Source organism: Gemmatimonadaceae bacterium, from assembly GCA_020851035.1.
Taxonomy (GTDB): Bacteria; Gemmatimonadota; Gemmatimonadetes; order Gemmatimonadales; family Gemmatimonadaceae; genus JACMLX01.
This window is the reverse complement of sequence record JADZDM010000024.1, coordinates 1-57,671: the sequence shown is the minus strand read 5'-3', so window position 1 is coordinate 57,671 and position 57,671 is coordinate 1. Positions and strand designations below refer to the sequence as shown.

The 57,671-nt window shown below is 70.9% G+C and carries 45 protein-coding genes and 1 pseudogene (1 of these 46 running past the window's edge); 15 read left to right on the top strand and 31 right to left on the bottom strand.

All coding sequences use genetic code 11. From position 1 onward, the window contains the following. From nosD to nosZ, 3 genes are all read right to left on the bottom strand, one after another. Nucleotides 1-1,208 carry the 5' portion of a nitrous oxide reductase family maturation protein NosD gene (gene nosD, locus IT355_16920; protein MCC7054957.1) on the bottom strand. It extends 37 nt beyond the left edge of the window, so 1,208 of the gene's 1,245 nt are visible here — the first part of the coding sequence; the start codon lies at nt 1,206-1,208; the stop codon falls past the left edge of the window. After that, nucleotides 1,198-2,280: a nitrous oxide reductase accessory protein NosL gene (locus IT355_16915; protein MCC7054956.1), complete on the bottom strand. Its 1,083-nt coding sequence runs from the start codon at nt 2,278-2,280 to the stop codon at nt 1,198-1,200. The genes nosD and IT355_16915 overlap by 11 nt, the downstream gene beginning before the upstream one ends. 65 nt (nt 2,281-2,345) lie before the next feature. Beyond that, nucleotides 2,346-4,379 (bottom strand): Sec-dependent nitrous-oxide reductase, encoded by a 2,034-nt coding sequence (nosZ, locus tag IT355_16910; protein MCC7054955.1) that lies wholly within the window; start codon nt 4,377-4,379, stop codon nt 2,346-2,348. 203 nt (nt 4,380-4,582) lie between these two features. Between nosZ and IT355_16905 the strand changes: the two genes are divergently transcribed. After that, the gene (locus IT355_16905; GenBank protein MCC7054954.1) at nt 4,583-5,128 is read left to right on the top strand and encodes a cytochrome c; all 546 of its coding nucleotides are present in this window, start codon (nt 4,583-4,585) and stop codon (nt 5,126-5,128) included. Between the two features lie 116 nt (nt 5,129-5,244). Here the strand turns inward: IT355_16905 and IT355_16900 are convergent, their stop codons facing one another. From IT355_16900 to IT355_16860, 9 genes are all read right to left on the bottom strand, one after another. Then, nucleotides 5,245-8,592: a PD40 domain-containing protein gene (locus tag IT355_16900; GenBank protein MCC7054953.1), complete on the bottom strand. Its 3,348-nt coding sequence runs from the start codon at nt 8,590-8,592 to the stop codon at nt 5,245-5,247. A gap of 75 nt (nt 8,593-8,667) precedes the next feature. Next, entirely contained in the window at nt 8,668-9,147 is a 480-nt protein-coding gene (locus tag IT355_16895; GenBank protein MCC7054952.1) for a DUF664 domain-containing protein, read from the bottom strand. 111 nt (nt 9,148-9,258) lie between these two features. Then, the gene (locus tag IT355_16890; protein MCC7054951.1) at nt 9,259-9,774 is read right to left on the bottom strand and encodes a hypothetical protein; all 516 of its coding nucleotides are present in this window, start codon (nt 9,772-9,774) and stop codon (nt 9,259-9,261) included. Nucleotides 9,775-9,858: 84 nt separating this feature from the next. Then, the gene (gene paaZ, locus IT355_16885) at nt 9,859-11,907 is read right to left on the bottom strand and encodes a phenylacetic acid degradation bifunctional protein PaaZ (protein MCC7054950.1); all 2,049 of its coding nucleotides are present in this window, start codon (nt 11,905-11,907) and stop codon (nt 9,859-9,861) included. Further along, complete coding sequence (locus IT355_16880) at nt 11,904-12,503, bottom strand: transferase hexapeptide repeat family protein (protein ID MCC7054949.1); 600 nt, start codon at nt 12,501-12,503, stop codon at nt 11,904-11,906. Before IT355_16880 ends, paaZ begins: the two co-directional genes overlap by 4 nt. Beyond that, nucleotides 12,503-13,714: a 3-oxoadipyl-CoA thiolase gene (gene pcaF / locus IT355_16875; protein ID MCC7054948.1), complete on the bottom strand. Its 1,212-nt coding sequence runs from the start codon at nt 13,712-13,714 to the stop codon at nt 12,503-12,505. Before pcaF ends, IT355_16880 begins: the two co-directional genes overlap by 1 nt. Then, nucleotides 13,711-14,163: a hydroxyphenylacetyl-CoA thioesterase PaaI gene (gene paaI / locus IT355_16870; protein ID MCC7054947.1), complete on the bottom strand. Its 453-nt coding sequence runs from the start codon at nt 14,161-14,163 to the stop codon at nt 13,711-13,713. The genes pcaF and paaI overlap by 4 nt, the downstream gene beginning before the upstream one ends. Next, entirely contained in the window at nt 14,160-15,344 is a 1,185-nt protein-coding gene (locus tag IT355_16865) for a 3-hydroxybutyryl-CoA dehydrogenase (protein ID MCC7054946.1), read from the bottom strand. Before IT355_16865 ends, paaI begins: the two co-directional genes overlap by 4 nt. After that, nucleotides 15,345-16,136, bottom strand: coding sequence for a 2-(1,2-epoxy-1,2-dihydrophenyl)acetyl-CoA isomerase (locus tag IT355_16860; GenBank protein ID MCC7054945.1), 792 nt, complete (start codon nt 16,134-16,136; stop codon nt 15,345-15,347). It lies immediately after the preceding gene. 51 nt (nt 16,137-16,187) lie between these two features. On the opposite strand from IT355_16860, the gene IT355_16855 reads away from it, so the two are divergent. Further along, the gene (locus tag IT355_16855; protein MCC7054944.1) at nt 16,188-18,443 is read left to right on the top strand and encodes a pyruvate dehydrogenase; all 2,256 of its coding nucleotides are present in this window, start codon (nt 16,188-16,190) and stop codon (nt 18,441-18,443) included. Between the two features lie 238 nt (nt 18,444-18,681). On the opposite strand, the gene paaJ is transcribed toward IT355_16855, so the two are convergent. The 4 genes and pseudogenes from paaJ to paaA all read right to left on the bottom strand — a co-directional run bounded on the left by paaJ (nt 18,682) and on the right by paaA (nt 21,343). Continuing rightward, complete coding sequence (paaJ, locus tag IT355_16850; protein MCC7054943.1) at nt 18,682-19,173, bottom strand: phenylacetate-CoA oxygenase subunit PaaJ; 492 nt, start codon at nt 19,171-19,173, stop codon at nt 18,682-18,684. Nucleotides 19,174-19,216: 43 nt separating this feature from the next. Continuing rightward, nucleotides 19,217-19,975: a phenylacetate-CoA oxygenase subunit PaaC gene (gene paaC / locus IT355_16845; GenBank protein MCC7054942.1), complete on the bottom strand. Its 759-nt coding sequence runs from the start codon at nt 19,973-19,975 to the stop codon at nt 19,217-19,219. A 41-nt stretch (nt 19,976-20,016) separates the two neighbouring features. Further along, a pseudogene (paaB, locus tag IT355_16840) lies at nt 20,017-20,346 on the bottom strand (1,2-phenylacetyl-CoA epoxidase subunit B). Between the two features lie 19 nt (nt 20,347-20,365). Then, nucleotides 20,366-21,343 (bottom strand): 1,2-phenylacetyl-CoA epoxidase subunit A, encoded by a 978-nt coding sequence (gene paaA, locus IT355_16835; GenBank protein ID MCC7054941.1) that lies wholly within the window; start codon nt 21,341-21,343, stop codon nt 20,366-20,368. Between the two features lie 70 nt (nt 21,344-21,413). Here paaA and IT355_16830 point away from each other — a divergent pair, with 70 nt between their 5' ends. Further along, nucleotides 21,414-22,202 (top strand): enoyl-CoA hydratase/isomerase family protein, encoded by a 789-nt coding sequence (locus IT355_16830; GenBank protein MCC7054940.1) that lies wholly within the window; start codon nt 21,414-21,416, stop codon nt 22,200-22,202. A gap of 10 nt (nt 22,203-22,212) precedes the next feature. Here the strand turns inward: IT355_16830 and IT355_16825 are convergent, their stop codons facing one another. The 8 genes from IT355_16825 to IT355_16790 all read right to left on the bottom strand — a co-directional run bounded on the left by IT355_16825 (nt 22,213) and on the right by IT355_16790 (nt 31,391). Next, complete coding sequence (locus IT355_16825; protein ID MCC7054939.1) at nt 22,213-23,349, bottom strand: GGDEF domain-containing protein; 1,137 nt, start codon at nt 23,347-23,349, stop codon at nt 22,213-22,215. Nucleotides 23,350-23,547: 198 nt separating this feature from the next. After that, nucleotides 23,548-25,017 carry a HAMP domain-containing protein gene (locus IT355_16820; GenBank protein MCC7054938.1) on the bottom strand — a complete coding sequence of 490 codons (1,470 nt, stop codon included), beginning with the start codon at nt 25,015-25,017 and terminating at the stop codon, nt 23,548-23,550. A gap of 3 nt (nt 25,018-25,020) precedes the next feature. Next, nucleotides 25,021-25,761, bottom strand: a complete 741-nt coding sequence (locus IT355_16815; protein ID MCC7054937.1) for a response regulator transcription factor — start codon at nt 25,759-25,761, stop codon at nt 25,021-25,023. A gap of 8 nt (nt 25,762-25,769) precedes the next feature. Beyond that, a complete protein-coding gene (locus IT355_16810; GenBank protein MCC7054936.1) occupies nt 25,770-26,312 on the bottom strand; it encodes a DinB family protein in 543 nt (180 codons plus the stop codon). 229 nt (nt 26,313-26,541) lie between these two features. Then, nucleotides 26,542-28,179: a M20/M25/M40 family metallo-hydrolase gene (locus IT355_16805; GenBank protein MCC7054935.1), complete on the bottom strand. Its 1,638-nt coding sequence runs from the start codon at nt 28,177-28,179 to the stop codon at nt 26,542-26,544. 688 nt (nt 28,180-28,867) lie between these two features. Next, nucleotides 28,868-30,178: an ABC transporter permease gene (locus tag IT355_16800; protein MCC7054934.1), complete on the bottom strand. Its 1,311-nt coding sequence runs from the start codon at nt 30,176-30,178 to the stop codon at nt 28,868-28,870. Continuing rightward, nucleotides 30,175-30,858, bottom strand: a complete 684-nt coding sequence (locus IT355_16795; GenBank protein ID MCC7054933.1) for an ATP-binding cassette domain-containing protein — start codon at nt 30,856-30,858, stop codon at nt 30,175-30,177. Before IT355_16795 ends, IT355_16800 begins: the two co-directional genes overlap by 4 nt. A 26-nt stretch (nt 30,859-30,884) precedes the next feature. Beyond that, entirely contained in the window at nt 30,885-31,391 is a 507-nt protein-coding gene (locus IT355_16790) for a DUF3299 domain-containing protein (protein MCC7054932.1), read from the bottom strand. Between the two features lie 255 nt (nt 31,392-31,646). On the opposite strand from IT355_16790, the gene IT355_16785 reads away from it, so the two are divergent. Then, the gene (locus IT355_16785; GenBank protein MCC7054931.1) at nt 31,647-34,589 is read left to right on the top strand and encodes an EAL domain-containing protein; all 2,943 of its coding nucleotides are present in this window, start codon (nt 31,647-31,649) and stop codon (nt 34,587-34,589) included. An 18-nt stretch (nt 34,590-34,607) separates the two neighbouring features. On the opposite strand, the gene IT355_16780 is transcribed toward IT355_16785, so the two are convergent. Continuing rightward, nucleotides 34,608-36,044, bottom strand: a complete 1,437-nt coding sequence (locus IT355_16780) for an AarF/ABC1/UbiB kinase family protein (GenBank protein ID MCC7054930.1) — start codon at nt 36,042-36,044, stop codon at nt 34,608-34,610. 398 nt (nt 36,045-36,442) lie between these two features. On the opposite strand from IT355_16780, the gene IT355_16775 reads away from it, so the two are divergent. From IT355_16775 to IT355_16765, 3 genes are read left to right on the top strand one after another with little or no spacing between them, the layout of a single operon-like run. Then, complete coding sequence (locus tag IT355_16775) at nt 36,443-37,630, top strand: aminotransferase class I/II-fold pyridoxal phosphate-dependent enzyme (protein MCC7054929.1); 1,188 nt, start codon at nt 36,443-36,445, stop codon at nt 37,628-37,630. Further along, a complete protein-coding gene (locus IT355_16770) occupies nt 37,627-40,533 on the top strand; it encodes an EAL domain-containing protein (protein MCC7054928.1) in 2,907 nt (968 codons plus the stop codon). The genes IT355_16775 and IT355_16770 overlap by 4 nt, the downstream gene beginning before the upstream one ends. Before the next feature lie 29 nt (nt 40,534-40,562). Continuing rightward, nucleotides 40,563-41,495, top strand: a complete 933-nt coding sequence (locus IT355_16765) for an EamA family transporter (GenBank protein MCC7054927.1) — start codon at nt 40,563-40,565, stop codon at nt 41,493-41,495. Nucleotides 41,496-41,511: 16 nt separating this feature from the next. Here the strand turns inward: IT355_16765 and IT355_16760 are convergent, their stop codons facing one another. From IT355_16760 to IT355_16750, 3 genes are all read right to left on the bottom strand, one after another. After that, nucleotides 41,512-42,426: a DNA-3-methyladenine glycosylase 2 family protein gene (locus IT355_16760; protein MCC7054926.1), complete on the bottom strand. Its 915-nt coding sequence runs from the start codon at nt 42,424-42,426 to the stop codon at nt 41,512-41,514. Then, nucleotides 42,426-43,349 carry a methylated-DNA--[protein]-cysteine S-methyltransferase gene (locus tag IT355_16755; GenBank protein ID MCC7054925.1) on the bottom strand — a complete coding sequence of 308 codons (924 nt, stop codon included), beginning with the start codon at nt 43,347-43,349 and terminating at the stop codon, nt 42,426-42,428. The genes IT355_16760 and IT355_16755 overlap by 1 nt, the downstream gene beginning before the upstream one ends. Nucleotides 43,350-43,453: 104 nt before the next feature. Continuing rightward, on the bottom strand, nt 43,454-45,550 hold the full coding sequence (locus IT355_16750) for a TonB-dependent receptor (protein MCC7054924.1): 2,097 nt from the start codon (nt 45,548-45,550) through the stop codon (nt 43,454-43,456). Nucleotides 45,551-45,745: 195 nt separating this feature from the next. On the opposite strand from IT355_16750, the gene IT355_16745 reads away from it, so the two are divergent. The 6 genes from IT355_16745 to IT355_16720 all read left to right on the top strand — a co-directional run bounded on the left by IT355_16745 (nt 45,746) and on the right by IT355_16720 (nt 51,383). Beyond that, a complete protein-coding gene (locus tag IT355_16745) occupies nt 45,746-46,657 on the top strand; it encodes a trypsin-like peptidase domain-containing protein (protein MCC7054923.1) in 912 nt (303 codons plus the stop codon). 3 nt (nt 46,658-46,660) lie between these two features. Beyond that, a complete protein-coding gene (locus tag IT355_16740; GenBank protein ID MCC7054922.1) occupies nt 46,661-47,293 on the top strand; it encodes a response regulator transcription factor in 633 nt (210 codons plus the stop codon). Nucleotides 47,294-47,404: 111 nt separating this feature from the next. Further along, entirely contained in the window at nt 47,405-48,871 is a 1,467-nt protein-coding gene (locus IT355_16735; protein MCC7054921.1) for an amidohydrolase, read from the top strand. Nucleotides 48,872-48,899: 28 nt separating this feature from the next. Then, nucleotides 48,900-49,385: a DinB family protein gene (locus IT355_16730; GenBank protein ID MCC7054920.1), complete on the top strand. Its 486-nt coding sequence runs from the start codon at nt 48,900-48,902 to the stop codon at nt 49,383-49,385. Between the two features lie 266 nt (nt 49,386-49,651). After that, nucleotides 49,652-50,413: a DNA alkylation repair protein gene (locus IT355_16725; GenBank protein MCC7054919.1), complete on the top strand. Its 762-nt coding sequence runs from the start codon at nt 49,652-49,654 to the stop codon at nt 50,411-50,413. 94 nt (nt 50,414-50,507) lie between these two features. Beyond that, on the top strand, nt 50,508-51,383 hold the full coding sequence (locus IT355_16720; GenBank protein MCC7054918.1) for a sugar phosphate isomerase/epimerase: 876 nt from the start codon (nt 50,508-50,510) through the stop codon (nt 51,381-51,383). Between the two features lie 222 nt (nt 51,384-51,605). Here the strand turns inward: IT355_16720 and IT355_16715 are convergent, their stop codons facing one another. Together IT355_16715 and IT355_16710 are read right to left on the bottom strand one after the other, a co-directional pair. Next, entirely contained in the window at nt 51,606-52,667 is a 1,062-nt protein-coding gene (locus IT355_16715; GenBank protein ID MCC7054917.1) for an oxidoreductase, read from the bottom strand. Between the two features lie 25 nt (nt 52,668-52,692). After that, nucleotides 52,693-53,568, bottom strand: coding sequence for a tetratricopeptide repeat protein (locus tag IT355_16710; protein ID MCC7054916.1), 876 nt, complete (start codon nt 53,566-53,568; stop codon nt 52,693-52,695). Between the two features lie 111 nt (nt 53,569-53,679). Here IT355_16710 and IT355_16705 point away from each other — a divergent pair, with 111 nt between their 5' ends. Continuing rightward, complete coding sequence (locus IT355_16705; GenBank protein ID MCC7054915.1) at nt 53,680-54,516, top strand: serine acetyltransferase; 837 nt, start codon at nt 53,680-53,682, stop codon at nt 54,514-54,516. After that, nucleotides 54,513-55,442, top strand: coding sequence for a cysteine synthase A (gene cysK / locus IT355_16700; GenBank protein ID MCC7054914.1), 930 nt, complete (start codon nt 54,513-54,515; stop codon nt 55,440-55,442). The genes IT355_16705 and cysK overlap by 4 nt, the downstream gene beginning before the upstream one ends. 7 nt (nt 55,443-55,449) lie before the next feature. Here cysK and IT355_16695 read toward each other — a convergent pair whose 3' ends face one another. Next, entirely contained in the window at nt 55,450-57,531 is a 2,082-nt protein-coding gene (locus IT355_16695) for a response regulator (GenBank protein ID MCC7054913.1), read from the bottom strand. Nucleotides 57,532-57,671: the final 140 nt, after the last annotated feature.

Genomic DNA, 57,671 nt, shown 5'->3' with positions numbered 1-57,671 from the left:
ACACTGGCCGGGGTCAGCACCGGCAGCACCCGCTCGGCCAGGTCCAGCAGGTCCAGCAGGAACGACCGCAGCAGCACCAGCGCGGGAGGGTTGTTCTCCACGATCAGCGCGAAGAAGCGCACCGGGTGGTGCGGCACGTCGCCCGTGCCGTCCCGGTCCAGGTCGTAGCCGCGGTAGTTGTCCCAGTAGTTGTCGTGCATGCGGGTGCTGTTGCGGTCACCCACCGCCACCACGTCGAAGGCGTTGCCGGTGAAGTCGTTGTGTGCGACGGTGTTGTCGTCGGCGCTGGCCATCAGCCGCAGGGCCCAGCCGTTTCGCTCCATGCGGTTGCCGGTGACCTGGTTGCGATTCGCATCCTCGAGGTGCAGCCCCACCGAGTTGGACCGGAACGTGTTGCGCTCGATGCGCGAGTCGGAGATGGACTTGAGCAGCAGCCCGTAGGAGGCGCTCCCGCGCGAGTCGGCGAACAGGTTGTCGCTGATCTCCACATGGTTCGTGTACATCACCGCGATGCCGGCCGCGTTGCGCTCGAAGCGGTTGTGCAGGTAGCGGCAGCTGTCCGAGAACATGAAGTGCAGCCCGTAGCGGCTGTTCTCGCGGCTGGTGTTGTCCCTCGCCACGCCGCCGTGCGTGAACTCGAAGTAGATGCCGTCGCGATGGTGCTCGATGGTGTTGCGTGTGAGCTGCACGTCGCGCGAGTACCAGAGGTGGATACCGTTACCCGCGTCCATCTCGCCGCCGGAGGTGCCACTGACGACGTTGTCGCGCACGTCGCAGCGCGTGACCCGCGCCAGGTAGATGCCGAAGAAGGCCTGCTCGACACGGTTGCCGACGATGCGGCAGTCCGTCGCGTCCACGACCCGCAGGGCGGCGCGGTCGTCGATGCCGCTGACGCCGGTGTGGCGGAAGGTGATGCCCTCCACCGTCACGTGCGCGGCGCGCACGATCACCAGCGCGCGCTGCCCTTCACCGTCCAGCACCGTGCCCGGCTCGCCCAGCAGCGTCACGGGTCGCGTGACCTGCACGGTGGGCTCACGATAGGTGCCGCGCCGCAGCAGCAGCGTGTCGTGCGGCAGCGCTGCCGCGAGGGCACGCGCGATCGGTGCGCCCGGGCCGGCGCGCACCTCGATGCGCCGCGCCTGGGCCGGCGCGGCCGCGAGCAGTGCCGCACCGAGCAGCACGCCGCTGCGCCGCAGGTCAATGGGCATGCGCGTGACCGGCCGGCGTGGCGCTGTCACCGGTGGTCGATGCGCGCACGATGGCGGCCCAGTCGCTGGCCTGCCCACCGTACCGCTGCACGGCCACGTCCGCCGGCACCGACGGGGCGAGCGCCAGCAGCGAGCGCCCCATCGGTGACCCGATCGTGGCGCCGCGGACGAAGCGCGCTGTGGCCGCCGGCAGCCAGGTGCCCGGGTGCTCGAAGTCGCTCACCCACACCTCGCGCACCGTCGCGCTGTCGGAGGCGGACACGTAGCCCGCCAGGCATTCGATCGCATCGAACACCTGCACCTTCCCGGTCCGGGTGATCACCTCGCCGCCGAAGCGGGGGTCGGTGATCATCATGCGGCACTGCGCACACTCGTCGGTGCCCGTCACCAGCGGCCGCGGGCCAGGCCGGGTGCAGGACATGAGCAGCAGCGACGTGACCACCATCGCGGCCGTGGTGACCAGCGTCGGGCGGCGCGGCGCCGCTGCGGGCGCACCCGGACGCCGCGCCAGGAGCACGTGCAGCAGCACCAGGCCGAACACCGCGCCGGCGACGATCAGCATCCAGCCGCCGGTGTCGGGATACGAGTTGGCCACGAAGTTCAGGATCTGCTTCGAGCCGAAGAGCGGTGGCTGGTACGTGAGCCCGGGAATGCGGATGGCGGCGTCGGGGTTCAGGTTGTGGCCGTAGTCGTACTCCCACTTCCAGAAGTCGTAGACGCCAACGGCCAGCGTCGAGAGCACGACCGTGGCCCAGCCGATGTAGACACCGCGCGTACCCCGCCACGCCACCAGCAGCCCGGTGAGCACGATGGCACCGGCGATCCATGGCATCACGCGCAGTTCCGGGATCGCATCGGGTTCGATGCGGTGCATCCCGATGTAGTGATTGAGTCCGTTGATGTTGTCGAGGTCATGCTCGTTCACGCCGGTCACGCCGTTCACGTGGATCAGCATCCCGATTCCCTCGGGGTACTGCGGCGCCTCGAGCGTCACACGCCACAGCGGGAACACGAACACGCCAAGGACGGCCAGGGCGGCGAGGGCAACGAGCCAGCGGGAGATGCGGGGCATCAGGACCTGTCGGGGAAGGGGCAGGCCGGGCGGCGGTGGCCGGAGCCACCACCGCCGGCCGGATGCTAGCGCTTCGGGAGCGAGCCGGCGGCCGCTGCCACCGTGGCATCGACGTTCTGGCCGACGCGCCCGGAGTTGGCGACCAACGGCACCGACGACCCGGGCTCGGAGATGCGGATGTACCCCTGCATCTCCTGGTGCAGCGCCGAGCAGAAGTCGGTGCAGTAGAACGGGTAGACGCCGGTTCGCGTGGGAATCCACTTCATGGTGCGGGTCTCACCCGGCATCACCAGCACCTCGGCCGTGTTGGCCCCGGTGATGGCAAAACCGTGCGGCATGTCCCAGTCCTGCTCGATGTTGGTCACGTGGAAGTACACCGTGTCACCGAGCTGCACGCCCTCGATGTTGTCGGGCGAGAAGTGGCTCCGCAGGGAGGCCATCCGCACGTGCACGGCTCGGCCGGTACGGCTGATGCCCGTCTCCCGCTCCGTCCGGGCCACTTGCGGGTGCCGGTTCTCCTTCAGCGAGTAGAAACGCACCTGCCGGTCGCGGATCACGCTGGCAGCGATGGCGTTGCCGTAGTGCGGCTCGCCGAAGGTCGGGAAGTCGAGCAGCAGCCGCATCTTGTCGCCCTCGATGCTGTACAGCTGCGCCGAGTGCGCCAGCTCCGGCCCGGTGGGCAGGTAGCGGTCCTTGGTGATCTTGTTCATCGCCAGCGCGTACTTGCCCGCCGGCTTGCTGGTGCCGCCGCCCGGGATCATCAGGTGGCCCACCGAATAGAACGTCGGCGTGCGATCCACCACCTCCCAGGTGCCGAGCTTCCACTTCACGATCTCCGATGACAGGAAGAACGAGGTGTAGGCAAAGCCCTTGCCATCGAACTCCGTGTGGAGTGGGCCGAGGCCCGGGTTCTTGACCTCGCCGGCCAGCACGCTGGCATAGCGCAGCACCGGGATGCCCTCGACGTCACCCTCGAAGTCCTTCTTCTCGATGGCGGCGATCATCTTCGAGTAGCTGTGCACCGGGATCACGGTGGCCAACTTGCCGCCGGCCACGATGTACTCGCCCGACGGGTCCACGTCAGCGCCGTGTGGTGACTTCGGCGTCGGCAGGAAGTACATCACACCGGGGCACGCGGCCGTCTCGAGCGTGACCACGCTCGTCTCGGTGATCACCCGGGCCGTGCGCGTGAACTCGTCCATGACGTTGTGCAGGTATTCGGTCGCCATCGTCTGCCCCTTGCCATCGGCCACGCAGCGCTCGGCCGCCTTCCAGTTCACGGCGGCGATGAAGTCCTTGTCGTTGCGCGAGGCATTCGCCTCCAGCAGGCTGTTGGCCTGCTCGGAGTTGTAGGAGGTGAAGAACATCCAGCCGTCGGACGGCCCCTTCCCGGCACGCGCCAGGTCATAGTTGAAGCCCGGTACGAGGAGCTGGAAGGCGATCCGCATCTTGCCCGGCTCATTCGCCTTGATGAAGCTGATCGAGCCGCGGAATCCCTTCTTGTACTCCGCGATGGGCATGTCGCGGTTCGGGATCGGCACGCTGAAGCGCGTCGAGGCGACGGCGTACTCGGTGTTCTGCGTGATGAAGGGCGACGCGTGGTTGCCGGCGGCGTTGGGGATCTCGATGATCTCCTCGGTCTCCATCCGGGTCAGGTCGATGCGGGCGACCCGCGGGGTGTTGTTGGCATTGACGAAGAGCCAGCGGCCGTCGTCCTCGCCCTTCGTCTGCGAGAGCGCCGTGTGGTGCAGGTCGTCCCACGGCACCATGCCGTAGGAAGTCCGGAGCATCTCCTTCGTCTCTTCGTTGTAGCCCCAGCCGTTCTCGGCATGCTGGCTGAAGACCGGGATCAGCTTGAGCAGCCGCCCCGACGGCAGGCCGTAGACACCGACCTGGCCGTTGAACCCGCCGGACAGGAAGGCGTAGAACTCGTCGTACTTGCCGGGCGCCACATAGACGGCCTGGGCGGCATCACCACCGACGAGTGCGGTATTTGGCTTCGTGGCGCCGGTGGGGGAACAGGCATACGCGAGCACGATGGCGGAACAGACCGCCACGGCGGCGAGGCCGGCCTTCCCCTGGGTGAGCAATCGTGACATGTGGGACTCTCCGGGCACAGTGTGAGGAGCGTGTGCGTGATGCGGTGGCACGCCCGGAGGGATAGGTACGGCGCCACGCGCGGTGGCATAGTCCGCCATTGCCTGCACATTTGTGAGGGAATTGCTGACATTCCCATCCATATATGCGATTTAACTTCCCCCGGTCACCGGATCCTGCCTGACGTCCCACAGCCACACCCGACATGCCACGACCCGACCTGTCCGCCCGCCCGCGCCGCACGGCCACGACCGCCGTCACGCTCGCCGCCCTCGCCCTGCTCACTGCCTGTGGCGGTGGCGAGCCGAAGCCCGCTGACACCGCCGTTGCGGTCGCCGCCGCGCCAGCCACCGACGCGGCGGCCCCCACCGACAAGGGGGCCGCCACCTACACACAGATTTGTGCCAGCTGCCACCAGGCCACCGGACTCGGCGTGGAGGGGACATTCCCCCCGCTCGCGGGATCGGCATGGCTCACGGGCGACGCCCAGGTGCCGATCGCGATCGTGATTGCCGGACTGCAGGGTGAGATCAGCGTCGGCGGCAAGGCCTACAACGGCGCCATGCAGGCCTGGGGCATGCTCAGCAACGACGACGTGGCCAACGTCCTGACCTACACCCGCTCACAGTGGGGCAACGCGGCCGGCCCGGTCACACCAGCGGAGGTCAAGGCCGTGCGCGACAAGATCGGCAGCCGGAGTGCGTGGACGGCAGAGGAGCTGAAGAAGGAGTTCCCGGGCGCGGGGGGCTGACCGCCGCGCCATGCGCACGGTCCGCCTCCCCCGGCTCACGGAGACGCGCGGCGCTGCGGCGGTGTTCGGTTCAGCCACGGTGGCGGGCGTCGTCAACGGTGTCGACGACGTCCGGACTACCGTGCCCCTGACGCCGCGGGCGTGACGTCGTTCGTCATCCACCACTGCCGCGGCAACGGCTTCGCCCGCGGCCACACCTCGGCCAGCGTGCTCCCCTCGTAGAGCCGCCCGTTCTTCATCACCAGCGCGATCGTGTTGGTGTTGCGGATGTCGTCGAGCGGGTTCGCGTCCAGCACCAGGATGTCGGCCAGCTTTCCGGCCTCGATCGACCCGAGGTGCCGCTGCAGCCCGATCGCCTCGGCGCCGAAGATCGTCGCCACACGCAGCGCGTCCATCGGCTTCATGCCACCGCTGGCGATGCTCCACAACTCCCAGTGGACGCCCAGGCCCTGCAGCTGCCCATGGCCGCCCAGCCCCACCCGGCCGCCGGCCTCCACCACCTTCCTCGCCTGCTCGGCGAACAGGCGATAGGAGTACTCGCTGTCGCGAAACCACTGCGACCGGCGCAGGCCGCGACGCTCAAGTTCGGAGAAGGGCGTGAAGTGCGTGAGCTTGGGGTCGGCCAGGATGTCGTAGTGCTCGTACCACCAGTTCTCCGCCCATGGTCCGCCGTACTGCACCAGCAGCGTCGGTGTCCAGGTGGTGCCGCTCTGCGCGAACAGCCCGATGGCATCCTTGTACATCGGCGCGATCGGCAGCGTGTGCTCGATGCCGGCGTAGCCGTCCATCGCCTCGGTCATGTTCTTCTTGAAGTCCAGCCCCCCCTCGAGCGTCGGCGTGATCTGCTGCTCGCGCGCTGCCATCGCGATCCACTGCCGCTGACGGCGGTCGCCGGCCATGTACTGCTTGATCGTCTCGGTGCGGTAGAACTCCGAGTAGCGCCGCATCACCTCGCGTGCGTCGTCGGCACTGGTGATGTCGTCCTGCACGAAGATGCCGGGCCCGGTGGCATAGATGCGCGGGCCGATGATCTGCCCCGCATCCACTGCGTCGCCGTACGACACGACGTCGGCCGTGCTGGTCTGCGGATCGCGGGTGGTGGTGACGCCGTAGGCGAGATTCGCGGTGTACATGTACGGCTGCGGGGAGTGCACGCCCCACTGGGGCCACATGTGCGCGTGCACGTCCACCAGCCCGGGCATGATCGTCTTTCCCGCCACGTCGATGACCCTCGCGCCGGCCGGGACGGGCACACTGCCCTGCTCCCCCACGCCGGCGATGCGGTTGTTCGTGACCACCACGTCGCCACGCGCGATCACGCGGTCACCCGCCATGGTGATGATGCGCGCGCCGCGCAGCACCACGCTGCCGGCGGGCCGGTCTTTCGCCGCGGTGATGGTGATGTCGGTGCGCGCCGCGTCGTACACGGGCCTGTTCGGGCCGGAAGCGGTGGCTCCCGCGGCGCGTCCCGCAGGTGGCGCCGGTGCCTTCGAGGTCGAGTCGGCGGCAAGCGAGTCGGCCCGCGCGAGGTCGTACTGGAAGAACGCGCGACCGAGCGAGTAGAACACCGACTTCGAGTCGCTGCTCCAGCCGAGGAAGTCCCCACCGATGCGGGAGAGGCGACGGAAGGGCAGCGCACCACCGGTGGGCTGCTGCACCGAGACCGACGGGGTCGCGCCGCCGGTGACCGGCAGCGGCACCACGAACAGCCGGTTGTTCACCGACGCCAGCACGCGGCTGCCATCGGGCGAGACCTGCAGCTCCGACGCCTGTGATGGCTGCGCGTTCGGGCCGGCATTCGGGGACTGGTAGCCCGTCACCTTGAGGTGCGCCTTGCGGTCGGTGCCATCCCAGCGCATCGAGACCAGGCCATCACCGGACTCGTAGATCCAGATCCGTGAGGTGTCGGTGGTGAAGTGCGGGCGGCCGGCGTTGTTGATCGACGTGATGAACGTCGTGGCGCCACCGGAGGCCGGCAGCCAGACGAGGTCCGTGATCACCAGCGCCGGGTTGATCTCGTCGTTCATCACGGCACGCTGCTGGCGCGGGGCCCGCGCGGCCACGATCCGGCTGCCGCTCGAGGAGTACATGATGTCGTCGTAGAACGCCGTCTGCGTCGTGAGCTTCTCGGCACGGCCACCGGCGGCGGGCACGCGCCACACGTCGCCGCCATCCTCGTTCCAGCTCACATAGGCGATGTACCTGCCGTCGGGGGACCAGACCGGGGAGTGCTCCCCGTCGCTGGAGGTGGTGAGGCGGCGCGGCGTGCCGCTGGGCAGGTCCATGATCCAGAGGTGGTCCAGCGCCGAGAAGGTGAGGCGCTTGCCGTCGGGCGAGGGGCGGGCGCCGCGTACCTGCCGGACCGTGAGCACGCTGTCGTTCACCGGGTACTCGAACTTCACGAGCTCGCCGATCCGCTGGTCCACCTCGGCCGTGAACGGCACCTGCACCTGCTGACCCGTGGCCACGTCGAGGCGCCAGATCTTCCCGTGGTGCGCAAGGACGATGGCCTTCGAGTCAGCCGTCCACGCGTAGCCGGGCAGCAGGTCGCGCGAGCCACGCGACTCGATGTCGTCGCGCTGGATGTCACGGGCGATCCAGCGTTCATCGCCACTGGCGAGGTCCCGCAGCTTGAGCCCCGTGACGGCCATCTGGCGCGAGGCGTAGGCGAGCTGCTTGCCGTCGGGCGAGATCGCCGGCCGGAACGCGGTGCCGAGGTTGAGCGTGCGGGTGGCGAGGCGGCCGGTCTGGCGGTCGTACATCACGACCTGCGTGGTGCCGAGCATCTGGTTGTAGCCGGCCGCACCGGTGCGGGCGCCGGCGTAGATGTAGCGTCCGTCGGGGCTGACCGTGGCGCCCATGAAATTCACCGGCGCCGCACCGCCGCCACCCCCGCCGCCGGGCGCAGCGGGGGTGGTGCCGGTGAGCTTGAGGCCATTGCCGCCGCCCACGTGATAGAGCCAGAGATCGGCGTTCTTCGAGACCACGACGTACTGGCCGTCGGGGGTGAAGTCCGGCGAGATGAAGGCCTGGTTCGGGCCGCGGGTGAGGGCGCGCACGCGCGTTCCGTCGGGATCGACGAGCCAGAGGTTCTCGCTGCCCGAGCGATCGCTGACGAACACGATCGACTTGCCGTCGGGTGCGAATCGCGGCTGCCCGTCGAAGCCCGAGCCGCTGGTGATGCGTGTGGCCGGTCCGCCGGCGGCCGGGATCGTGTACAGGTCGCCGAGCATGTCGAAGACGATGGTGCGGCCATCGGGCGACAGGTCGAGCGACATCCACGTGCCTTCGTCGGTGGTGAACCGGAGCGGCCGCGTGGGGATGAGCGGCAGGTCCGAGTCCGGGGCGGTGCGACGGGTGGTATCGGCAGCCGCCTGCGCGGACAGGCGGCCCACCGGAACGACGGTGAGCGCGGTGAGCAGGGAGCACGCCAGCGCTCGTCGGACAGGTCGGGGATGCCACATTTCGTCGCTCCGGTGGTGAGGGCCCGCGCGGGACTTACGTGCCGCGCGAGCCCCTTCGCAAGGGAGCGGGGGAGGTCAGTCCCGTACCCAGAACTCCGGCGGTGTGACCCCGAGCGCGCGCAGGTAGACGTAACCCTGCCCACGATGGTGGATCTCGTTGTCGATCACGCCAAGAATCAGGTCGTGCACGGACATGGGCCACTGCCCGAAGGCCACGATCTGCTCCTGGAACCGCGTGAGCGGGATCTGGCCGAACAGCGTGTCGAGCTCGGCCGTCGCGGCGTCCCACTCCGCCAGCACCTTGGCCTGGGTGGTCGGCTCCGGCTGCTGGAACGGCGCCCACTCCCCGGTGAGGATGCCGCGCAGCGTCGGCACGGCCATCGACAACATTTCCTGCGCCATGGCGCTGAACGGCCGCATGCCGCCGATGCTCAGCGTGGTGAACTCGTCCGCCGGGAACGCCTCGATCACCCGGCGCGTGACGCGGCGGTGGCCCTGCCAGTGGGAGAGGAGCGCCTCGGGCGCAATGACAGCGGGAGCGGAAACATCAGACATGGTGGCCTCGCGTGGCTGATCCGGCAGGTTGAGACTGCTTCGGTATTTCTTCGGTCCTCCATGTTAGGACCGCGATTCCGACCTCGCAAGGGGGGCACATGTCACGAAGCGTCACTGTGGCGCGGCGTCCGGAACGGCGACGGGAGCCGCCCCCGGCGCGGTCCGCGTGCAGATGACCGCCAGCATGGCGTTGCTCCCCTTGTCCGTGGGCGGGATCGCCCGCCACACCGTGTCCACGGTGTTCGCCGCCTGCCCCTTCATGGCCTGCTGCGCATCGGCCTCCGACATGGGCTTGCCCTTCACCGACGCGACCAGGCTGTCCATGCCGATCACCCGGTAGCGCCGGCCGCTGCAATCGATTTCGGTCTTGAGACGCATGCTGGTGGAGACGCCGCCCAGCTTCATGTCCATCAGCATCTTCTGCGACGTCAGCAGGTAGCCGCTGGGCTGGGTGGTGACATGGGCGGTGTCGATCCACATGCCGAGTCGGCGCATCACGAAGTTGCCGGTGGTGTCGAGCATCATCGGGAACCACTCGGGTCCCACGCTGATCGGCGGGAGGGGCGTGCTGTCACCACCGCAGGCGGTGAGTGAGGCGAGCAGCACAACGGCGGCAAGACGGCGCATTCCAGGCTCCTTTCATGATGGTGCTGCACGGGCGGGCGTTGGGGACAGGTCAACACAAAGTCGCAACAGGCGCAAAAGACGCCGTTACGCGTCCACCTGCCGCGCCACCAGCGTCAGGATCGTGTACACCGCCACCGGCTCCCCATCCTGGTTCGTGACCTCCACGTCCCAGTGGACCACCCCCTGCGGCACCTGCCCCTCGCGGTCTTCCTTCTGCGTCTTCTGCTTGCAGGTGAGCCGCGCCTGGATCGTGTCGCCGATGAACACGGGCTTGGTGAAGCGCAGGCCCTCCAGTCCGTAGTTGGCCAGCACCGGGCCGGGCGCCGGATCCACGAACAACCCCGCCGCCGCCGAGAGCACGAAATACCCGTGCGCCACCCGCTTGCCGAACAGCGAGGCCTGGGCCGAGATGTCGTCCATGTGCGCGTAGAAATAGTCGCCGCTGATACCGGCGAAGTTCACCACGTCGGCCTCGGTCACGGTGCGGCGATGGGTGATGAACGTCTCGCCGATGCGCAGCTCATCGAAGTACTTGCGGAACGGGTGGATACGGTCCTTCAACTCGGTCGCACCCTTGCTCCACTCGCGCGTGACGGCCGTCACCACCTGCGGCGAGCCCTGGATGGCGGTGCGCTGCATGTAGTGCATCACGCCGCGCACGCCGCCCATCTCCTCGCCTCCGCCGGCACGACCAGGCCCGCCGTGCACAAGCCCGGGCATCGGTGACCCGTGCCCGGTGCTCTCCTTCGCGCTGTGCCGGTTCGCAAGCATCAGGCGGCCGTGGTACGCCGCCGTGCCGAGTGCCATCTGGCGCGCGACGGCATCGTCGTTGGTGAACACGCTGCCGACGAGGCTTCCCTTGCCGAGTTTCGCCAGCGCGATCGCCTCGTCCACGCTCTTGTACGGCATGATGGTGTTCACCGGCCCGAACGCCTCGATGTCGTGCGAGTGGGTGCCACCGAACGGATCGCCACTGTACAGCAGCACCGGCGCGAAGAACGCGCCCTTCCCGGCATCGGCACCCACCACGGTGAGCGTGTCACTGCCACCGAACACCAGTTCCGCACCACTGCGCAGCCGGTCCACGTTCTGCTGCACGTCACGCACCTGGGCGCGGCCGGCCAGTGGGCCCATGCGCACGCCGTCGAGTGCCGGATCGCCGATGGTCACGGTGGAGAGCCGCCTGCTGAGCGCCGCACTCACCGCGTCCACCATGCTCTCGTGCACGAACGTGCGGCGGATCGCGGTGCACTTCTGCCCCGCCTTCACCGTCATCTCGCGCGAGACTTCCTTGATGAACAGGTCGAACTCCTCGGTGCCCGGCGCCGCATCGGGCCCCAGCATCGAGAAGTTCAGCGAGTCAGCTTCCTGGTTGAATCGCACGCTGTTGGCGAGGATCGACGGATTGCTGCGCAGCATGAGGCCCGTCGCCGCCGAGCCGGTGAAGGCCACCGAATCCTGGCAGGTGAGGTGATCGAGCAGGTCACCCGGGCTGCCCAGGATGAGCTGGAACGAGCCCACCGGCAGCAGTCCGGAACTCACCATCGACCGCGCCACCACCTCCGTCAGGAAGCTGCCGACCGACGCCGGCTTCACGATGCTCGGCACGCCGGCGAGGAACGACGTCGCGAACTTCTCGAGCATCCCCCACACCGGGAAGTTGAAGGCGTTGATCTGCACCGCCACCCCTTCCATCGGCACGCAGATGTGCCGGCCGATGAAGGTGCCGCCGCGGCTCAGTCCCTCGACGGCGCCGTCCACGAAGAACGTCTCATCGGGAAACTCGCGCCGCCCGCGACTGGCATAGGCGAACAGGGTGCCGACGCCACCGTCGATGTCGATCCACGAGTCACCCTTCGTGGCACCGGTCCACGACGAGATGCGATAGAACTCGTCCTTCTGCGCGGTGAGGTGCTGCGCCAACGCCTTCAGGATGCGCGCGCGCTGGTGGAACGTCATCGCGCGCAGTGTCGGCCCACCGACGGTGCGCCCGTACTCCAGCATCCCCTTGAAGTCGAGGCCCGTGCTCGACGTGGTCGCGACCACATCGCCGGTGACGGCATTCTGCAGCAGGGTGCCTTCGCCGGTGCCGGCCACCCACTCGCCGTACGCGTAGTTCTGCATCCGTATCACGGCTTGGTCTCTCCCCAGTTCCGGTATGTCGATGCGGGCACGCCGCGATCCGCGGGCACCTCGCGCAGCGGTTCACAGGCACGCAGCGTGGCGTGCAGGCGTGCGGGCAGCGCCTGGTACAGCGCCGTGCCCTCCGACTTCCACGCCAGCATCTCGTCGCTCACTTCCTTCACGACCTTCGCCGGGTTGCCCACCACGACCGAGCGCGGCGGCACCTGCATGCCGGTCGGCACGAAGGCCAGCGCCCCCACCACGCTGCCGGCCCCGATGACGGCGTTGTCCATGATCACGGCGTTCATCCCGATCAGCGCATTCGCACCGATGCGCGCGCCGTGCACGATGGCCCCGTGGCCGATGTGCGCCGCGTCCTCCAGCACCACGGTCACGCCGGGGAACATGTGGATCGTGCAGTTCTCCTGCACGTTGCAGCCGTCACCGATCACGATGCCGCCGAAGTCACCGCGGATCGCGGCCCCGGGCCCGACGTACACGTCGCGGCCGATGATGACGTTGCCCGTCACCGTGGCGTTGGGGTGCACGTACGCCGACGCGTGCACCACCGGGACCCACGCCTCGAACGCAAAGATGTTCGCCATCAGGCACGCTCGAGGATGGTGGCCATGCCCTGGCCCACGCCGATGCACATGGTCGCGAGGGCGTACCGCTGCTGCGTGCGCTGCAGCTCGTGCGCGGCCGTCAGAAGCAACCGCGCCCCGCTCATCCCCAGCGGGTGCCCGAGCGCGATCGCGCCGCCGTTGGGATTCACGCGGGCGTCGTCATCGGCCAGGCCAAGCGCGCGCAGGCAGCCGAGCGACTGGGCCGCGAACGCCTCGTTCAGCTCGATCACGCCGATGTCGGCCAGCGTCAGTCCCGCCTTCGCCAGCGCCAGCTGCGTGGCGGGCACCGGGCCCATGCCCATCACCCGCGGCTCGACGCCGGCCACCGCCGTGGTCACGATGCGCGCCATCGGCGCCGCACCGATCGCCCGCGCGCCCGCCGCCGACGCGATGAGCAACGCCGCCGCGCCATCGTTCAATCCCGAGGCGTTGCCCGCGGTCACCGAGCCCTGTCCGTCCGTGCGGAACGCCGGCGTGAGCTTCCCGAGGATCTCGAGCGTCGTCTCCGGCCGCAGGAACTCGTCGGTGTCGACGACCCTCGGCGCGCCCTTCCGCTGGGCGATCTCCACCGCACTGATCTCGGCCACGAACCGCCCCGCCTCGCGCGCCGCCGCGGCCTTCTGCTGCGAGCGCAGCGCGAACAAGTCCTGGTCCGCCCGCGAGATGCCGTGCTGCGCCGCCACGTTCTCCGCCGTCTGCCCCATGGAGTCCACGCCGTGTGCGGCACGCATCCGCGGGTTCACGAAGCGCCAGCCAAGGCTGGTGTCGAACAGCTCCATGTCACGGGCGAAGGGCTTGCCCGCCTTCGACAGCACGTACGGCGCGCGGGTCATGTTCTCGACGCCGCCCGCGATGTACAGGTCGCCGTCACCCACCTGCACGGCACGCGCGGCGTTCGCCACCGCGCTCATCCCGGAGGCACAGAGTCGGTTGACGGTCTCACCGGGCACCGTGACCGGCAGGCCGGCCAGCAGCGCCGCCATCCGCGCCACGTTGCGGTTGTCGTCGCCGGCCTGGTTGGCGCAGCCGAGGATCACGTCGGTGAGGCGCGCCGGGTCGAGCGACGGATGGCGCGCGACGAGCGCGGCGATCACGTGCGCCGCCATGTCGTCCGCGCGCACTTCGCTGAGCTGGCCACCGAGGTTCCCGATGGCCGTCCGGAGGCCATCGACGAGGAAGGCGTCGGTCACGATGCGGGTCCGGTGGGGTGCAGGGTGCTGGTGCGATAGACCGTGCCGCGGAAGAGCGCGACCACGGTGCCGTGCTGGTTGCGGACGGTCACGCGGTAGAACCCCAGGCGCCCGCCGCGCGACTCCTCCTCGGCGGTCGCGACCAGGTCGTCACCGACGTGCACCGGCGCGGGATACGAGACCTGGTTGTCGACCGCCACCGTGACGTGTTCGCCGCCGTTGCATGCGAACGCCAGCGCGCTGTCGGCCAGCGAGTAGGTGATCCCGCCGTGCGCGGCGCCGAAGCCGTTCACCATGTCATGGCGGATGTGCATGTGCAGCTCGCTGCGGCCCGCACCCGCCGACACCACCCGGATGCCGAGCCAGCGGCTGAAGGCATCCGTCTCCAGCATGGCCGCGAGCACCTGTGCGGTGCGGGCCTCCTGCGCCGGTGTGCGTGGGGCGCTCATGCCAGCAGCGCCCGGCCATCGCGCACGCGCTGCCGCAGCAGCACGCTGGCGCGGTAGCGATCCTCGCCGTACTCGTCGCGCAGTGCATCCAGCCGCGCGAGCACGGCGGCGGGGCCGACCTCGTCACCCCACGCCAGCAGGCCCTTCGGGTAGTTCACGCCGCGCGTCATGGCGAGTTCGATGTCGGCTGGTGATGCCACGCGCAGGTACACGGCGTCCACCGCCTCGTTCACCAGCATGGCCAGCACCCGGTCCACGATCGCGCGCCCGAGCACGGGATCCTCGGTGGCGGCGGGCCGCACGGCCCCGTCGGCGTAGTCGTAGAACCCGCGCATGCGCTTGCGGCCCAGGAACCCCGCCTGCACCAGCCGCTGCTGCGTGAGCGACGGCCGGTAGCGCGGGTCCTGGAAGAACCCGTCGTAGACACTCTGCGTGACCGCGAAGTTGATGTCGTGCCCGATGAAGTCCATCAGCTCGAACGGGCCCATGCGGAACCCGCCGATCTCGCGCATCGCCCAGTCGATCGTCGGCACGTCGGCGATGCCCTCCTCCAGCAGCCGCAGGGCCTCGCCGTAGAACGGCCGCGCGATGCGGTTCACGATGAAGCCCGGCGTGTCCTGCGCCACCACGGTCACCTTCCGCCACGAATCCACCAGCGCCCGTGCGCGCGTGGTCACCGACGGATCGGTGGTGATGGCGGGGATGATCTCCACCAGCGGCATCACCACGGCGGGATTGAAGAAGTGGATGCCCAGCACCCGTGCGCCGTGCCGGCAGCGGCCGGCGATCGCCGCCACGGGGAGCGACGAGGTGTTGGTGGCCAGGATGCAGTCCGGCGTCACCTCGCGCTCGAGCGCGTCGAAGAGCGTCATCTTCACCGCGAGGTCCTCGGCCACGGCCTCGATCACGACCCCGCACTCCGCGTAGGCCCCGTGTCCCATGGCCAGGTCACCGGCGTCCGTGATGCGCGAGAGCACCTCGCTGGCCGCGGTGTCGGCCATGCGGCCCTTCGCCACGTCACGCATCAGCGCCACGGTGATGGCGGCCCGTGCCCGCTGCAGCGCGTCGCCGTGCGCGTCACCCAGCACCACGCGGTGGCCGGCCATCGCGGCCACCTGTGCGATCCCGCTGCCCATCGCGCCCGCCCCCACCACGCCGATCACCAGCCCCGGGTCAGCCATTCACCGGCCCTCGAACGTCGGTGTCCGCTTCTCGACGAAGGCGCGCACCCCTTCCGCGTAGTCCCGGGTGGCGCCGGCCTCCCGCTGCAGTGTCTCCTCGAGCGCGAGCTGCTCGTCGAGGGTGTGGGCATGGCCGGCGTTGAAGGCACGCTTGGTGAGCCCCAGGCCGCGCGTCGGCATCGCGGCCAGCCGCAGCGCGAGGGCGCGGGTCCGCTCGGCGAGGTCGGTCGCCGGCACCACGTCGTACACGAGTCCCCACTCCTTCGCCGTGCTCGCCGGCAGCTTGTCGCCGAGCATGGTGAGTGCCGCGGCGCGCTGCGCGCCCACGATGCGCGGCAGGATGAACGTGCCGCCGCTGTCGGGAATGAGGCCGATCTTCGAGAACGACTGGATGAACGACGCCCCCTCGGCCGCGACCGTGATGTCGCACGCCAGGGCCAGGTTGGCGCCGGCGCCCGCCGCCACGCCGTTCACGGCACACACCACCGGCTTCTCGAGTGAACGGATGGCGCGGATGATCGGGTTGTAGTCGCGGCGCACGATGGCGCCGAGGTCGGGCATGGTGCCGTCCGCCGCAGGGAGCACCTCGGCCAGGTCCTGGCCGGCGCAGAAGGCACGGCCGTTGGCGGTGAGCAGGACGGCGCGCACCGCAGGATCCGCCGCCGCCGTGGCCAGCGCCGCCTGCAGCGACGCGGCCATTTCGGCATTGAAGCTGTTGAGCACCTGCGGACGGTTGAGCGCGATGGTCATGACGCCATCGGCCAGCGCGGTCAGGATCAGGTCGGAGTCCATCGGGAACCGAGTGGCGGTGCAGGGACGGGGGGACCGCGGCATGCCGCCGCGATGCGCGTCGTGCAATATACGGCCGTGCATCGGGCACGACCCGCGCCGTCTGCGCCTCCCGGCAGGGGGCGCGCGTGCCCAGATTTCGCGCCGACGCGGCTCCGCCGCCCCTTCCCGATTCCGTTGACGCACGCCGCAGCAGACAGCGCCCATGCCGGCCACGCCGGCCCGCCGGTGGACACCCGCTTCGACTGGCACCGCATCGCGTACCACACGCTGGTGTCGCGCGCGCTGGACGACCTCGAGGAGGCGCTCAACCGGAACCGCGCCAGCGTGCCGCGTGCACACCAGGTGCTGTACCAGTTCTCGGCCCGCGGTCACGACATGAGCCAGTGCATCCTGGGCTCGCTGCTGGGGCACCCGCACGATGGCGTGGGCGCCTACTACCGGTCGCGGCCGGTGCTGCTCTCGGTGGGACTGTCGATCGAGGACGCACACGGCAGCCCGCTGGGACGTGCCGGCGGCTTCAGTGATGGCCGCGACATCGGCGTCGTCTGCAATCGCCCGGGATGGAACGGCGTGACGGTGCTGCCGATGGCCGGCGACGTGGGCGCGCAGTACACGCCGGCCGCCGGCTGGGCGCAGTCCATCCTCTACCGCCGCGACACGCTCTGCGACGCCTCATACGGCGGCGCCATCGCGGTGGCGCTGGGTGGCGATGCCAGTGTGGCGACGAACGGGTTCTGGTCGGCGCTGACGATGGCCACCACGCTGCGCCTGCCGATGCTCTTCTACATCGAGGACAACGGGCTCGGGATCTCGGTGCAGGGCGGGATGCAGACGCCCGGCGGCGACATCAGCGCCAACCTCGCGTCGTTCGGCAACCTGCTGGTGCGCAGCGGAGACGGTTCCGTGCCCACCGACGCCGCACCGCTGCTGGCCGAGTGCGTGGCGCACGTGCGCAGCGGCGCCGGGCCGGCGCTGGTGCGGCTCACCGTGCCGCGCCTGTCGAGCCACTCCGGGCCGGACAACCAGAAGGGGTATCGCTCGGATGACGAGGTGGAGGCCGATCGCGCCCGTGATCCCCTGCCGCGGCTGCGAGCACACCTGGTGCCGGCCCTGCTGTCGGACGCCGAGTGGGCGGCGCTGGAGCAGCAGGTGGCGCGCGACGTGGACGCCGGCGTGGCGGCCGCCCGCGAGCGGCGCACCCCCGAGCCCGCCGACGTGCATCGCTTCGTGTACGAGGAACCGCCGCGTGACACCGACGTGCGCGCGTTCGGCGGGCAGTCGCCGGCGCAGCGCGACCTGCTGCCCGCCACCGACGTGCCCGATGCCGACGGCGACATGGTGCGCGTGGCGGAGTCGATCCGGCGCACGCTGGCGTCGGAGCTGGCCGCGAACCCGCGGGTGCTGGTGTTCGGCGAGGACGTGGGGCGCAAGGGAGGCGTGCACCTGGTCACCGAGGGGCTGCAGAAGCGCTTCGGTGCCGATCGCGTGTTCGACACCAGCCTCTCCGAGGAGGGCATCATCGGGCGTGCGGTGGGCATGGCGGTGAACGGCCTGGTGCCGGTGGCGGAGATCCAGTTCCGGAAGTACGCCGACCCCGCGCACGAGCAGCTCAACAACTGCGGCACGATGCGCTGGCGCACGGCGAACCAGTTCTGCGCGCCGATCGTGGTGCGGATGCCGGGCGGCTTCGGCAAGGACGTGGGCGACCCCTGGCACTCGCTCTCGGGCGAGGTGACGTGGGCGCACACGCCGGGCTGGCAGGTGGCGATGCCGTCGAACGCCGCCGACGCCAGCGGCCTGCTGCGCGCCGCGATGCGCAGCGGCAATCCGACGATCTTCTTCGAGCACCGCTCGCTGCTGATGACCAGCGACGGCAGCGCGCGCTACCCCGGCGACAGCTACGTGCTGCCGTTCGGCCGCGCCAGCCGCCTGCTCCACGGGGACGACGTGACGGTCGTGAGCTGGGGCGCGATGGTCCACCGCTGCGCCCAGGCCGCCGCACAGTTCCCCGGCGCAGTGGACCTGCTCGACCTGCGCACCATCGCGCCCTGGGACCGCGAGGCCGTCCTCGAGAGCGTCCGCCGCACCGGGAAGTGCCTCGTCGTGCACGAGGACACCCTGACCGCCGGCTTCGGCGCCGAGATCGCGGCGGTGCTGGCGCAGGACGCCTTCTGGTTCCTCGACGCCCCCATCGAGCGGCTCGCCGTGCGCGACGTGCCGATGCCGTACCACGAATCGCTGCTCGCTGCGGTCCTGCCTGACGCCGCGCGCATCGGTGCGGCCATCGATGCGCTGTTGCGCACGTAGGCATCCCGAACTCTTTCGACGCAAAGGAGAAATGGGCGCGAAGGACGCAAAGGGGTCTGCGCGGGCTTCACTCGTCGGCGTAACGTCGGGCATCGCATATGCTCTGGGAACTGCAACTGCCACCGCGGTTCCCCTCGACAACTCTGTTTCGTGTTCAGCCGACGCTGGCCCAAGGGCAGAACTCCTTGCGTCCTTCGCGCACTCTGCGCCTTTGCGTCAAAGCCGTTGCGCTTGCCACTCAGATCGCCTTGAACTCCTCGAACGGCTGACGGCAGGACCGGCACCAGCAGAGCGACTTGCATGCGGTGCTCCCGAACTCGCTGCGGACTTCCGTCTCGAGTGAATCGCAGAATGGGCACTGGACCGTGCGCCGTGCGCGCATGAGCTGCACCAGGCCGCCCTGCTCGGTGCGGCCGGGCGGGGCGATGCCGTAGGCCTTGAGGCGCGCACGGGCGTCGTCGGAGATCCAGTCGGTGCTCCACGCCGGCGTGAACGTGGTGCGCACGGTCACCGGGCCGTGGCCGGCGGCGATGATCGCGGCGGTGATGTCCTGCTCGATCACGAGGATCGCGGGACAGCCGGAGTAGGTCGGCGTGACCGTCACGGTGATGGCGCCCGTCTCGCCGACCGTCACGTCGCGCACCACACCCAGGTCGCGCACGCTGAGCACCGGCACCTCGGGATCCTTCACCGTGTCGAGGATGGCGAGGATCTCGTCCCGCGTCGGGATCGCCGCGGCGGGCCTGCCACCCGCCCCGCCGCCACTCACGCCGCTACCACGTGGCGCCCGGGTGCGACCGTGCCACGATCTGCATCTCGGCCAGCAGGTGCCCCAGGTGTTCCGAATGGGCGCCCTGCCGGGCCCCGCGCGGACTGGCGGCGGGCGGGGCGTCGGCGGGCAGCACGAGCGTGGCACGCGCGAGCACGTCACGCACGATGGCCAGCCACTGCCCCTGCAGGGCCACCGGATCCGGCGCGATCCCGGCGGCGATCATCTCGCGGTCGACCGCATCCACGGCGAACAGCTCCGGGGTGAAGCGCCAGAGGTCGTCCAGCGCGCGCTGCACCCGGCGGTGACTCTCCTCGGTGCCGTCGCCCAGCTTGAGCATCCAGTCGCCGCTGTGGCGCACATGGTACTTCGCCTCCTTCACCGCCTTGCCGGCGATGGCGGCCAGCCCCGCGTGCGTGCCCCGCGTGAGCGCGTCGAGCAGCACCACCGCCTGCACGTCGAACAGGAACTGCCGCACGATCGTCTGCGCGAAGTCGCCGTTCGGCTGTTCCACGAGCAGGCAGTTCCGGAACTCCACCGCCTCGCGCCAGTAGGCCAGCGCATCCTCGTCACGCCCCTGCCCTTCCACCTCGCCGGCGAGGCGGAGCAGCATGGTGGCCTGCCCGATCAGGTCGAGCGCGACGTTGGCGAGCGCGATGTCCTCCTCGAGGATCGGGCCGTGCCCGCACCACTCGCTCACCCGGTGGCCAAGCACCAGGCGGTCGTCGCCAAGCCGCAGCAGGTACTCGAGCAGCGCATGCACGGGGGGTGCCGGGGCCGGCACCACGGAAAACGGCGCGCTGCTCAAAAGACGCGCACGCCGCGCGGCACGCGGTAGAACTGCGGGTGACGGTAGGCCTTGTCGGCGCCCGGATCGAACAGCGGGCCGGCATCGCCGGGGCTGGAGGCCGTGATGGCGCCACCGGGCACCACCCACAGCGAGATCACGCCGCCGCGGCGCGCGTACACGTCGCGCGCATTCTGCATCGCCTGCTCGGCATCCACCGCGTGCAGCGACCCCGCATGCTCGTGCGGCGCCCCCTGCTCACTCTGCGTGAAGACCTACCAGAGCGGCCACTGGCCGTCTGCGGGGATCGTCGCGGCCTGGGCCGACACCTCCGTGTTCGCGCTCATCACTGGCTCCCGGCCGGCGTCACGCTGCGGCCGATGTGTCGTTCGTGCGCTGCTTCGCGGCGTAGGCCATCGCGGCCTCGCGCACCCATGCCCCCTCCCGTTCCGCGGCCCGCCGCGCCTCGAGGCGCTCGCGGTTGCACTGCCCGTTGCCCCGCACCACCTGGTGGAACTCCGACCAGTCGATCTCGCCGAAGTGCCAGTCCTCCGTCGCCTCGTCGTAGCGCAGCGCCGGGTCGGGGAGCGTGAGCCCCACCGCCGCCGCCTGCGGCACCGTCAGGTTCACGAAGCGCTGGCGCAGCTCGTCGTTCGTCTTCCGCTTCACCTGCCAGCGGATCAGCTCCGCCGTGTTCGGCGAGTCGGTGTCGCTCGGCCCGAACATCATCAGCGACGGCCACCAGAAGCGGTTCACCGCATCCTGCACCATGGCCTTCTGCGCCGGCGTGCCCGCCGCCAGCGTGGCCACGATCTCGTAGCCCTGGCGCTTGTGGAAGTTCTCTTCCTTGCAGATGCGGATCATCGCCCGCGCATACGGCCCGTACGACGCCTTCGCCAGCACCGTCTGGTTCACGATCGCCGCCCCGTCCACCAGCCAGCCGATCACGCCGATGTCGGCCCACGAGAGCGTGGGATAGTTGAAGATACTGGAGTACTTCGCGCGCCCGTCGAGCAGCTGCCCGATCACCTCGCTGCGATCCACACCCAGCGTCTCCACGCCGCAGTAGATGTAGAGGCCGTGCCCGCCCTCGTCCTGCACCTTCGCGATCAGGCCGACCTTGCGGCGCAGCGACGGGGCGCGCGTGATCCAGTTCCCCTCGGGCAGCATGCCGACGATCTCGCTGTGCGCATGCTGCGACATCATGCGGATCAGCTGCTGGCGGTACCGCTGCGGCATCCAGTCCTTCGGCTCGATGCTCTCGCCGCGGGCGATGCGGGCCTCGAAGGCGGCGACGGCTGCGGGATCCTCGGCCGTGGCGTCAATCGCGCGTGTCTGGGTCATGCCGGAAATGTACGGGTGAGCCCACCCCGGACAATGGACGCTGCCGGCGTGCAGGCGGTAGCTTGGCCGGATGGACAACGAGAACAGGCCCGGGTACAACGCCGTCGCCGGCGGAACCGTTTCCGTCGACGTGTCGGCGGGAGTCGGCACCATCACCTTCGGGCATCCGAAGGGGAACTCGCTGCCGGGCGCGCTGCTGCAGCACCTCGCCGGCACCATCACCGCTGTCGGGCAGGACCCGGACGTGCGGGTGCTCGTGCTCCGGAGCGAGGGGAGCGGGCCGTTCTGCGCCGGTGCGAGCTTCGACGAACTGGTGCGCATCGCCGACCCCGACGAGGGCGAGCGCTTCTTCAGCGGCTTCGCGGCCGTCATCCTGGCCATGCTCCGCACCCCGCAGTTCGTGCTGGTACGGGTGCACGGCCGCACCGCCGGGGGCGGGATCGGCATCGCCGCCGCCGGCGACTACACCGTCGCCGTGCGCAGCGCCTCGGCCAAGCTGAGCGAGCTGGCCGTCGGCATCGGGCCGTTCGTGGTGGGACCGGTGATCGCGCGCCGCATAGGGATGGGGCCGTTCATGGCCATGTCCGTGGACGCCGACTGGCGCGACGCCGACTGGTGCGAGCGGCACGGGCTGTACGCCCGCCTCTTCGACGACGCGGCGGCCATGGATGCCGCGCTGGCCGCGCTGGCCACCACCCTGGCCTCCTCCAATCCCGACGCGATGCGCCTGATGAAGGGGGTTGCCTGGCAGGGCACCGAGGACTGGCCGGCACTGCTCGCCGAGCGGGCGCGGCTGAGCGGGACGCTGGTGCTCTCGGACTTCACCCGCCACGCCATCGCGGCGTTCCGGGCGAAGTAGCCCGCGACGGTCAGACCGCGGCGGGCATGCCGGCCGTGACCACCCGATTCCGGCCCTCGCGCTTGGCCGAGAGCAGGTGCTGGTCCGCCGCCCGCACCAGGGTGTCGAAGTCGAACCCCTCGCCCGACGCCGCCGCCACGCCGATCGACAGCGTGATGCGCACCACCTCGCCGTTGGAGAGCGTCACCGGCGTGCCCTCCACCACCTTCCGCAGCGATTCCGCCTCGTGCGACGCCTGCACCAGCGAGGCGTCGAGGAAGGCGATCACGAACTCCTCACCGCCCCACCGGCTCACGAGGTCGGTGCGGCGCACCGAGGTCCGCAGCATCGTCGCCACCTGACGCAGCACATGGTCGCCGGCGTGGTGCCCGTGCATGTCGTTCACCTGCTTGAAATGGTCGATGTCGATCATCACCACGCCCAGGTCCGACCGGCGCCGCCACGCCATGAGGAGCTCGTCGCGCATGCGTTCCTCGAAGCTGCGCCGGTTCATGAGGCGCGTGAGCTGGTCGGTGGTCGCGAACCCCTTCAGCTTCGTGGCCCAGTGGGCGATCGAGGCACAGGCCGCGCCGAACAGCAGGAGCGTGAGGATCCGCTCCACCTGCACGCCGGCGTCGAAGGTGCCGTAGCGCACGATGTCGGGGGTGACCGTCGCCGGCCAGGACCGCGCCCCCGCGAGCACGATCAGGCCGTACTGCGCCGCCGCCATCGCGCCGGCCGCGACGGCGATGCGACGATCCCAGCGCACGCAGGTGCCGAGCAGCGCGAAGAAGTACGCTGTGAAGGTGATGCGTCCGTTGAGCGCTGCCGACGGCGTGCCCTGGAGCAGTTCGAGCAGGTGCAGCAGCGACACCATGGTGACGTCGCCCAGTGCCGTCGCGGTGGCGAGCCAGGTGGGCCGCTGGCCCCGCCGCGTGATGACCAGCACCACCGTGGCGAGCGCGAGGCAGGTGAGGTTGACCGGAATCGCACCCCAGTACGTCGTGCCGCGCGGCTCACGCAGTGCCACGGCAACGCCGTACACCGTGAACATGAGCACGACGGCAAATCGGCTGCGGGCAAGCCGGTGCTCGCTGCGCATGGCGAGGTCGGACGCATCCCGGTCACCAGCCCACGCATCGTGCCACCAGCGCCGCGATTCAGCCATGCCCAGTCGTGTCCGCTCGAGCATCTCCGCGGCACCGCATCGCGCCGCCCGCCCTTCTCCCCAGCAGCCGGGTGCGGTGTGACGCCGGCGCTACAGTGGAGGCGAAGGTCGATTTTCCTTGCTTGGAATAACATACCACGCAATCTCCGGTCCAGACACCGCGATTCAACGGTCCTGATCGGTATCGTCACCCACCGCTCACCCCGACGTGGCGAGCCCGGCGGCAGGGAGGGTGATCAGGAACTGCGTGTCACCGGGACGCGAATGCTCCAGATAGACCGCGCCGCCGTGCATCACCGCGATGCGCCGCGCGATCGCGAGGCCCAGCCCGGCTCCGCTGGTCGCGCTCGCGTCGGCGCGGGAGCGGGCCGCATCCACGCGGTAGAAGCGCTCGAAGATCCGCTCCCGCGACTCCGGCGGGATCCCCGGGCCGCGGTCGTGCACGCGGATCGCGTAGCCAGCCGCATCGTGCGTGAGCGAGACATCCACCGTGCCCCCTGGCGGGGAGTACTTCACGGCGTTGTCGAGCAGGTTCAGCACCAGCCGCCCGAGCAGGTCGCGGTCCCCCACCAGCGGCGCCTCGCTCAGCTCGTGCACCACGATCTCCACCCCGCGTTCCGCCGCCAGCCGTCGCAGCACGCGGGTGGCGTCCTGCACCGCCTCGTCCAGGTAGAGCGGCTCCGACTTCATCACGAGGTGGCCGGCATCGGCGCGCGACAGCAGGAAGAGGTCGGCGACGATGCGCGACATGCGGTGCGCCGCGTCCTGCATCACCGTCACCGAGGCGCGGTACTCCTCCTCGTCGCGGTGGGGGCGGGAGAGGGTCACGTCGGCCTCGGTCTTCACGACGGCGGTCGGCGTCCGTAACTCGTGCGAGGCATCCGCCACGAACCGGCGCTGCTGCTCGAACGCCTCCTCCAGCCGGTCGAGCAGGCCGTTCGACACCGTCGCCAGCTGCACCAGCTCGTCGCCCCCCGTGACGGGCAGGCGCTCGTGCAGGTTGCGCACGGTGATCGCCGAGGCCTGCGCCGACATGGCGGCCAGCGGGGCCAGCGAGCGGTTGGCAAGTGCGTGGCTGCCCAGCGCCGCGATCAGCAGCAGCACCGGGATGGAGATGAGGAAGGCGCGGCGGATGCCGTCGATCACCGCCGTGATCTCGTCGAGTGAGTACGCCCCCATCAGCACGAAGCGCCCCGTACCCACGCCGAGGTCCAGCGGCCGCGCCAGCACCCGCACCTGGCCGCCGGCGCTGCGCACGGTGGTCGCGACGACATCGGGCTCCTGCTGGCGGAGCTGCGCCAGCAGGGTGTCGGTGAACAGGTCGGTCGCCGGGCGTTCGAGGGCCAGGTCGGCCGGTTCCTCGATGCGCCCGGAGGTCGCGATGACGTGACCGCTGCTGTCGACGATCGCGATGTTCAGCGCGCGGAACCGCACCTCCTCCACCGTCTGCCGGATGGCGGCGATGGCGCCCTGGTCGCTGCGCCGTTCCGCGCGCAGCTCGCGCGAGAAGGCGTTCAGTGCATCGGTGATGAACACATCGGTGCGCCGCTCCAGCGTGCGGGCGACGAGCATGTAGCACCCCAGCGCGAAGGCCACCAGCGGCAGGGCGAGGAGGATCGTGTAGCGGACCGTCAGTCGCCAGCGCAGGGATGTGGGCCAGCGTGGCACCGGTCAGTCCGCGCGACGGGGCTGGCGCCGGCGGGCGGGCGCGCGCGAGGGCACACTCCCCGCGGCCGCCGGCGGCGGTGCCTGCAGCACGAAACCCGTGCCGCGCAGCGTCGTGAACAGCGGCACCGCCTCGCCGTCGTCGATCTTGCGGCGCAGCCGGCTGGCGTACACGTCGATGATGTTGGAGTACGTGCTGCGGTGGTCCTCCCACACGCTCGCCATCAGGTCGGCACGGCTCACCACCCGGCCGGCGCTGCGGGCCAGCACCAGCAGGAACGCGAACTCGGTGGCCGTGAGCGTGATCGGGCGCTCACCGCGCTGCACCGTGTGGCGCGCGATGTCGATCACCAGGTCGCCCACCACCACGGTCGGCGTGAGGGCATCCGATCCGCGCCGCGTGAGCGCGCGCAGCCGCGCCAGCAGCTCACCGAAGTCGAACGGCTTCACGAGGTAGTCGTCGGCGCCGGCGTCGAGGCCGGCGATGCGATGCTCCACGGCATCGAGCGCGGTCAGCATCAGGATCGGCACCCGGTCGCCACGCGCCCGGATGGCCCGACACACCTCGATCCCGCTCTGTCCGGGCAGCAGGACGTCGAGGATCACCGCATCCCACGGCCCCTCGTCCGCCAGCGTGAGTGCGCCGGTGCCGGTGCCGGTCTGCTCCACCTCGTACGCCGCCTCGCGCAGGCCACGGCTGATCGAGGTGCGCAGCGGACGATCGTCTTCGGCGAAGAGGATGCGCATCCCGGAATCTACGTCGGCGCCGCAGCCCCTGCCGGTGGCGCGCCGGCGCCGTCGCGGAGCACGCGGACGGTCACCGAGAGCTGCCCCACATGCCGCATCGCATGCTCCGCGCCGTGCACCAGGCAGCCGATCACGCTCGATGGCAACTGCGCGCGGCCAACGGCGCGATAGTCACCGAGGATCGCCGGGTCGATGGTGCGCAGCTCGGCCAGCGCAGCAGCGACACGTGCATCGAACGCCGCCATCAGCGCCGGCACGTCATCCAACGCGAGCGGTGAAGCTTCGGCACGCAGCGCCTCGAACTGCGCGGGCGAGAGTCCCTCCCCGCGTGCGTACGTGAAGAGCCGGTCGAGCACACCGGTCATGTGCCGCACGTGGAACGCCGGTGAGGCCACACCGGCGGGACGCGCGTTCCATCCCGGTTCGTCGAGCCCCGCCACGAGTTCGTGCGTGGTCTCACCCACCTGCAGGACGATGTGCGCCACCGGCTGCAGCAGCGGCTGCACACCTTCCACCGGCCCGCGCTGCCACCACTCGGTCTGCTGCGGCATCCTGCCTCCCTGGCTGCGTGCGCATGCGCCGGTCGCGCGCACGCTGCGTGTGTTGTGTGTGTGAGTGTGTGTGTGAGTATGTCTGCGCGACGTGCCCGCACGGCGGCGCGGCGCGTGCATCCGCCGCGCAGGCACCGGGAAAACACACGGGGCCGGCCACCTTTCGGCAACCGACCCCGCATACTCCCACCCAGGAGGTTTGCGTGGACTCCCCTCCACGCATCCTGTACTACCGCCGGTAGCCGCTGGTGTTCCGCATCCCGTCCACGCAGCTCGGCCAGGCCCCTGGCGAACCGCTCGGGCCGTTCGGCAGCGGGTCGCGCTTCACCCGGCGCATGAACGTCGGATCCTCGCTGGAGAGGTATATCAGCATCGCGACCAGCGTCGCGTTCTGCTTCAGGTCGTCCACCACGATCTTGTCGTACGTGTCACGATTCGTGTGCCAGGTGGTGAAGCCGTAGTCCCAGCCCAGTGCATTGAGGCCGAAGCCCGGTGCGCCGGCGCAGACGAAGCTCACGTGGTCGGTGCCACCGGTGCCCGGCACCCCGACACCGGAGTAGCGGATCCACTGCGTGAAGTCGCTCGGCAGCTGTGACAGGTAGCCGCGAATCACGGTGTCCGCGCTCACCAGGCCGCTCGCGCCCATCCCCACGATCCGGCCGGTGCCGTTGTCCTGGTTCCACAGCGCATGCAGCCCGCTCACCACGTCCGGGTGGTCCTTCACGAAGGCGCGTGACCCGTTCAGACCCTGCTCCTCCCCGCCCCAGTGACCGGCGAGGATGGTGCGCTTCGGCTTGAAGCCCGCCTTCTTCAGGATCCGCATCGCCTCGAGCATCGTCACCGTGCCGGTGGCGTTGTCGGTGGCGCCGCTGGCGGCCTCCCACGAATCGAGGTGGGCCGAGAGCATCACGTACTCGCTGGCGGTGCGGCCAGTGCCGCGGATCTCGGCCATGGTGTTCGCCACCGGCTGCTCACCCAGGAACTCGCTCTCGAGCTGCACGCGGAGCTTCGGCCCCTGGTTCCGCGAGGCCAGGCGGTACACCAGCCCGTAATCCTCGCAGCTCAGGTCGAACGTCGGCACCTGCTGGCGCGGCGTGCCGAACACCTTGTTGATGCCCGGATAGTTCGACCAGCCGAAGGTGACCACGCCGGCGGCGCCGTACACCTTCAGGCTGTCCTGCAGGCCGGCGGCCGAGACGTTGCGGTTGTTGAAGCTCACGCGCAGCGAATCCTGTCCGGCGCGCAGCGCCGCCAGCGACGCCGGCGTGCTGAACTCGGCCAGCTGCTGCGGTGTGCGGCAGCTCAGGTTCGGGGCGTTGATCATGACGAACTTGCCACGGGTGGCCATCAGCCATGCGTGTGCAGACTCCGCCGACTCGAACTGCGGCAGCACCACCACGTCGCCGGTCACCGCGCCGTTGGTGGCGGGGCTCCACGCCAGCATCGTGGCCTCGAGCGTGCGCACCCGCGGCGCCACGAGGTCCACGTGCGTCACGCCGCGGCGGAAACCGTTGAAGGTGCCGTACGCCTCCTTTCGCGCGGTGATGCCCCACTCCGCGTACTTGCGCAACAGCCAGTCACCGGCGGCCGTGAACCCCGGCGAGCCGGTGAGCCGCGGCCCGACGGAGTCGGTGAGGACCTGTGCCAGCGCCCCCGCCTCCGAGCGCTGCATCCCCTCCTCCATGATGCGGAGCAGCATCGGATCGGTGACCGGGGTGCGGCGCACCCACGCCGGCCACTCCTCGGGCGCGATGGGCCGGGCCATGGCGTTCGGCGCGGTGGGCGCCTCCACCGGCCGCTGGGCGGTGAGCAGCGCAGGCACCGTCAGCGCGACGGTGCCGGTGAATCGACGGACGGACCAGGACATGAAGCCTCGCGAAGGAGTGAACGCACGAATCTTCCCGTCGTACGGTCGGCGCGGCACCCCCGTTGCCGGCGCGCATCCTCTGCCCGGCTCCAGGCGCCGGCACGGGCGGCGCTCGCGACCCGCTCCACTGGCGCGCACGAAAAGACGGGCCGCCTCCCCGAGGGGAGACGACCCGCCGTCGCGCGGCAAAGCGCTCGGGATCGCTCGTGCACGCGCATGCTAGCGGCGCCTCATCGCGCCAGAACACCGCTACTCTCCGCCGCTCCGGCACTTACGCGAACGCTTTGCACCTGAACTCAGGGCATGGCGAGTGCCAAGCGGGACAATTGGCGGAGGCTGGCAGCGCCGGCACCACTCGTCACACGCTAACACCTTGTCGTGCAAGGGTTTGGCTGAGCCCGCCGGGGACCGGAGCGTCCGGAAGTGATGTCGCACCACGAGGCACCGGCGACAGAAACGGACGGGAGTGTGGCAGCGATCCCACTGTCGAGGTCGCACAGTGTGGGACGCGCGCCTCGATTGGTCACGCACTGTCTGCAATCCCCCGGCGCCACCCCGCCAAATGCGCGCACTCTGTAACGCCGGGACTCAGAGTCGCGCCGCCGCCTCGGACTCTGAGTCACGGAACCACCGCTGACTCTGAGTCAGGCGGCCGCGAAGGGGACAGAGTCAACGTGCCCGCGCGGACTCAGAGTCGCGGACTCAGGCCGTCCGCGAGCGAGCTCCGGTACGCCCGCCACGCCGGCACCAGCCCCACCAGCACCCCCGCCGTCAGCACCACCCCGATGTACGCCCACTCCAGCGCCCCCGGCGCCTGCACCGCGATGTGCACACCGGTGTTCGACTCGATCACCCCCTGCGCCAGCGCGAAGCCCCCCATCACCAGCGCCACGCCAAGCGCGCAGCCCAGCAGCGTCAGGAGCCCGCTCTCCAGCACCAGCAGTGACACGATCATCGACGGGCGTGCCCCCACCGCGCGCAGCACCGCCATCTCGCGCCGCCGCGCCTCGAGCGACGAATAGAGCGCCACCAGCATGCCGATCAGCCCCACCACGATCGTGAGCGCCCCCACCAGCCGGAGCCCCCCCTCCACCGTGCCGAGCGTCTTCCACAGCTCGGCCAGCGTCACGCCCGGGATCACCGCCGTCAGAGGCTCCGCCTTGTACTGGTTGATCTCACGCTGCAGGCGCAGCGTCTCGAACCGCGTGCGGGTGCCGACCAGGAACGCGCTGAGCGCCTTCGGCTGGTCCTCGAACACGTTGGCCGGCGGCGCGGCGGGAGCACCCGGCATCACCGGCGGGGTCGCGCCGGGCATCGCGGGCGGCGCCCCGGCCCCGGGCAGCCCCGGCACCTCGCCCGCCTCGTGCATCGCCTCGATCCCGTCCAGCGTCACGAACAGCGCGCGGTCCAGCGGCGTGAACGTCGGCGCCAGGATGCCCACCACTGTGAACGGGTGTGCCTCGTGGTCACCGAGGCCCTCCACGGCATTGAGGCCATGCCCCACCGTCACCGCCGCCCCCAGCGTGTAGCCCAGCCGCTCGGCCACCTCGCTGCCCAGCACCACGTCGCCGGCCCCGCCGATCACCCGGCCCTGCGCGAACGTCAGCCGCCCGGAACTCCGGTACCGCCAGTGCTCGAACAGCGCCGGCGTGGTGCCGATCACGCGGTAGCCGCGGTGCGAATCACCGATCGCCAGCGGCACCGTCCACCGGATGGCGGGGTGTTTCGCCCACTGCTCGTACACCGGGTACGGCACGCTGCCGGTGGGTGAGCCGATGCCGAAGACGGCACCGAGCAGCAGCTGGAGGGTGCCGCCACGCGCGCCGACCACGAGGTCGGTCCCCTTGATCGTGCCGGTGAAGCTCTCGCGCATGCCGCGCCGTGCCTGTTCCACGCCCAGCAGCAGCGTGATGCTCAGCGCCACCGCCGCGACGGTCAGGATCGACGTGACGGGACGGTTGCGCAGCGAGCGCCAGGCGAGGGAGAGGAGCATCCTCACGCCGCATCACTCCGGGCGGCGCGGTTGAGCTGCGGCAGCGAGAGCTGCACGTCGAAGCGGGCGCCGAGCGCCGCGTCGTGGCTCACGAACAGCAACGTGGCGCCGGCCCGCTCCACGCTGCTCGCCAGCAGCGCGAGGAAGGCGTCGCGGCGGTCGGTGTCCAGCGACGACGTGGGTTCGTCGCAGATCACCAGCTCCGGCGCGGCGAGCAGCGCGCGCGCCGCGGCCACGCGCTGCTGCTGGCCCACGCTCAACGCGGTGGACTGCTGGTGCAGCAGTGCGGTGATGTCGAGCTGCGCCGCCACGTCACGGATGGCCGCGTCGAGCGGCACGGCGCCAAGGCGCGCGCGGCGGCGCGCATCGAGCCGGCACGGCAACGCGATGTTGTCGTACGCGCTGAGGTACGGGATGAGGTTGAACTGCTGGAACACGTACCCCACACACTCGGCGCGGAAGCCGTCCCGCTGCGCGCTGCTCATCGCCACCAGGTCCCGGTCCAGCACGCGCACGCGGCCGGTGGTGGCGGGCAGCACGCCGGCGAGGATGCCGAGGAGCGTGGTCTTGCCGCAGCCCGAGGGCCCGTGCAGGAAGACGCGGGCACCGCGGGCCACGCTGAGCTGCGGGATGTCGAGCACGCGCGGCCCGCTGCCATACGCGAACTGCAGCGAGTCGATCGCGATGGCGGCGCCGGGCTGCCCCGGCGGCGTCACTTCTTCACGTACGGCGAGACCCGCTGACCCTTGATGGTGAAGCCGGCGGTGCCGTAGAGGCTCTCCACCAGGTCGATCCCGAGGGTGCCCTCGAGCCAGATGGCCTCGAAGAGGTCGAGCCGGACGCGGCGGCGCCCCTCCATCTCCACCAGCACCATCTGGTTCGGCGGCGGCGGCGGGGTGTGCACGCAGGCGCCGTAGTACGGCACCAGCAGGAACTCCGCGTCCTCCTGGCTGGCGTCGTCCAGCGGCACCACGTAGCCGGCGATCCGCACCACCTGGCCGCTCAGCGCCCGCAGGGCCGGCACCACGGCCCCGGTCTGGGGATTCATGCCGCCGAGCGTCCGCCAGTCGATGAGCACCGGGTCGGTCACGGTGCCGCGGCCGGACAGCCGGAGTGCGGCAGCCCCGGTGAGCACCGACGGCGCGGCGCCCGCGAAGGGATCGCCAAGCGGGGCGGACAGCGCGAGGGTGGCGGCGAGGGCGAGCGAGGTCAGGGGCATGGGTCGGCCGGGGTCGGGACAGGTCTCTCGCCTGAATATCGCGCAGGCGCCGCGCGGTGTTGTACCCCGGTCGCGGCGGACGCTCCCGGCCCCCGGCCATGGGCGAGCGTCCCTGCCGCCAGGCGACCGGGGAGCGGCCCGGGAGACACCCTGCATCGCGCCCGTTTGCAGCGGCCTTTGCTGTGACCAAAGCGGGCCAGACATGTCATGGGGTGAGAACAAGCGACCGCCCTCCACCCCCTGGGCGGTCCGTTCATGTCTGATCCGGTTTTCATGGCCTCGACCCAGCTCCCGACACCGCTGTTCCTGACGGCGCAGCGCCTGAACACGCTCGAACCGCGCGCGAAGCAGTCCGTGCGTGGTGCGATCATGTACGCGCTGGCGTATGCAGCGATGATGCTGTTCGACGCGCCGAATATCCTGCTGCACGTGATGCTGGTGCCGCCCTGCCTGGCGGCCGCGTGGTTCGCGGGCGAGGCGGTGCGTCGCACCCCCGACCGCCGCACGCGCTACGCCTGGCGGATCGTGTCGCTGGCCCTGCTGCTGCAGGCCCTTGCCGACGGCGGCTGGACGTACTTCGAGCTGATCGGCCGCACCACGATGTGGGACCGCTGGAGCCACGCCCCGGGCCTGGTCATCACGCCGCTCTGGCTGCTGGCGGTGATCACCTTTCCCCGCGGCCGCCGCTCGAAGGCCGATGCCACGCGCTTCACGCTCGATGCGCTGACGGTGGTGTCCGCCGCCGCGATGATCGTGTGGCACTTCATCCTGAGCCCCATCCTCGCCGGCGACATCGGCCGCGAGGACATCATGATCTACACGGTCTACTCCGGCCTCGACCTGATCACGCTGGTCGCGGCGGCGTCGATGCTGCTGCAGGACCCGGGGCTCACGCTGCGGCGCAGCTCGTGGTGGATCGCGACCGGCCTGATGGTCGGCTTCGTGGCCAACACGATGTGGAGCGTGCTGAACATGCGCTACGCACCGATGATCGCGCAGGTCACCGACGTGCTGCGCATCGGCGGCTACCTGATGGTGAGCCTGGGCTGCGTGGTGGGCTGGGCCGACGCACGCGGCACCACCATCGTCGCCCGCGGTGCGCTGCTCCGCGCCCGCTTCAGCATCGTGCCCTATGTCGCGGTGGCGATGGGCTATGGCCTGCTGTTCGTGATGGCGCTGCGCGAGACGTACCACATCACCGACCTCGTCGTCGGCGCGGTGGTCCTGACCTCGCTGGTGATGGCCCGGCAGCTCACCGCCGTGCGCGAGAACATGCGCCTCTACGTGGAGCAGACGGCCAAGGAGACGGAGGCCCGCTTCCGCTCGCTGGTGCAGCACTCCTCCGACGTGTTCGCGATCCTCGACCCGCTCGGCATCATCCGCTACGTCAGCCCCGCCGCCGAGCGCGTGTTCGGCACCTCGGCCGACCGGATGGTGAACCGCACCCTCGCGGAACTGGTGCACGAGGCCGACCGCGGCGCCTACGAGTCGCACTTCTCGGCCTCGCTGATGGGCAGCTCGTCGCTCACCCACATCGGCTGCCGGATGATCCGCACCGACGGCGAGTGGATGCGCACCGAGACGGTGGCCACCAACCTGCTCGCCGACCAGAACGTCAACGGCATCGTGCTCACGATCCGCGACGTGACCGAGCGCGTCACGCTCGAGGAGCACCTGCGCCACCAGGCGCTGCACGACCCGCTCACGGGGCTGGGCAACCGCGCGCTGTTCCAGGACCGCGTGGCCCACGGCCTCGCCCGCGCCGAGCGCACGAAGGACGAGGTGGCGGTGATCTTCCTCGACCTCGACAACTTCAAGGAGATCAACGACTCGCTCGGCCACGCCGCCGGTGACGCGGTGCTGGTGCAGACGGCCAACCGCGTGCGCACCTGCCTGCGTGACAGCGACACCGCCGCCCGGTTCGGCGGCGACGAGTTCGCGATCCTGCTCGAGCAGACCCGCGGTGAGGGCGAGGTGATGGATGTCGCCAACCGCATCTCGGCCGCCCTCGCCCGCCCGCTGCAGGTGGAAGGCAAGGACGTGGACCTGAACGCCAGCATCGGCATCGCGCGCGCGCAGCCCCAGCAGTCCGCCGACGAGGTGCTGCGCAACGCCGACGTGGCGATGTACCATGCCAAGGCCCGCGGCAAGGCCTGCGCCGTGCTCTACGAGAGCGGCATGCATGCGGCGGTGCTCGACCGCATCGAGTTGCAGGCCGACCTGCGCAAGGCACTGGAGCGCAACGAGCTCACGCTGGTCTACCAGCCGATCGTGGAGCTGGGCACGCAGCAGATCATCGGCGCCGAGGCGCTGGTGCGCTGGAACCACCCGTACCGCGGCATGGTGTCGCCGGCCGACTTCATCCCGCTCGCGGAGGAGACGGGCATCATCGTCGAGATCGGCGAGTGGGTGCTGAAGACCGCCGCCACCGAGGCCGCGAACTGGCCCGTGCCGCCCGGCCAGCAGCCGGTCACGATCACGGTGAACCTCTCCGCGCGCCAGATGGTGGACGGCAACTTCATCGAGATCGTGAAGAAGACGCTGCAGCAGAGCCGCCTCGATGCCGACCGCCTCGTGCTGGAGCTCACCGAGAGCATGCTCGTCGGCCGCAGCACCGACACCCTCGCGCTGCTGCACCGCATCCGCGCCCTCGGCGTCCGCCTGGCCATCGACGACTTCGGCACCGGCTACTCGTCGCTCGGCTACCTCTCGCAGTATCCGCTGGACGTGCTCAAGATCGACCGCAGCTTCGTGCAGGGCATGGACCACGGCCCGAACGGGCGCGCCCTCGCCTCGGCGGTGGTGGCCCTTGGCCGCTCGCTCAAGCTGAAGGTGGTGGCCGAGGGCATCGAGCGCGCCGAGCAGGAGTGGGACCTGCGCAACCTCGGCTGCGACTTCGGCCAGGGATACCTGTACTCGCGCCCGATCTCGGCGTACCAGATCGCCGAGATGCTGCTGGTGGGCGAGCTCGGGGCGCAGCGCACGGGCCAGCCGCAGAAGGCCCTCACCGGTCCGCTGATCGGCAACAAGGCCAGTGCCCTGGGCACGCCGATGGCGCTGGCCGCGATGCACGCCGCGCACCAGCCCGTGACCGCAGCCATCACGCAGCAGTCGGCGCCGACTTCCCTCGACTCGATCATGCCGGACATTCCCGGCGCGATCGCGGTGGAACGCACGATCGTCCTGCCGCGCAGCTGACCCGCGCGGCGCGCGGCGCTAGCGGGAGCGCGACGCCAGCGCCGGCAGCAGTTGCGACGCCAGCGTCGCCACGGCATCCCGGCTCGCGCGGCGCGCGATCGCCACCAGCGACCCGAGCGTGGCCCCGAGCGCCGTGGCCATGTCGGGGGCCCCGCCGAGCGGCTCCCCCAGCGAGGAGAGGATCTCGCGCCGCAACCGCACCACGATCGGCGTCGCGAAGCGGATCGCATTGAAGTGCGTGTCGTACCGCACGCCCAGCCCCTCGATCAGCGCCGCCGTCCGCGCGAAGTAGACCATGTTGCCGGGCAGCAGCACCGGAAAGTCGTAGAGCGTCGCCATCACCTCGTCGGCCAGCCGCGTCAGCCGCTCGATCCGCTCGGTGGCCGTGGTCCGTTCGTTGGCGAGCGTGATCAGCTGCCCCGCCATCGTCACGATCATCGCGCGGTCCGCGCCCGGCTCGATCAGGCCCAGCGCGTAGAACCCGTCCACCACCTTCTCCACGTCACCGCGGATGGACGCGAAGACCGTCTGCACCAGCACCCGGCGCGTCTCCACCGGCACCTCGACCACCATGCCGAAGTCCAGCAGCGTCAGCCGCCCCTGCGTGTCCACGAACACGTTGCCGGGGTGCGGGTCGGCGTGGAACAGCCCGTCCACCAGCATCATCTGCACGTACAGCTCCATCACCGAGCGCAGCACGTCGTCGGCGCGCACACGGCCGGTGGAGATCCAGTCGCCCAGCTGGTCCACGCGACGGCCGTCGATGAACTCCAGCACCAGCGCCCGCTGCCGGGTGTATGCGTCCAGCACCTCCGGCACGCGGATCGCCGCGTTCTTCGCGAAGTTCGCACGCACCTGCGTGGCGTAGCGCGCCTCCTGCCGGAAGTCCATCTCGTCGGCCACGCGGCGCTCGAACTCGTCCAGCACCGTGCGCAGGCCGGCCACGTGCGGCGGGTTGAGGCGCGATGCCACCAGGTCGAGGATGCGGCGGGCCGCGTGGATGTCACCCGACACCAGCCGCTCGACGCCGGGGCGCAGCACCTTCACCACCACCTCCCGCCCGTCCACCCGCGCCCGGTGCACCTGCCCGAGCGACGCGGCCGCCAGCGGCTCCACGTCGAAGTGCTCGAACACCGTCTCCGGCGGGGCGCCGTAACTGTCGATCAGGCTGGCCCGGATCCGGTCGGCCGGCACCGGCGGCACCCGGTCGGTGAGGGTGCCGAGGGCGCTGACGTACGGCTCGGGGATGATGTCGGACCGCCCCGCGAAGAGCTGGGCCAGCTTCACGAAGGTCGGGCCGAGGCTCGCGAGGACGTGCACCAGCTGCTCGGCCCGGGCGTCATGGAACGCCGGCGTCCGGACCGCCCCGCGCCCCGCCACCAGCCAGCGGTGCCGGTCGCGGCGGAAGCTCAGGAGCAGCGGCAGGCAACGCAGCAGGATCTGGATCACACGCATGGCGGAACATACCCCGTACCGGAGGGGCCGAGCCGTCGGACGACCGCGCAGGCGCCCGCCCGCGCGGTCACCACGACACCACACCGGTCCGGTGGCCGGCGACGACCCGGAAGTGTCGGTCGTGCCGGCCCCCGAGGGACCGATACTCCGAAGGACGGGCGCGCGACATGCCGATCCAACGAAAACTGCCGCCGCCGGGTTCACGAAACCCGGCCGGTTACCGCAGCGCGTCTCATTTGTTCGGACGACGAGGAGCTTTCCTCGGCGTCCGTGGATCGTCATTGTTCGTCAACCGGAGCGTGTGCGGCAGCGCGTCGCACCCGTACGGCCCCACCCATCTGCGTTCCCGTCCGGCCTGGTGCCCACCCGCCTTCCGGACGTTCCTCCACCGCACTCCCGTGCCCGTCCACATCCTGCCGACGCTGGCCACCATCCCGCCGTACGTGTTCTCCGAGCTCGAGCGCCGGAAACAGGCGGCGCGCGCCGCCGGGCACGACTTCCTGGATCTTGGCATCGGCAGTCCCGACCAGCCGCCCCCGGCCCTCGTCATCGAGGCCCTGCGCGAGGCGGCACTCACGGCTCCCATGAATCCCTACCCGCCGTTTCGCGGGAGCCCGCGGCTGCTGACGGCGGCGGCCGGGTTCATGTCGGCCCGGTTCGGGGTGACCTTCGATCCCGAACGCGAGATCGTTGCACTGGCCGGCTCGAAGGAGGGAATCGCCGAGCTGCTTTCCACGCTCTGCGGGCCCGGCGACACCGTGCTGGCCCCGGCGCTCAGCTACCCGGTGTACCTGCGGGCGCCGTTGATGCACGGCGCCGACGTGCACCTGGTGCCGATGGACCCGGCCCGGAGCTGGCAGCTCGACCTGGAGAGCATCCCCGCCGAGGTGCTGACACGCGCCCGGGTGCTGATCGCCAACTATCCCAACAATCCCACCGGCGCCGTGACGACGCTGGCCGGCATGGCCGAGCTGGTGGAGTTCGCGCGCCGGCACGACCTGGTGCTGCTGCACGACCTCGCCTATTCCGAGCTGACCTACGACGGCCACGTGGCACCGAGCGTGTTCGAGGTGCCCGGGGCCCGTGACGTCGCGGTGGAGTTCCACTCCTGCTCGAAGTCGTTCAACATGGCCGGCATGCGCGTGGGCTTCGTGGCCGGCCGCGCCGACGCGCTCGATGCGCTGCTGGCCTACCGCGCGAACGTGGGCTACGGCGTGTCGATGCCGATCCAGCACGCGGCGGCGTACGCGCTCGACAACGTGCGCACCCTGCTGCCGCCGATCGTGGCCACCTATCGCGAGCGGCGCGACGTCCTGTATGACACGCTGCGCGGCCTCGGCTGGGACGTGACGCCGCCGCAGGCCGCGATGTACGCCTGGCTGCCGCTCCCCGACGGCCTCGAGCCGTGGGACGCGGTGCAGCGCGTGCTGATGGATGGACAGGTCATGATCACGCCCGGCCTCGCCTTCGGCGACGCCGGCGCGCGCTGGTTCCGGGTCTCGCTGATCGCGCCGGCGGAGGCGCTGCGCGCTGCGGCGGTGCGCATGGCGCAGGTGCTGGACCATTCCGCTGCGGGCGTGCGGTGAGCATCCTGCGCAACCGGCAGCCGAACGAGCCGGCCGCGCTCAGCAACGCCCGCGCCCTGCGCCGGCGGACGCCGGCGCCGGCGGCGGAGCCGGGCCAGCACGCGGCGGACCTCGACGCGCTGCGGCGCACGCCCGACACACGCACCGGGCACCACCGCGTGCGCACGCGACTGCCGTGGACCGGCTGGTCGAGCTGGACGCGCTGGCTCACGATCCTCGCCATCGGCATGTCGTTCGTGGCCTGTGTCGCCATCGCCCTCGACCCGCGCCACCGCTCGGCACCGGGTGACGCCTGGCTGGTGATGGCGAGCGTCGCCAGCGCGATCGTGGCGTTCTTCAATGCCGGCGCGGAGTGGCAGGGCAAGGCACGACCGGCCTGGCGCCTGGTGGGGCTGGGGCTCGTCTGCCAGTCGCTGGCCGCGCTGGCGTGGGGCCTGATGCCGTTCGTGACGGTGCCGGACGTGTTCGCGGCCTGGACGATGATCTGCCACGTGGTGGCGGCGCCCCTGGCCGTGGCAGGACTGCTCGCCTTCCGCTCCAGCTTCCGCCGGCCGGTGGAGCGCCTGAAGTTCGCGCTCGACGTGGGTGCGATCCTCTTCCTCGGTGCCATGCTGTCCTGGTACCTGATGCGGCTCTCGAATCCCACGGGCGATGTGGTGCACTGGCTGCGCACGTCGCCGGGGCTGCTGCTGCTGCCGGGGCTGGAGCTGCTCGGCGTGGTGAGTGTGGCAGCGGTCTGGAACCGGCTGGGCGGTCGCGGGGACCGGCGCGGCGTCGCGCTGATGGGGCTGGGCCTGGTGCTCGCCTTCGCGAGCACTGCAGTGGAGTCATGGCACATCACCGCCGGCACCGCCGTACCCACCGCCATCGAGTGCATCGGGCGCGCACTGTTGCTGCTCGGCCTCCTGATGGAGTACAACACCCGTCCCGTGGAGGCGGCCCCGCAGTCAGCGGCCGGTGCCGACACCGCGATCCGCAGCACGCTGGTCCCGTACACCTCGGTGGTGCTCGGCGCCGCCATGCTGGCCGACCTCTCGCTGCGCGCCGGCAACCACGAGATCACCGCCTTCATCGGCGCGATGTTCCTGATGACGCTGATGGTCATCGCGCGCCAGGCCGTGAGCGTGCGCGAGAACGCGCGCCGCAGCAACGCGCGCGCCCACGCCGAGAGCGAGACGCGCTTCCGGTCGCTCGTGCAGCACAGCACCGACCTCATCACGATCATCGACGGCGCCGACACCATCCGCTACGTGAGCCCGGCGATCAACCGTGTCTTCGGCTACGAGATCGCGGACATGGAGGGCAAGCCGCTCCGCGACCTGGTGCACACCGACGACGTGGTGCCCATGCTCGGCTTCCTCGCGGATGCCGCGAAGCCCGGCAGCAAGGCCGCCACCACGCACTGGCGCATGCTGAGTGCGTCGGGGGCGTGGTGCCGCGTGGAGAACGTGGCCGTGAACCTGCTCGCCGACCCCACCGTCGGCGGGGTGGTGCTGACCACCCGTGACGTGTCGCACCGCGTGGCGCTCGAGGAGCAGCTCGTGCACCGCGCCTTCCACGACGAGCTCACGGGGCTGGCCAACCGCGCCCTCTTCACCAACCGCGTGGAGCAGGCACTGCTGCGGGCGTCCCGTGACGGCCGCCGCACGGCCGTGCTCTTCCTCGACCTCGACGACTTCAAGGAGATCAACGACTCGCTCGGCCACGCCGCCGGTGATTCGCTCCTGATGCAGGGCGCGGACCGCCTGCGGGCCTGCCTGCGCGCCGGCGACACCGCTGCCCGCCTGGGGGGCGACGAGTTCGCGGTGCTGCTCGAGGGATGCAACGAGGACGGCGAGGAGGCGATGCACGTGGCCGAGCGCATCTCGATGGCGTTCGCCCGCCCGTTCTCGCTCGAGAACCGCGAGGCGTTCTCCACCGCCAGCATCGGCGTCGCGATCAACTCCGGCACCGAGGCGGGCGAGGACCTGCTGCGGAACGCCGACCTCGCGATGTACCTCGCCAAGCGCCGCGGCAAGGCGCGTGTCGAGCGCTTTGCCTCGCACATGCACGAGGAGGTGGTGGAACGCCTCGACCTCCTCGCCGACCTGCGCTACGCCATCGAGCGCGACGAGCTGCAGCTCGAGTACCAGCCGATCGTGGACCTCGAGACGCGCACCGTCACCGGCCTCGAGACGCTGGTGCGCTGGGACCACCCGCGCCGCGGCCGCATCCCGCCCGCCGACTTCATCCCGATCGCCGAGCAGTCCGGGCTGATCGTGGCCATCGGTCGCTGGGTCATGCTGCACGCCTGCGCCCATGCCCGCCACTGGAGCCGCAGCCTGCCCGAGCTGCTGCCGGTGACGGTCACCGTGAACCTCTCCGCGCGACAGCTCGGCGACGAGCACCTCATCGACGACGTCGCCAACGCCCTGCGCGTGGCGGGACTCCGCCGCGACCAGCTCGTGCTCGAGCTCACCGAGAGCACGCTGCTCGCCAACAGCGAGGAGACGGTCGGCATCCTCACCTCGCTCAAGGCGCTCGGCGTGCGCCTGGCCATCGACGACTTCGGCACCGGTTACTCGTCGCTCTCGTACCTGCACCGCTTCCCGGTGGACGTGCTGAAGATCGACCGCAGCTTCGTCGAGGGCGTGGCCGACGGGCCGGGCGCGAGCGCGCTCGCCAATGCCGTCATCGCCCTCGGCAACTCGCTCGGCCTGCGCACGGTGGCCGAGGGCATCGAGAGCGAGGCGCAGCACGCGGTGCTGGCGAAGCTCGGCTGCAAGTTCGGGCAGGGCTACCTCTTCTCCCCGCCGCTCCCGCCGGCCGACGTGATGCCGTACCTCGCGCGCCACGGCCAGCGCGGCAACGGCCGCAACACGCCGGAACGCCTCACGCCGCTCTCCACGCGCGTCATCAGCTGAGCGCTTCGCGGGCCGGTTAGCTTCGTGGCATGCCCCACGAGCGACCGGCTCCCCCCCCTCGCCTGCTGGTGATCGCGGCGTTCGCGGCACTCTACGTCATCTGGGGCAGTACCTACCTCGGGATGAAGATCACCTCCGAGACGATGCCGCCGTGGCCGATGATCGCGGCACGGCACTCGCTGGCCGGGGTCGTGCTCTACACCGTGCTGCGGCTCTCCGGCACGCCGGCACCCGAGCGCGCGCACTGGAAGGGCGGCGTGCTGGGTGGGTTCATGCTGCTGGTGATCGGCAACGGGATGGTGGCGTACAACGCCCACCGGATTCCCAGCGGCCTCTCGAGCATGGTCGTCGCCACCACGCCGCTGTGGATCGTGCTCGTGGCCAGCGTCCGGCCCGGCGGGCGCCCGCCGCTGGTGAAGGAGTGGATCGGGCTGGCACTCGGCCTCGCGGGGCTCGGCCTGCTCGCCGGTCCCGGCATCGTGGCGGCGCTGCGCGGTGGCGCGGCCGACATCGACACCGCCGCCGTCGGGCTCGTGCTGCTCGGTGCCATGAGCTGGGGTGCCGGTTCCGTGCTGGGCCGCGAGCTGCCGCGCCCCGCCAACGCGTTCATGGGCAGCGCGCTGCAGATGCTCGTCGCCGGGGCCTTCCTCACCATCGCCTGCACCGTCACCGGTGCCTGGCGCGACGTGCACTTCGCCGCCATCTCGGTCCGGTCGTGGGCCGCGTTCTGGTACCTGATCCTCTTCGGCAGCCTGCTCGGCTTCACCGCCTACATCTGGCTGCTGCGGGTGTCGAAGACCTCACACGTCGCGACGTACGCCTACGTGAACCCGATCGTCGCGCTGCTGCTCGGCGCCTCCATCGGGCACGAGTCCATCACCGGGCTGATGCTGGTGGCGGCTGTGATCACGCTGCTCGGCGTGGTGCTGGTCGTGATGCCGCCGCTCCGCTCGCGCGCCTGACGGCACCACGCCGGTGTCACTCGCGCTTTCCGAGTGACTCCCAGAGGTGCAGCGTGGCGTAAGCGCGCCATGGGCGCCACGCCTCGGCCCGCGCGAGGATGTCCCGCCGTGCGATGCCGGCGCTGTCCATCGCCTTGAGCACACCGAGGTCGGCGGCCGGAAATGCGTCGCGGTCACCGAGTGCGCGCATGCGGACGTAGTGTGCCGTCCACGGCCCGATGCCCGGGAGCGCGACCAGCGTCGCCTCCGCCTCGTCGGTCGGCGCGCCACGGAGCGCCTCCAGGTCGATGGCGCCGGTCGCGACAGCGACACTCACGCCGTGCAGCGTCGCGGACTTCGCGTTCGTGAGCCCGATGGTGCGCAGCGTTGCCGCACCGGCCTCCGCCAGCACCGCCGGTGACGGGAAGCCGTACATCGGTGGACCCGCGTCGTGCGCGGCCAGCGGCGTGCCGAACGCGCGCACGAGCCGGTCGGTCATGGTGCTCGCACCCACCACGCTCACCTGCTGCCCGAGCACCGCGCGGATCAGCCCCTCGAACGGGTCGAGCAGCTGCGGCAAGCGCAACGCCGGACGCGCACGGAGCATCGGCCCCAGCACACGGTCCCGCATCACCAGCGCCCGGAATGCGGCGAGGTCGGTGGTGAGGTCGAAGCTGCGTTCCACCAGCGCACGGATCTCCGCCGCCGGCAGCGCGGGACGGGTGCGGGCCAGCAGCGCATGGCCATCCGCATCGTGGGCCAGGTCGAGGAGGAGGTGCCGGCCGCTGGCGTGGTCGCGCACGCTCCGCAGGTACTGCGCGCCAGCGATCCGCTCGAGCGAGTCCACCGTGCGCACCACCAGGTACCGCAGCGTCCATCGCACGTCGACGTCGGCTGGCAGCGGGATGCGCACGCGCCGCGACCAGGGCGGCACGACGGACGGACCGGCCATCAGCGCGTGACGCGGCGACGGACCGCCGCCGGCGGCGCGCCGTCGCCGCGGGGCGTGTTCGCGCCCTCGACCCGCAACAGCGCCTTCTTGATCTGATTGCCCCAGCGATAACCGCTCATCGTGCCATCGGAGTGGATCACGCGGTGACACGGAATCACCACCGCCACCCGGTTCGTCGCGCAGACGTTTGCCACGGCCCGCGCCGCACCCGGCTTGCCGACGGCGGCGGCGATCTGCGAATAGCTGCGCGTCTCGCCGAACGGAATGGCGATCAGCGCGTCCAGCACGCGCTGCTGGAAGGCGGTCACCTGCAGGTCCACCGCCACCGCCAGCGCGGCAGCGTCTCCCCGCAGGCGCGCGAGCACGGCCTCGAGCATCGGGGCCAGCGCGCCCCGCTCGTCGGGCACCACGGTGGCCCGCGGAAACTCGGCGGCCAGTTCGCCCACCAGCACCGCGTCGCTGGCCGCCAGCGACACCCAGCAGAGGCCCACGTCGGTGGCGCCGATCACCAGCCGCCCGAGCGGGGTGTCGGCGGCGGCCCAGCGGATCGTGGCCCCCTCGCCACCACGCCGGTACACGCTGGGTGTCATGCCCAGGTGGTGGGTGGCGTCGGCGTAGGCGCGACTGGATGCCGCATAGCCGGCATCGAAGGTGGCCGCACTCACCGTGCGCGCGTCACGCAGCGCGCGACGGAAGCTCTCGGCGCGACGGCTGCGCAGGTACGCCGCCGGTGAGGCGCCCACGATCTGGGTGAACAGGCGCTGCAGGTGCGCCGGGCTCATCTCCACCGCATCGGCCAGTTCCTGCAGCGGAATGCGGCCTTCCCGCCCATGTGCCACCGCGTCGTCCAGCAGCGCACGTGCGCGCAGCACCGCGCGCTCGGCGCGTGTCTGCTCGATCGGGACCGTCTGGACCAGAGGCATGGCGGGGAAGCTGGCAGCGCGCATCGGGATCTCCAAGTGAAGGTCCCGCATGCTCGCCGCCGGTCCGTGGCTGCGCCTCCCGAATCGTGCGATGCCCGGGCGGGCTACCGGAGTTCGAAGCCCATGCGGAAGGTCCGCCCGGGCTGCGGCAGCCCGCACTGGTCGTACACGGTGCGGTTGGCCACGTTGTCCAGCGCCAGCGTCGTGACGATGCGCTGCACGAGCCCCCCCCGTCGCAGCGCGAACCCGCGCGACAGCGCCGCGTCGCCGGTCGTCTGCCCCGCCAGCTTCACGGTGGTGCCGAGGTCGGGATGCAGGCAGTACTGCGCCCCGGTGTGACGCGAGACCACGCTGCCCCGGATGCCGGCCACGATCGGTGCGCCGATGGCAAGCGCGCCGCGGAACTCCGGGTTGTGCTCGGGACGACGTGCGTTGTCGGCGTCGCCGGTGATGGTGTTGTCGTGGACCCGGATGCGCTGGATCGTGCCGTCGGCAGTGACCGTCACCCCGGACAGCGATGGCGGCGACCAGCTCACCGCGCCCTCGAAACCGGCGCTGCGGATCTGGTCACGGTTGATCCGCCGGAAGAGTCGGCTGGGCAGCGTGATGCGCACCACGGCATCATCCAGGCGGTGGCGGAAGCCGACGGCCTGGACCTGCAGTCCGTGGCGCTCCAGCACCGCACCGGTCATGGTGACACCGGCCTCGATGCCCAGCAGCGTCTCGGGTCGCAGCAGCGGATTGGGATCGAATCGGCTCAGCGCGCCGCTGTACAGCTCACGCAGCGCCGGGAATCGCGCACGCTCACTGGCCGACAGGTGCAGCCGCACGCCCGGGCGGGCGAGGAAGGTCGTGCCCACGCGCCAGCCGGCCTTGCTCAGCGTGCCGAGGCTGACCTTGCCGCCGGTCTTCGGCGAGCGCGCCGCGTCGCGCACCGCGCCACCGCTCACGAGCAGCCGCGAGGTGACCGGCACTTCCACCTCGGCGCCGAGGCTGGTCAGTCGCTGCTGGTATTCCGACGCCACCGACGTGGCGAGCTGCGCGTCCAGCGTCTCGTCATAGCGCACGTCGTTGGTCGTGCCGCCGATCCTGAGCTGGCCGCCGCGCGGCAGCGAATGTGACGCCTGGACGCGCGCCGTGCGCGTCTCCTCGTCGCCGAGTTCGCGCGTGCTCACGGTCGTGAACGTGCGCGACGAGTAGCTCTCGATCTCGACGTCACTGCGGTTCGCGCCGACGCTGGCCTGGAGCGTGCCGTAGCCGAATGGCGTGGTGCGAACGCCGGTCCCGGCGGACAGGATCCCGAGCTGGCGCCCCTGCTGCGGGTAGCGCCAGAAGCGCGGTGCCCGGATGTGCTGTTCCGGCGCGACGCCACGACGGGCATCGTTGGCCGCCAGCGTCAGGCCCACGAAGGCGCCGCTGCCGTGGTCGTACCGCAGCGCTCCGAAGCCATCCACCTGCCGCAGGTCGGTGTTCGTGCGCAGCTGCGAGTCGCGGGCATCACCCGGATCGGCGGCGCCACCCGTCACCCCGTCACCGGCATCACCACCGCTGCGCGCGAACCCCGGTCGCTCGCGATACGTCGCGCCGGCCCGGACGCGGAACGTGCCGCCCCCGAGCGCGATCGGCGCGCTGGCGGTTGCCGACAGCACGCGCCCGGCGAACTGGTCGAGTCCACTGCCGAAATAGGCCGTGGGCGGCGGTGCCGCGGCACCGCGCACGAGCGGATCGTTGAGATGCAGCTCGATCACGCCACCAAGCGTGTTCGGTCCGGCCAGCACCGTCCCCAGTCCCCGCACGATCTGGATCCGGTCCACGCCGGTGGTCGGGAAGAGCGATGGATCGCTGCGATGATCCCAGCCGAGTGTGATCGGCAGGCCGTCCACCAGCACCGCCGCCTGGCGCGAGTCGGAGCCCCGCACCGACAACTCCATCTCGCCGCGCGAGTTCTGTCGCACGAGCACGAACGGCGATTGCCGCAGCACCTGGTCGAGCAGTGGCGACGGCATGAGCGGCATCGGCAGGCTGTCCGGTCGCAGCACGATCGCGCTGGCCCCGCCGACGACACTCGGCGTGCGATTGCTCCGCACCGTGACCGGTTCGATGCGCCGCGCCACCGAGTCACGCGCCTGCGCCGACACGCTGCGGCCCGTGGTGACGGTGGCGCAGAGGAGGACGAGGGACAGCAGCGGACGTCGGGGCATGCGGGGGCGGGACGAAGGTGTCGGGGAGCGACCGCACGGGCTACGCACGATATTCATGAAATGTTCAGGAATGGCAACCCGACCCTGTCCGTTCGTCCGATGTCGGCGCCCCCCACTGCAGGCCACCCTTCCTCCCGACGCACCGGAGACCTGCCGTGCGTGTACCACGGTTCGCCACACCCAACCCCCCGTGCCATGTCGTCACTCGCCGCCTTCTCAGATCAGCTCGCTGATGCGGTCAGCGCCGCTGCCGCCAGCGTCGTCGCCGTCCACGCCCGTCCCCGACTCGCCAGCACCGGCGTGCACTGGCGCGATGGCGTGATCGTCACCACCGACGCCACCGTGAAGCGCACCGACGACATCGCCGTCACCATGCCCGACGGCACGCGCGTCACCGCCACGCTGGCTGGCCGCGATGCCGGCACCGACCTCGCCGCCCTGCGGATCCCGACCGGGCTCCTGCCCGTCGCGCCCAGGGCCGCCGCCGCCGACCTCCGCCCCGGCCACCTCGTCCTCGCCCTCGCCCGCACCGGCGGCGACGGGCATCACGCCACCGCCGGCGTCGTGAGCAGCGTCGGCGAGGCCTGGCGCACCTGGCGCGGCGGCACCCTCGACCGGCGCATCCAGAGCGACATCGAGCTCTTTCCCGGCTTCGGCGGCGGCCCCCTCGTCACCGCCAGTGGTGGCGTCGCGGGCATCAACTCCGGCGGCATGAGCAAGCCGCTCTGCGTCACCATCCCCGACACCACCATCGACCGCATCCTCGACGCCGTCCTCAATCGCGGCTACGTGGCTCGCGGCTGGCTTGGCGCCAGCATGCAGTCCGTGCGGTTCTCCGACAGCGCCACCGCCAAGCTCGGCTTCGACGGTCGCGGCGGCCTGGTGGTGCTGGACGTGGAGCACGACAGCCCGGCGGCACACGGCGGTGTCATGATCGGCGACGTGCTGGTGCGCATCGACGAGGTCCGCATCGCGCAGCACGACGACGTGCTCGCCTTCCTCGGCAGCGACCGAGTGGGGACCACGGTGCAGCTGCAGGTGGTGCGCGGCGGCGAGGTGGTGATCCTGCCGGTGACGATCGGGGAACGTCCACGCACGGCCCGCTGACCCTTGCCCGATGACCGGATCCACCTGACGCTCGGGGCGATGCCCGCCGTGGTGCGGGCGCGCCTCGGCGCGGGATTCATCGGGCATGAGGCGGTGCTGCTGGACGACGGGCGCGCGCACCGGGCGCCGCGCCCGCACGCCGCCCACGCCGTCTACGTCACCGAGTGGCCCAACGCCGACGAGGCGAGCGGCCCGCGCACGCCCACTATCCACCTCGTCGACCCCGGTGTGCACCCGCCCGCGACGCAGCTCGCCCGCGGCAGCACCGCCTGGCTCCCGCTCGACTGCGATGCCGACGACGTGGTCGCCGCGGCGCACGCCGTGCTGCGCGGACTCACGGTGGTCGCGCCGTCGGTGCTCCCGCCGTCAGGCGCCCCCCGCGACCGGACGCCGCGCCGCGAGCTGCGCGCAGAGCTCCCCGACGCGGCCGACGGTGACCCCCGCCTCACCGACCGCGAACTCGAGGTGCTCCGGGCACTGGCCGAGGGGCTGGGCAACAAGCAGATCGGCGGCCGGCTCGGCATCAGCCCGAGCACGGTCAAGTACCACCTGCAGGCGATCTTCGCCAAGCTCGCCGTGCGCACCCGCAGCGAGGCGGTGTCGTACGGCCTCCGGCACGGGATCGTGCCGCTCTGACGGATCGGGGCAGGCGTCAGGGATTCGCGGATCGCGGCCGGGAGTGCACGACGACAAGTTACGGGGATGGACCCGCACACCGCGGTTCCCTGACGCCCTGCCTCCCCTGGAATGCCGCGACGCTCCCACGCTGCCCTGCTGTTCGCCGCCGGCCTGCTCGCCGCGGTGCCGCTCGCTGCCCAGCTCCCGAAGCCGGCCGCCGGCACGGCGCCGATGCTCGCCACCCTCGATGCCGGCACCGGCCACTTCGCCACGGTCGCGAAGCAGATCTGGGACTGGGCCGAGGTGGGCTACATGGAGGTGCGCAGCTCGGCGCTGCTGCAGTCGGAGCTGCGCACGGCCGGCTTCCGCGTCACGGCCGGCGTGGCCGGTGAACCCACCGCATTCGTCGCCGAGTACGGCAGTGGCAAACCCGTCATCGCAATCCTCGGCGAGTTCGATGCCCTGCCCGGCCTGTCGCAGGCGAACACGCCGGAACGGAACGCGCTCGTCGCCGGAGGGCCCGGGCACGGCTGCGGCCACCATCTCTTCGGCACCGCCAGCACCGCCGCCGCCATCGCGCTGAAGGAGTGGATGATCGCCAACCACGTCGCCGGCACCTTGCGCATGATCGGCACGCCGGCCGAGGAAGGGGGCGGCGGCAAGGTCTACATGGTGCGTGATGGCGTGTTCAACGACGTGGATGCCGTGATCGCCTGGCATCCCGGCGACGCGAACGAGGTCTCGGGCAATCGCTCGATGGCGAACATCTCGGGCAAGTTCCGCTTCCACGGACTGAGCGCCCACGCGGCCGCCTCGCCGGAGCGCGGCCGGTCGGCGCTGGACGGTGTGGAAGTGATGAACGTGATGACGAACTACATGCGCGAGCACATCCCCGATGGCAGCCGCATCCACTACGTCATCACCAGCGGGGGCCGCGCGCCGAACGTGGTGCCCGACGAGGCGGAGGTCTATTACTACGCCCGGCACGTGGACATGCGGGTGGTGCGCGACATCTGGGAGCGGATCACGAACGCCGCCCGCGGGGCCGCGATCGGCACCGGCACCACCTTCGACCTCCAGCTGGTGGGATCGGTCTACGCCATGCAGCCCAACGAGGTGCTGGCGCGGGTGCAGCAGCGGGCCCTGGAGCGGGTGGGCGGCTACACCTACACCCCCGAGGAGCGCGCCTTCGCCGAGCGGCTCCAGAAGTCCACGGCGTTCACCGCCGTGCCGCTGGAGACCACCGCGCGCATCAAGCCGCTGGTGCTGGACCAGGCCGACGCCGGCTCGACCGATGTCGGCGACGTGAGCTGGGTGGTGCCCACCGTGCAGCTCAGCGCCGCCACCTGGGTGCCGGGCACGGCGGCCCACTCGTGGCAGGCCGTGGCGGCCGGTGGCATGAGCATCGGCACGAAGGGCATGATGATCGCAGCGAAGACCATGGCCCTCACCGCGGCCGACCTGTTCACGTCACCGGCGACGATCGAGGCGGCGAAGGCGGAACTGAACCGCCGCCGCGGGCCGGGGTTCACCTACACCACCGCGCTCGGCTCGCAGAAGCCGCAGCTCGACTACCGGAAGGGCAGCGTCCCCTGAACCGCGCCACACGGCGAGGAGAAGTACCATGCTGACGGAACTGCGACGCCTGCGGGAACACCTCGCCTGGGCGGACGATGCGATGCTCGACGCGCTCGCCTCCGCGCCGGATTGGCCGGCCGAGGCCGCGCGCGAGTTCGCGCACGTGCTCGGCTCCGACGAGAACTGGCTGGCCCGCATCGAGGGACGTGGGCCGCGCTGCCCGATCTGGCCGGACTCGGACCAGGACTACATCCGGCAGCTCGCACTCGACGTGCGTGTGGGCTATGCGCGCCACCTCGACACCCTGATCGAGGCCGACCTGCTGCGGGTGGTGACGTACACCAACACCGCCGGCATCTCCTTCGAGACGCCGGTGCGGGACATCCTGTACCAGGTGTTCCTGCACGCGCACTACCATCGGGGCAAGGTGAACCTGCTGCTGAAGCAGGCCGGCATCGCGCCGGCGCCGGTGGACTACATCGCGTATGCACGCGGGTTCCCGACCGCAGTCACGAAGGTCGGGGCGCGGTAGGCGGCAGCGGATCACGGGTATCTGCGGGGCAAGACGACTTGGAAGCGGGCATGCCTCCGTTCAAGGGGGCATGGATTCGAACCGTCGTGCGGTGCAGCTGCTCGGACGTCTGTCGCATCAGTGGCATCGTGGAAACCAACAATCCGTCTCGTCACACCGACGCAGCGACCTTGCACACCAATCGTCCACGCCGTTCAAGGGGACGAAGATCGTGACCTCTCGGGCAGGCACACACCAGGAACCGTCGGCTGACATCGGGGCCGTGCGTGGCACACGCTGAGCCGACGCCGGTCCCGCCGACGCTCGCGCACCTGCGCCGTGCCCTGCGCGCACAGGTCGATCCGCGGCGGGCCGAGCAGGCACCGCGCTACTTCCAGGCCGGCCCCGGGCAGTACGCCGAGGGTGACGCGTTTCTCGGGGTGTCGGTGCCGGCCACGCGCGCAATCGTGCGCGCGAACCGCACCGTCACGCTCGGCACGTGCGTCACACTGCTCCGCTCGAAGTGGCATGAGGAGCGCCTCCTGGCGTTGCTGTCGATGGTGCAGCTGCACCGGCGCGGCGACACCGCGGTGCAGCAGGCGGTGTTCGACGCCTGCATGGCGAACCTCCGCCACATCGACAACTGGGACCTCGTCGACTCGTCGGCCGAGCACCTCATCGGCACGCACGTGCCGTCAGGCGACCTGCGCCTCCTGGAGCGCCTCGCGGCGTCGGGGAACCTGTGGGAGCGGCGCATCGCGATCCTCTCCACCTTCCATCACCTGCGCCGTGGTGAGGTCGCACCCACGCTCCACATCGCGCAGTTGCTGCTGGAGGATCCGCACCCGCTGATCCACAAGGCGACCGGCTGGCTGCTGCGCGAAGTCGGCGAGCGCGACCGGCCCGCGCTGCTGGCCTTCCTCGACGCGCACTGGCGACAGATGCCGCGTACCGCCGTGCGCTACGCCATCGAGAAGTTCACGCCGCGGGCGCGGGAGCAGTACAGAACGGTCGCGAAGGCCGGGCGGGTGGATTCCCGTCCCGGGTAGATTTCCGCAGCACTCAGCACGGCGAGCGCCGAGAAGACGCCGGCCCCGCACAACCGTCCGTGGACGCCCACCCACCAGACCTCCGGAGCCCGACATGGAACGCCGCACCTTCCTCCAGGCCGCCGTCGCCGCGGCCACCGTGCCCGGGCTGCTGCAGCACGCCGGCAAGGAACCGCCGTTCCGCATCTCGCTCGCCCAGTGGTCGTTCCACAAGGCGCTCTTCGCGAAGGAGATGGAACACCTCGACTTCGCCCGAATCGCCCGGCGCACCTACGGCATCAAGGCCATCGAGTACGTCAACATCTTCTTCAAGGACAAGGCCACCGACGCCGCCTACCTGGCCGAGATGAACCGGCGCGCGCGCGACGAAGGCGTCTACCAGCACCTGATCATGGTCGACGGCGAGGGCGCGCTCGGCGATCCCGATGCCGCGAAGCGCGCCCAGGCCGTGGACAACCACCGCAAGTGGCTCGACGCCGCCAAGACCCTCGGCTGCGCCACCATCCGCGTCAACGCGCAGAGCACCGGCACCCCCGACGAGCAGCAGAAGCTCGCCGCCGACGGCCTCCGCCGCCTGGTGGAGGTCGCCGCGCCGATGCAGCTCAACGTGATCGTCGAGAACCACGGCGGCCTCTCCTCACACGGCGACTGGCTGGTGGGCGTGATGCAGCGCGTGGACCACCCGCGCATGGGCACCCTCCCCGACTTCGGCAACTTCTACGACTACGACCGCTACCAGGCCGTGACCGAGATGATGCCGTACGCCAAGGCGGTGAGCGCCAAGTCGTTCGAGTTCGACGCCGCCGGCAACGAGACGACCATCGACTTCCCGCGCATGCTGCGCATCGTCCTCGCCGCCCGCTTCCACGGCTGGGTGGGGATCGAGTTCGAGGGCGAGCGCACCCCCGAGCCCGACGGCGTCCGCGGCACCCTCGCGCTCCTCAAGCGGCTCCAGTCCGAGCTCGCATAGCTGCGACCCGACTGCAACGTCAACGTCAACGGCAACCGCAACGGCTTAGACGCAAAGACGCAAAGGGGACGCAAAGGACGCGAAGAACAGCGTTGTTGGGGAACTTCGTGCGCGCTCGAGCTTCCGAGCCCACGCACGCATTTCCTACACGCCCTTCTTTGCGTCCTTCGCGCCCCTTTGCGTCTTTGCGTCGAAGCGGTTGCCGTTGCGAAACTGAGCCGGTCAGGCGATCGCGATCTCGGAGCGCGCCAGTGCGCTCTGCACGCCGGCCGCGATCAGGCGCATGACGTCGAGCGCCTCGGCGCCCGGGACGGGGTTGGGGCCGGCACCGAGGATCGCGTCGCGCACGCCGGCATAGTAGGCGCGATAGTCACCCGGCGGCCCGCTGATCGTGCGCGTCGTCAGGTCGTCACCGGCCACCCGCGTGAGCGTGCCGGGACGCGGATCCACGCCCCAGTGCGCGTCACCCGGCGTGCGGCCCGCCTTCAGCGCATCCTCCTGGCTGTCCAGCCCCTGCTTCACGAAGCTGCCGCGTGTGCCGTGCACGGCGAACCGCAGGTCGTGTGCGGCCACCAGCGCCGACCCGTGCAGCAGCACGCGCAGCCGCGGATAGCGCAGCGTCGCGTGGAAGTAGTCGTCGGTCTCGGCGCCGTCGCGCTGCACCGCGATGTCGGCGGTGATGCCGAGCGGCATCCCGAAGAGTTGCAGCGCCTGGTCCACCAGGTGCGGGCCCAGGTCGTACCACAGGCCGGCGCCCGGGCCTGCCTTCTCACGCCACCGGTCACGCACGTCCAGCCGGAAGCGGTCGAAGTGACTCTCGTACTGCGTCACCACACCCAGGTCCCCCGCCGTCACCAGCCCGCGCAACGTCAGGAAGTCGCTGTCGTAGCGACGGTTGTGGAACACCGACAGCACCCGGCCCGCCGCCTCGGCATGGGCGATCACGTCCACCGCCTCGGCCACCGTCACCGTGAACGGCTTGTCCACCACCACGTGCTTCCCGGCATCCAGGGCGGCATGCGCCTGTGCCGCGTGCACGGCATTCGGTGTCGCGATCACCACCAGGTCGACCGCCGCATCCGCCAGCGCCGCGTCGAGCGTCGGGGCCACCTGCACCTGCGGCAGGTCGGCGTGCACCGCGTGCGCGTTGGATGACACCACCGTGTGCAGGTGCAGCCCCTCCACCGCCATGACCAGTGGCGCATGGAACACCTTCCCCACGAACCCGTAGCCTACCAGCGCCACGTTCAGCGGCACGCCTGGCGCGCGGAGCGGTTCCGTCATCGCGCGGCGCCGACGCCGCTGTGCGTCAGGCCTTCCGGCGCCACGCGTCGATCATCGGGAGTGATGCACCGAGCACCGTCAGGGCCAGCGGCAGCACCACACCGACCCAGCCGCTGGCGATGAGCAGGAGGCCGCAGGCCACCAGCACCGTGCCGGCAATCACCATCGTCTCCTCGCGCCGCGCCATCACGCGTCCGTAGAGCGACGAGGCCAGGCGGCGATGCACCGGGCGCAGGCGCGTCTTCGTCACCTCGAGCCCCTCGAGCGCCCAGGCGTTGGTCGGGTCCAGCTCGCGCGCCTGCTCGAACTCGCTGCGTGCGCTCGTCACGTCGCCGGATTCCAGCAGCGTCCAGGCGTGGCCCGTGCGTGCGAGCGCGTTGGCGGGATACTGCTGCGCGAACGCGCGCCAGGTGTCGCCGGCCCGCACGTCCAGGCCACGTCCCGCCGCGATCGCGGCGCGCAGCGGCATCAGCTCCTCGTCATCGGCACCGTGTGATGCGGCATCCGCCACCGCGGCGCGCGCCGACTCCCACTGCGACTTCTGCAGGAACACCCGCGCCCGCAACACGTGCGTGTCCGACTCCTCGGGGTCGAGCGCCACCGCCCGCTCGGCCGCGCGATGCGCGCCGGCCAGGTCGTTCGCGCGCAGCAGCACCACCCCCCGCGTCCAGTGCGCGAAGGCCGCCATCGGCGCCTGTTCCACCGCCGTTGCACTGGCCAGCACGGCCCCCGGTGTGTCCCCCGTCTCGAGGAGCAGCAGGGCGCGCATCCCGCACAGCCACGCGTCACCCGGGTTGCTCACCAGGCAGCGGTTGAGCAGGTCCAGGCCGTCCGCGAACCGCGCGTCGGCAATGAGTTCGCCCAGGCGGGCGCTGATGAGTGTTTCGTCGAGCTGGGACATGCGATGGCGACACGGAGAGGAAGTCGGCCAGACAACAGAGCAATGGTCGGGCCAGCTCACTGTGGCGGAAACACAGGCAGCCCGATTGATGGAGAGAGTACCTTGAAACCCGTGTCGCACAACCGTGAGGCCTTCCTGGCCCAGCTGTCGGAGGCCCGCCGGGCCTCCACGCTCCCCCCGCGCCTGCATCTCGCCGCGCGGGACTGGATGCGGAGCGTCCTCACATTGCTCTTTCCTCATGCGGCGCCGCCGGGCGCGCCGGTCGACCCCGCCGGACTGTCCGCCGAGCACGACAGTGTGGCGCGGACGCTGCAGGGCGTGCTGCAGGACCTGCTCCCCGACCCCGACGCCGCCGCCCGCGTCACGGCGCAGGTGATGGACGCGCTCCCGGATATCCGCGTCCGTTTGTACGCTGATGCCGAGGCCATCCACCGCATGGACCCCGCCGCCCAGAGCGTCGACGAGGTCTTCCTCGCCTACCCCGGCTTCCTGGCCATCGCCTGCCACCGCGTGGCCAGCCCGCTCTGGCACCACCAGGTGCCGATCCTCCCGCGCCTCATCACCGAGTGGGCGCACGCGCGCACCGGCGTGGACCTGCACCCCGGTGCCACCATCGGCGACCGGTTCGCGATCGACCACGGCACCGGCATCGTCGTCGGCGAGACGGCGCGCATCGGGAACGACGTGCGCCTCTACCAGGGCGTGACGCTCGGCGCGCTCCGCGTGGCCAAGGCGCTCGCCAGCGTCCAGCGGCACCCCACGATCGAGGACGACGTGACGGTGTACGCCAACGCCACCATCCTCGGCGGCCGCACCGTCATCGGCCGCGGCAGCGTGATCGGCGGAAACGTCTGGCTCACGCACAGTGTTCCTCCCGGGTCGATCGTGACCCACGCGGTGCCGGACGAGCGGCTCCGCGACGACTTCCCACTGGAGTTCGAGATATGACGCGAGCCGCCTCCATCCTCGCCACCATCGGCAACACCCCGCACGTCCGCCTCGGCCGGCTGTTCGACGCGCGCGTGGAAGTCTGGATGAAACTCGAGCGTGCGAACCCCGGTGGCAGCATCAAGGACCGCATCGCGCTGTCCATGATCGAGGCCGCCGAGGCCAGTGGCCGGCTCACGAAGGACACCGTCATCATCGAGCCCACCAGCGGCAACACCGGCATCGGGCTCGCCATGGTCGCGGCGGTGAAGGGATACCGGCTGCTGCTGGTGATGCCCGAGAGCATGTCGATCGAGCGCCGGCGCGTGATGCTCGCCTACGGCGCCGGGTTCGAGCTCACGCCGCGCGAACTCGGCATGAAGGGCGCCATCGCGCGCGCCAACGAGCTCGTCGCCGCCACCCCCGGTGCGTGGATGCCCAGCCAGTTCGACAACGCCGCCAACATCGCGGTCCACCAGGCCACCACCGCGCGCGAGATCCTCGCCGACTTCCCCGAGGGGCTGGACTACCTCGTCACCGGCGTCGGCACCGGCGGCCACATCACCGGCGTGAGCGAGGTGCTGAAGCAGCACATCCCCGCGCTGAAGACCTACGCCGTCGAACCCGCGAAGTCTCCGGTGATCAGCGGCGGCGCCCCCGGCCCGCATCGCCTGCAGGGCATCGGGGCCGGCTTCATCCCGGCCAACCTGCACACCGCCACGCTCGATGGCTCCGTGCAGGTCACGGAGGAGGAGGCGTTCGACTTCGCGCGCCGGGCCGCGCGCGAGGAGGGGATCTTCATCGGTGCATCGAGCGGTGCCTCGCTGGCAGCCGTCGCGCAACTGCTGCCGGGCATGCCCGATGGCGCCCGCGTGCTCACCTTCTGCTACGACACCGGGGAGCGCTACCTCTCGGTCGACGGGCTCTTCCCCGTGCCCGCCACCTGAACACCACTCACACCGGTGCGGCAACCGGCGTGGCGTCCGGCGTGGCGCCACCGAGCTTGTGCGCCACGCTCGCCGCCAGCCGGCTCGCGGCAAACGGCTTCGAGAGGAAGTCGGTCTCGAGGTTGAATCCGGGCACCGCCTCGAGGGCCTCCTCGGGATATCCCGACATGAACAGCACCGGCAGTGACGGCCGCTCCGCACGCGCACGTGCCGCCAGCGCCGGGCCACCCAGCCCCGGCATCATCACGTCGGTGAGCAGCAGGTGCACATCGGCACCGTGCAGCTCCAGCTGGCGCAGCGCCTGCAGCCCGTCGGGAGCCAGGATCACGCGATAGCCCAGCCGGCCGAGCATCCGCGCCACCGTCGCGCGCGTGCCATCGTCGTCCTCGGCCACGAGGATGGTCGCGCCGCCACCCTGCGGCACCGTGGGCGCGATCGTCACCGGCTCGGTCAGCGCCCCCTGCGCGAAGGGAAACTCCAGCAGCACCGTGGTGCCATGTCCCACCGCCGACTCGATGTCGGCGCGGCCGCCCCCCTGCGCCACCATGCCGTGCACCGCCGCCAGCCCCAGCCCCGTGCCGCGCCCGCGTGGCTTGGTGGTGAAGAACGGCTCGAACACGCGCAGCCGTGTCGCCTCGTCCATGCCGCTGCCGTCGTCGCGCACGCGCAGCCGCACCCACTCCGAGCCGTCGTCGTTCGTCATGCGCACCACGGAGATGGCACAGGTGCCGCCGGCCGGCGTGGCGTCGCGGGCATTCGAGACGAGGTTCACCAGCGCCTGCTCCACCTGCCCCACGTCCGCGCGGATGCGGCAGTCCGGCTCCACGTCGAACGACAGCCGCAGCTGCTCACCCGCCACGCGCTGCAGCAGGCTGCGCAGGGTGAGCACCTGCGACGACACATCGAACACCCGCGGCTGCACCACGTCACGGCGCGCGAAGGCCAGCAACTGCCGCGTGAGCGTGGCGCCGCGCTCCTGTGCCGCCAGGATCTCGTCCAGCAGCGGGGCGTTGGCATCGTCGCGCAGCTCGTTGCGCAGCACCTCGGCCGAGGCCCCGACGATGGTGAGGATGTTGTTGAAGTCGTGCGCGATGCCCCCGGCGAGCTGCCCCACCGCCTCCAGGCGCTGGGCATGCGCGAGCTGCACCTCCATCTGGCGACGCGCCGCCTCACCGGCGGTCCGTTCCGACACGTCGCGCAACACGAGCTGCCGGCGTCCCTCCTCCATCGCACGCCAGGTCACCTCCAGCTCGGCCTGGTGGCCGTCGGCGCGCAGCAGCGACCAGGCGCGCGGCCGCTCACCGGTGTCGTGCAGCAGCGGCTCCAGCCGCTCCCCGTGCGCCGACCCGTTGCCCGCCGCCGCCAGCACCTCGGCGATGGTGTGGCCAACGCATTGCGCGCGCGACATCCCCAGCAGCCGCTCGGCGGCAGGATTCGCCACCTGCACCTGGTCCTGTGCGTCGAGCACGAGGATGCCGTCCGGCGCACGGTCGATCGTCTCCGCCAGTTCCCGCTCCTTGCGCAGCAGCTCGAGGAAGGCGCGGTCCACGATCGCGAACCCCAGCGACACCAGCGCCCAGACCGCGAGCGTGATCACCGTGTGCACGGTGAGCCAGTACAGCACATGGGCCGAGATACCCTCGCGGCGCACCGCCGGCGAGAGCAGCACCGCCAGCCAGGTGCTGGCCACGGTGAACGCCGCGAGCACCATCGAGTCCGGCGCCCGCAGCAGCAGCGCGGCGGCCACCAGCACCGCCGACCCCGCCAGCAGAGACGGCACGGGGAAGCTCTGCGCCGTCGCGAGCGACCAGTGCACCTCACACCAGAAGGCGAGCAGCGCGATCATTCCGCCCACGAACACGCGGCCGCGCGCCGTCACCAGGCTGCCAACCGCGGACACCGCCGCGGCCGCCAGCAGCACGCGCGGATCGTGTTCGCCAGCCTTGCCACCAGCGGCGTAGTTCACCAGCGCGAGCACGAGGTAGGCGGCGGTGCCGATGGCCGTGCCGATCAGCACCCACCGTCGCGTGTCGACGTAGCGAAATCTGAGCTTGCGCGGATCCACACGCTGCACTGGATTCGTCTGCACTCCCTACGCTATCCCGACTGGTGCACCTCCGCCACACGCGGCGTCATTCCCATTCGGCGCAGGTGCGTGCAAAACACCCGTTCACGCGCACACGCCCGGCCGCCTCGCACGGAGGCGGCCTGCGGAGCGGCACGGTGCGG

Coding starts and splice junctions, on each gene's coding strand:
- IT355_16780 (MCC7054930.1), bottom strand. CDS start 36,044: ATGCGTGTGATCCAGATCCTGCTGCGTTGCCTGCCGCTGCTCCTGAGC.
- IT355_16745 (MCC7054923.1), top strand. CDS start 45,746: ATGTCGTCACTCGCCGCCTTCTCAGATCAGCTCGCTGATGCGGTCAGC.
- IT355_16830 (MCC7054940.1), top strand. CDS start 21,414: ATGGACAACGAGAACAGGCCCGGGTACAACGCCGTCGCCGGCGGAACC.
- IT355_16785 (MCC7054931.1), top strand. CDS start 31,647: ATGTCTGATCCGGTTTTCATGGCCTCGACCCAGCTCCCGACACCGCTG.
- IT355_16915 (MCC7054956.1), bottom strand. CDS start 2,280: ATGCCCCGCATCTCCCGCTGGCTCGTTGCCCTCGCCGCCCTGGCCGTC.
- IT355_16900 (MCC7054953.1), bottom strand. CDS start 8,592: ATGTGGCATCCCCGACCTGTCCGACGAGCGCTGGCGTGCTCCCTGCTC.
- IT355_16880 (MCC7054949.1), bottom strand. CDS start 12,503: ATGGCGAACATCTTTGCGTTCGAGGCGTGGGTCCCGGTGGTGCACGCG.
- IT355_16855 (MCC7054944.1), top strand. CDS start 16,188: ATGCGCGTCGTGCAATATACGGCCGTGCATCGGGCACGACCCGCGCCG.
- cysK (MCC7054914.1), top strand. CDS start 54,513: ATGACGCGAGCCGCCTCCATCCTCGCCACCATCGGCAACACCCCGCAC.
- IT355_16735 (MCC7054921.1), top strand. CDS start 47,405: ATGCCGCGACGCTCCCACGCTGCCCTGCTGTTCGCCGCCGGCCTGCTC.
- IT355_16715 (MCC7054917.1), bottom strand. CDS start 52,667: ATGACGGAACCGCTCCGCGCGCCAGGCGTGCCGCTGAACGTGGCGCTG.
- paaI (MCC7054947.1), bottom strand. CDS start 14,163: ATGAGCGCCCCACGCACACCGGCGCAGGAGGCCCGCACCGCACAGGTG.
- IT355_16805 (MCC7054935.1), bottom strand. CDS start 28,179: ATGTCCTGGTCCGTCCGTCGATTCACCGGCACCGTCGCGCTGACGGTG.
- IT355_16865 (MCC7054946.1), bottom strand. CDS start 15,344: ATGGCTGACCCGGGGCTGGTGATCGGCGTGGTGGGGGCGGGCGCGATG.
- IT355_16710 (MCC7054916.1), bottom strand. CDS start 53,568: ATGTCCCAGCTCGACGAAACACTCATCAGCGCCCGCCTGGGCGAACTC.
- IT355_16760 (MCC7054926.1), bottom strand. CDS start 42,426: ATGGCCGGTCCGTCCGTCGTGCCGCCCTGGTCGCGGCGCGTGCGCATC.
- IT355_16755 (MCC7054925.1), bottom strand. CDS start 43,349: ATGCCTCTGGTCCAGACGGTCCCGATCGAGCAGACACGCGCCGAGCGC.
- IT355_16860 (MCC7054945.1), bottom strand. CDS start 16,136: ATGGACTCCGACCTGATCCTGACCGCGCTGGCCGATGGCGTCATGACC.
- paaA (MCC7054941.1), bottom strand. CDS start 21,343: ATGACCCAGACACGCGCGATTGACGCCACGGCCGAGGATCCCGCAGCC.
- IT355_16815 (MCC7054937.1), bottom strand. CDS start 25,761: ATGCGCATCCTCTTCGCCGAAGACGATCGTCCGCTGCGCACCTCGATC.
- IT355_16905 (MCC7054954.1), top strand. CDS start 4,583: ATGCCACGACCCGACCTGTCCGCCCGCCCGCGCCGCACGGCCACGACC.
- IT355_16720 (MCC7054918.1), top strand. CDS start 50,508: ATGGAACGCCGCACCTTCCTCCAGGCCGCCGTCGCCGCGGCCACCGTG.
- IT355_16750 (MCC7054924.1), bottom strand. CDS start 45,550: ATGCCCCGACGTCCGCTGCTGTCCCTCGTCCTCCTCTGCGCCACCGTC.
- IT355_16730 (MCC7054920.1), top strand. CDS start 48,900: ATGCTGACGGAACTGCGACGCCTGCGGGAACACCTCGCCTGGGCGGAC.
- IT355_16890 (MCC7054951.1), bottom strand. CDS start 9,774: ATGCGCCGTCTTGCCGCCGTTGTGCTGCTCGCCTCACTCACCGCCTGC.
- IT355_16825 (MCC7054939.1), bottom strand. CDS start 23,349: ATGGCTGAATCGCGGCGCTGGTGGCACGATGCGTGGGCTGGTGACCGG.
- IT355_16765 (MCC7054927.1), top strand. CDS start 40,563: ATGCCCCACGAGCGACCGGCTCCCCCCCCTCGCCTGCTGGTGATCGCG.
- IT355_16810 (MCC7054936.1), bottom strand. CDS start 26,312: ATGCCGCAGCAGACCGAGTGGTGGCAGCGCGGGCCGGTGGAAGGTGTG.
- IT355_16790 (MCC7054932.1), bottom strand. CDS start 31,391: ATGCCCCTGACCTCGCTCGCCCTCGCCGCCACCCTCGCGCTGTCCGCC.
- IT355_16895 (MCC7054952.1), bottom strand. CDS start 9,147: ATGTCTGATGTTTCCGCTCCCGCTGTCATTGCGCCCGAGGCGCTCCTC.
- nosZ (MCC7054955.1), bottom strand. CDS start 4,379: ATGTCACGATTGCTCACCCAGGGGAAGGCCGGCCTCGCCGCCGTGGCG.